We start from the raw sequence: 48399 nt of genomic DNA, 5'->3' as shown, positions 1-48399 counted from the left end.
GGACTCTCCATGGATGCACTGACTTCAAGTCCTGCATCACGTTGATGAGGCTGACCGTCATTAATGCGACTACTGATGTTGGGGGGAGAGGCTTGTGAGCAGGGCTGTGTGACTATGTAGGAGATAATGCCAGGCAACAAACAAAACGCCCCGCTACATAGCGGGGCGTTTTGCTAGGCAATGTTCTTGCGACAAGTCATTACCAGTGGAGGACTAAAGCCTCAAGACTCATGTCTGTGTCTTAGTGCTTGGCGACATAGACGGTGCGAATATTCATGAAGGCACCGAAGCCATATTCGCTCTGCTCGCGGCCATAGCCGCTGCCTTTAACGCCACCAAACGGCAGTTGAGCGAAGGGTGTTGTCGGGCGATTCACGAAGCTCATGCCCGCTTCGAGCTGGCGAGCGACGCGCTCACCGCGCTCGAGATCCTTTGATACCACTGTGCTGCCGAGGCCATAAGGGCAGTCGTTCGCCAGCTGGATGGCATGGTCTTCATTCTCGGCAATCACGACAGACGCCACCGGGCCGAATAGCTCTTCATTGAAGGCTGGGTTGCCTGCGTGACGTTGCTCAGCACCGTCGGCGGATACCAAGCACCGGCGCGGTCAGGAATTTCACCACCGCATTCGAGTTTGGCGCCGGCCTTGATGGCGCGCTGGACTTGATCGTGTAGATCATCGCGCAGGTCTTTGCGCGACATCGGCCCGATATCGATGCCTTCGACCAGCGGGTCGTCCATGCGCATCTGCTTCACTTTCTCGATCAGGCGCGCTGTGAAGTCCTTGGCCAGTGATTTATCGACGATCAAGCGCTTGGAGGCTGCGCAGCTCTGGCCGGTATTATCAAAGCGACCAGCAATGGCGAGATCGACGGCCCGCTCGATCTCGGCGTCATCCAGCACAATCAGGGGGTCTATCCCGCCGAGCTCCAGCACACTCGGCTTGAGCGCTGCGCCAGCCTGCTGGGCAACCTTACGCCCGGCTTCTTCGCTCCCCGTCAATGTCACACCGCAGACAATCGGGTCGTTGATGATGCTTTCCACCATCTCAGCGCCGATGGGTAGCCAAGTGAACACACCTTCCTCGAAGCCTGCCTTATGGAAGAGCTGAGTGATAAGTTCGGCGCAGCCAGGCACATTGGAAGCGTGCTTGAGCAGGCAGACATTACCACCCGCCAGGTTGGGCGCTGCAAAGCGGACGACCTGGTACAGCGGATAGTTCCAAGGCATCACGCCCAGGACTGCACCCATTGGATCCTTGATGATCATGGCGCTTTCGGCACCCTCGACATCACGGGGTTCCGGGTCCATCAGCTCGTCGAGGTTATCGGCGTAAAAACGGGTGATGCTGGAAGAAATCTGGGTTTCGCTGAGACCCTGTTGATAGGGCTTGCCCATTTCACGGGCGATCAGGGTAGCCATCTCCTCTTTGTGCTCATCGATGAGATCAGCAAGCACATTCAGTCGACGGGCACGCTCTTCTAGCGGTAGTTGGCTGTAAGCTGGGTAAGACTCGCGGGTCTGGTCTAGCTTGCGGGCCAGATCATCCTTGCTTAACGTGGCATATTCATTGAGGACATTGTCATTGGCCGGATTTGTAGCGGTCAGTGTCTTGTTGCTCATCTTGCCTCCCGTAAGGGTTGCTCTGTCAGCATGAGATCGCCGGTGTTGGCACGATCCATCGTGTCCCCTAACACTTGTGGTGCGGTAAGTGGTCTTCAAGGGTATTCATTGAATTGGTTGCGTCATCGCAGTGTTGCCGTAAGAGAACAGCGACTGCTCTTGAACAATTACTGTGCGATAAAGTGCATTGCACAGAGTCTGCTCTAACTGGCAGAGCATGCGACAATGCTAGCTTTTGGACGGCAATGAACTCGAGGCAGATCTCACGTTCAGAGTCAGCAAGGTTCGCAAGGAGAGGAATACGGCGTGTTCAACAACATTCTGGTGATATGTACCGGCAATATCTGTCGCAGCCCAGTAGGGGAGGCGCTATTACGTAAGGCATTGCCGGGTAAGACCGTACACTCTGCAGGCGTGGGGGCTCTGGTTGATCATCCGGTAGAGCCAACCGCTGCAAGAATGGCCACGGCCTCGGAATTGGAGGTTGAGCACCATCGCGCCCGTCAGGTATCGATAGAGATGTTGACTGCAGCAGATCTTGTGCTGGTCATGAGCGATGGGCATCGTCGTGCCATCAATCAGATGGCCCCCCAAGTCAGCGGTAAGACCATGCTGTTTGGGCGTTGGCTGGCCGCTGGAAAGGGTGAAGAGATTCCTGATCCCTATCGGAAGAGTGAGGCAGCGTTTGAGCATGCCCACAAGAAACTGATGGACGCTGCTGCACTCTGGGTTGCCAAGCTCAAGTAGCCTTACTCCAGTTACTGTAACCTTATGTATCGATAGAGTTTTTTGGCGTATCTAAAAGGCCGACTGCCTCGCAGTCGGCCTTTTTTTTGTGCCTGTTAAAAAATCTTTTATAACAACGGCTTAGTGCATTTTGTTAAATTTTGTATATTGTGTGGTCTGTTGGGCATTCTCAAGCGTTAGATATCTAAGTATTAATTTTTTATAGAGTTTGCTGAATTCTAGCGCGTAATGTATATTTTTGTTAACAAATGTCTCCAAATAATTACACTGGTGCCCACTGATGCGCGAACTCGATCTTCAGGCTCTTGAGCCCCGTCTGCTGTTGGATGCTGCTGCTGCTGTGACCGTTGTCGAAAGTGCCGACGTCAGCAGCGACAACATGCAAGCAACCTTGTCAGGCACCGAGGATACTCCGTATTCACTCTCCAGCTTGAGCGTGACGGATGAAGGGGGCGCAGAGGGGACGGATCAGTACACGCTGAATTTGAGCCTGGATGCGGCGGCAGTAGACGCCGGTGCGGTGCTCAGCAGTGGTGGCAGCAGCACAGCATTTACCGGTACGGCGCAGGAGATTACTGATCAGTTGGCGGGAGTCACCGTGATTCCGGGTGAGAACTACACCGATGACATTACCCTGAATCTGAATCTCACCGAGGGCGGCGAATCAAGGAGCTCGCTGGATTTCGTGGCGACGCTTACTCCAGTCAATGATGATCCGGTTTTTACTGACAGTGGTGAAAACTATCCTTCTGCCACAGAGGCGGGCACCTTTACTTTTTCTATCGAGGCGCTGGGCCTGAGTGATCCGGATATCACCAGTGGTGAGCAGGGCGAGGATCAGTTGATCCTCGCGATCGATAGCCTGCCGACCACGGGTAAGTTGACCTTCAATGGCTCTCCTGTCGCTGTGGGTTCTACCTTTGATGCAAGTCAGCTCAGCAAGCTCGTCTATACCCATGATGGCAGTGATATTGCCGTAGGGGATACCGACAGCTTTTCGGTCACAGTCGTTGATGGAGCTGGTGGTGAGGCCTTCGCCATGCTCAATGTCGAGCTGATCCCGGATAATGCGGCGCCTGCGGTGACGGGTGATTCGCAGCAGTTCGAAGGTCAGAGCACGTCACTGGGGCTGACATACACCGATGAAGAGTCGGGACATGCTGATGCGGCCGCCAATGCGACGGTCGAAATCACGAACCTCGGTAACCTCGCTGACCGTGGCACTTTGTATCTGGATCTGAATGAAGACGGCATCGCCGACGCCGATGAAGTTATTTCCAGCATATCGGATGATCTGGCGAGCTTTACGGCAGACCAGCTTCAGTACTTATCCTTTGCCCATGATGGCGATGAGCCTGATTTCGATGACCGGCCTAGCTTCACCATCAAGGTTACCGATGTCGGCGGCGGTGAAGGTGAGGGCAACGCGCTCTCCAGTGAGCGCACGATCACTATCGGTATTCTGGAGAACAATGACGACCCGACGCTGACGCCGACTACCGAAGCATTGGATGCCACGACCAATGCTGATAGCTCAGTCGTCATCACCACGGCAGCATTGGGAGCAGTAGATCCGGACAGCACGACGGATCAGCTTGCCTACTCGGTCCAATCTATCCCTACCTATGGCGAGATTCAGCTCAACGTCGGCACTGAGGAATCGCCGGAATGGGTAGAGTTGATCGTCGGTACCAGCTTTACTCAGGCTCAGGTCGATAGCGGTTTCGTCCGCTACGTGCAAACCGAGTCTGCGCCGGAAGGTACCACTACCGATACAGGATTCACTTTCGGCCTGGTCGACTCCGAATTCAAGGCCTTCGAGACTGCTGGCGATGCAGGGACATGGGGGGCGCAAACTCCCCCACCACTGGCACGCTGACCTTTACGGTGGATGATGGCGTCGGTGGACAGGGCTTGGACCCGCAAGATCCAATCGATTCGATTTCGATCAATGCTGGGCTGGTTGTTGAGGAAGCGACTTCCACCACCACAGCTACCGTGATTTCCACATCAGAGCTGCAATATACGGTGACGGCAGGGGCTTACACCTACCCGACCAGCCAGATTGTCTACACCGTGTCTGTATTGCCGACCAACGGCACCCTGTATGTGGATGGTACTGCGCTTAGTGCCTATGGCAGTTTCACCCAGGCTGATATCGACGCGGGACTGGTGACCTTCCTGCAGGACGGCAGTGAGGATCATGAGTCAGAATTCACTTATACCGTGACCAATGGCGGTGATTTCACTGCAATTGATACCTTCTCCATCGACGCGACCCCGGTCAATGATGCGCCTGTGGCTAGCGACTCCAGTGTCAGCGTGATTGAGAAAACGGTGGATGGCACCGGTATCGTGCGCATCACTGATCTGGTGATGACCGATGCGGATGGCAGTGAAGAGGGCCTCGGAGATGAAGGCGCAACGGATGATCTGTGGTTCCAGATCAGTCTGGATGATCTGAGCGGCGGCACGCTTCAAGTCTGGGATGGCAGTGAGTGGATGGCAGCCTCAGAAGATGTCTGGTACTCCCAGGACATTCTGAGCGCTGACGCTGATGGCGAAACCAGTGGCCTGCGTTACGTGCATGACGGCGGAGAAAGCACTGATGAGCTGAACGATAGTTTCACCTTCATCGTCCGCGATGATCTTGCAGCGCCGTCTGATCCTTTCGACACTGACACCAGCACGCCAACCGACAACGGCCTGGAGACCAGTAACGTCTCCAATACCGGCACCGTGACGATAGCCGTCACTCCCTTCAATGACGCTCCGATGATTCCTTTGACCGCTGATGCTGCCGATCAGACGGTGACGAATGCCGCGGGGGTCACGACAACATCAGCCAATAATCCGCTCGCACTTGGCGAAGGTGAGATTGCGGTCATTACCAATAGCCTCTTGCAGGCAGTTGATAGTGATAACACGACACGTCAGTCGACCTACGTTGTCGAAAGCCTCCCCGAAAATGGCACGCTGCTCGTCAGTGGCAAGACGCTGCGCGTCGGCAGCTCCTTCACTCAAGCTGATATCGATAGCGGTTTGCTCTCATACGAGCATGATGGCGGTGAGACACGCTCTGACGATTTCACCTTTACCGTCAGTGATGGGCCACTGACGACTGATGAAGCCACCTTTGATATTGTCATCACGCCGTTGGATGACTCTCCTGAAATCACGGGGACTCAGCCAGAAGACAAGCTGATCCCGGCCTCTACTGCACTTTCTGCACTGGATCTTGGTGGCGCCTTTGTTATTGGTGACGTCGATATCCTGGACGCCGAGTCAGGTCTGGGTGTCGATGCGGCTGAGACTGATAGCATCAAGGTATCACTCTCGCTCAAGGATGAAGACGGTGCCATCGTTCCGTTTACTACCGCTGTTCTGACAGCACTGCCCAGTGGTGCAGATTCCACTGTTATCACTGATGCCAATACTCTGGTGATTGAAGGTACCTTGGAGGCCGTTCAAGCCTCTTTGGACACCTTGAGCGTGCAGATGGTGTTGGACCCGATTTCTGGTGAGGAGGACCCTGATCAGCGTTGGACGTTGGAAGCCGTCGTGGATGACCGTCTTGGCGATGGCAGCCTGAATGGCGGCTCTGCCAACGAAGGTGGGGCGGCTATAGGCGAGGATTTCAATACGGTAACTGCGAACGTAGAGCTTTGGGCCTCTACAGAGAATGATGCCCCTGTCGTGACTCTGCCGGACACTACCGAGCTGGTGGTTACGGAAGATGGTGGCTATCAGGATATCGGTACCATCACCGTGACTGACGCTGATAGTTTTGATGAAGATGTCACCGTGGTACTCAGTGTGCCGGCGGGAAATCTGCAGATCACTGCTGCGGGAGATGCTGTTGTCAGCGGCAACCAGTCTGGCACTATCACTGTGATCGGCACGGTGACTGATATCAAAGCTGCGCTGAAAAATATCCAGTATCAGCCAGATGAGAATGACAATGGCACGGTGGAGTTGACCGTTACCGCGACGGATACCGACCTGCATGGTGATGGCACCGCGATCACTACAACGGCGACTACCGACATCACGATCACTGCGGTCAATGATGTACCGCTCTTGACCGTACCCACGGAAACGCTGGTGATGGATGATGGTCAGCCACTGACCATCTCCGGTATTTCTGTCGCGGATGACAATGATTTTGGTCAGGACGTTTATAACGATGTCCAGACCGTGATGGTAACGGTTGAACAAGGTGAAGCATTTGCCGATGGCACGCTTGATCTTGTTGCGGGTATAGGGCTTACCGTCAGTGGTCAAGAAACTGGCGTTCTGGAATTGACCGGAACGCTGGCGGACCTCAATGCTGCCTTGGCGACGCTTGAATTTACCGCTGCAGATATTAACGACGATAAATCAGCCAAGCTGAACATTACCTTCAATGATGAAGGTAATGGTGATCCGACTCAGGAAAATGCGCAGGAAGAATCAGCTTCTGCTTCGATCACGATCAATGTCTCGGGTGAGAATGATGCCCCGACGATCACCAGTGCCACACCAGAAGCCGGTGTGCTGAATGAAGATTCCAGCCTCAATCTATCTGCTTTGGGGGTTGTGCTGAATGATCCCGATGATTTTGGTGCGGATAACCTGACACTGACGCTGACCGTTCAGCACGGTACTTTCAATGATGGCACCAGCAACGTCACCCTCACTGGCACCGAAGCCCAGCTGCAAGCTGCGCTGAATGCCGAGACGTATACCGCTGATGGTGATTACTACGGTGAAGATATACTCGGTATTACCTTCAATGATGGCGGTAATACCGGCTTGATTGCAGGCACTAATGAAAGTGGCGAGCAGGAAGTTAGCAGGAATATCACGCTGACGGTCACGTCAGTCAACGACCGTCCTGTATCCGATGGTGCTGACGAGTCCGTGGTGGCGATCAATGAAGATACCGCCGACGCTAATATCAGCGGCACCGATCTCCTCACCCTTCTGAATGATCAGTACAGTGATACGACTGATGATCAAACCCAGGAAAATGGCCTCACTGCTGCCAGCGAAGAAACCCCGCTGACCTATGTCGCAATTACTGGTAATAGCTCTACCAGTAATCAGGTACATGGCAGGTATTGATCGGATCTGATTGGATCGATATTCCTGCAGGTCTATCCGATAGCAGTGCATTGGTGGTTTCGGCAGACGCTGATATCCGTTTCGTACTGGCTGATGACTTCAATGGAGTGCCAGGTGCCTTGGCCGTACGCCTCGGCGATGGCAGCGATTTGGGTATCAATACCAGCGATTCCGCTAGCGATTTGTTCGACCTTGCCGATGAACCCAACGGCAATCTGGGTGATCAGGCTAGCGTCTGGTCGGATGCTCTGATTGCCATTGGCACCAGTGTTATTGAGACGAACGATGCCCCGGCCATACCAGACGATAGCGTGACCCTGGCGGCCATTGACGAAGACGTTACCGATTCTGAAGGCGACACCGTTGCCAACCTGATGGGCGGTAACTTCGATGATGCCAGTGCAGACGATCAAACTGATGAGGCGGTGTCTGGTGGCAGTGAGGCAGATAGCTTCGCGGGTGTTGCCATCATCTCCAGCCCATCAATCGATACTGAAGGCACTTGGCAGTACTCCACGGATGCTGGTGCCACCTGGATCGATGTGCCGGACGATGTCAGCGACAGCAACGCACTCGTTCTGACGACGACTGACTCGCTGCGCTTTGTACCGGCAGAGAATTATCATGGCGCGCCGACGGGGCTCGACTATGTGGTGGCCGACGATAGCAGCGGTGCAGTGACATCTGAATCCCGTGTGGATGCTTCTACTTTTGACCAGGCCGGTATCTGGTCTGATGCCGCAAGTGCTGCAACGCTGAACACGACAGTGAATCCGATCAATGATGCGCCGGTGCTGACGGGTAGCACCGCGCCTGAAGCCTTCGCTATTTCAGTCGTTGAAAATAGCGGCCCGGGAACTGGCAGTGCGGAAGTTGCCTTGGTATCAGAGGCCTCTCTAAGTGATATCGATACTGCTCTGGTCGGTGACAACTTCGGCGGCGGCACCATTACCATCACTATCGATACTGCGACGAACTTCGATATCTTCTCGGTGGATGAAGCGCTTGATGGCTTTGCAAACGCCGATCTTGATGATGGCACCTTGACCGTGGCGCTGGCCTCCGGTGCCACGGCAGCTCAGGTGGCAGCATTGGTCAACTCCCTGACCTATCAGAACGTCAGTGATGATCCGGACACTACCACTCGCGCCTACACCGTGGTGGTCAATGACGGCAACAATGATGGCTTGTCTGAAGATGAATCAGGCGGTGACGCTTCACTCGATAGCAATATCCTGACGGGCTATCTGAAGGTTGTGGATACCAATGATGATCCGGTAGCTGTCAATGATGCTGGCATCACTGATGAAGACACTGCGTTGGCGGTTGAGGCTGAAAACGGTGTGCTGAGCAATGACACCGATCTGGATACGCCGGAGGAAGACTTCGTCGTCAGTCAGGTCAATGGCAGTGACGGTAACGTGGGTCAGCTAGTGGCTGGCAGCACGGGTGGCTCCTTCACCCTGAATCAGGATGGTAGCTGGAGCTTCACCCCTGACGGAGATTTCGAAGGGCTGAAAGCAGGTGAAAGCGCAGTGACCACCGTGACGTATCAGGTCAGTGATGGTGAAGGCGGTGTGTCGACGGCGACCGTCAGCGTGACCGTCAATGGTGTCGATGATATTCCGACACTGATCGCTGACACGGGTGCTGTCACGGAAGATACCAACGTGACAGACGGCGACCTGACGACCAGCGGTACCTTGGCGGCGGGCACGGATGGCGATACAGGTGAAGACAAGTTCACGGCAGAGACTCTCGCCGGTATCTACGGTGAACTGACCGTCGATGCCGATGGCAACTGGACCTACAGCGCCGATAACGCGCAAGACGCGATTCAGCAGCTCAATCAGGGCGCGACCCTGACCGATAGCCTTACGGTCACCAATGCCGATGGTGTGACGACCACGACGGTCGATATCACCATCACTGGCGTCAATGATGCGCCGGTGGCCGTTGCGGATATCGGTACCACCTCAGAAAACTCCGACCTCGTCGTTGCGGCTGTCGATGGCGTGCTGTCCAACGATACCGATATCGATCAGGGCTCCACCAAGACCGTCAGCCAGGTGGCTGGCGCGGGGACGGGTGTTGATGCCTCTGTCGCGATGACGGGTGGCGGGTCGATCACCATCGCTGCCGATGGAAGCTATACCTTCGTTCCGGGTGCTGATTTCGATTATCTTGCCGCTGGCGAAAGTGCCACAACCACGATTGCCTACACTGTTCAGGACGATAACGGGGCCGAGTCGAGCAGTACGCTGACGATCACCGTCACGGGCACCAATGATATCCCGACGCTGATCGCTGACACGGGTGCTGTCACGGAAGATACCAACGTGACAGACGGCGACCTGACGACCAGCGGTACCCTTGATGCAGGTACAGACGGTGACGCTGGGGAAGACAAGTTCACTGCCGAGACCCTCACTGGCACTTATGGCGAACTTGTCGTCGATGCCGATGGCAACTGGACCTACAGCGCCGATAACACGCAAGACGCGATTCAGCAGCTCAATCAGGGCGCGACGCTGACGGATAGCATTACGGTCACCAATGCCGATGGCGTGACGACAACGACGGTCGATATCACCATCACTGGCGTCAATGACGCGCCAGTGGCTGTCGCGGATACGGGCACTACCGCAGAAAACACCGACCTCGTCGTTGCGGCTGTCGATGGCGTGCTGTCCAACGATACCGATATCGATCAGGGCTCCACCAAGACCGTCAGCCAGGTGGCTGGCGCGGGTACGGGTGTTGATGCCTCTGTCGCGATGACGGGGGGCGGGTCGATCACCATTGCTGCCGATGGCAGTTATACCTTCTCGCCGGGTACCGATTTTGACTATCTCGCCGTAGATGAGACAGCGACCACCACGGTTGCCTACACCGTTCAGGACGATAACGGGGCCGAGTCGAGCAGTACGCTGACGATCACCGTCACAGGGACAAACGATGCGCCGACGGTCGTTGAGGTCCAGCAGGACCAGACGGGTGTTGATGGTCAGGCAATCACACCGTTCGACGTGGTTGATCTGTTCGCTGATACGGATGATGGAGCTGAGCTGAGCTACGCTGCTGCGGATCTGCCGGAGGGTCTGAGCATCGATCCGAGCACGGGCATCATCAGCGGTACGCTGACCAGTGATGCCTCTCAGGGCGGTATTGATGGCGTTCACACCGTCACACTGACGGCGACGGATGAAAACGATGCGTCTGTCACCACGACTTTCACGTGGACCGTTGCCAACGTGGATCCCGTCGCGCAGGACAATAGCGACGACGTTGCTGAAGGACTCGCGACCGATTCCGTCAGCACGGCCAACGGTAACGTCATTTCTGACGCAGGCACCGATAGTGACGGTGGCAATGATGATGATGTCATCGTCGTCAGTGGTGTCGGCGTTGGCGAGAATGTGGCGACTGACACAGCTGCAGGGGTAGCCGTTGACGGAAGTTATGGCGCCGTTGTCATCGCTGCTGACGGTAGCTACACCTACACCCTTGATAACGCCAACAGCGCGGTTCAGGCACTCGATGTCGGCGATAGCCTCGTCGAGACATTCACCTATCAGATCTCTGATGGACAGGGTGGTCTGGCGACAGCGCTTCTGACCCTCACGATCAATGGCACCAATGATGCGCCGGTGGCGGTTGCTGATGCCACTGCCACCAATGAAGACACGGCTCTCACTGTTGCCGATACCACGAATGTGCTGAGCAACGACACGGATGTGGACGATGCGTCCTCGTTGTCTGTCAGGCAGGTCAATGGCAATGCGGGCAGTGTCGGTCAGCCGGTCACCGGCAGCGAGGGCGGCTCCTTCGTCCTGAATGAAGATGGTAGCTGGAGCTTTGATCCTGCCGGTGATTTTGAAGACTTGAAAGCAGGTGAAAGCGCCGTTTCCACCATTACCTATCAAGTCAGTGATGGTGAGGGCGGTCTGTCGACGGCGACCGTCAGCGTGACCATCAATGGCGTGGATGACATTCCGACATTGACCGCGGATAGCGGCAATGTCACCGAAGATACTGCGGTCGATGCTGACGGAAATCTCATCGCGACAGGTACGCTGGTTGCAGGGACTGGCGGCGATGCAGGAGAAGACAAGTTTACCGCTGAGACGCTTGCCGGCACCTATGGTGAGCTTGTCGTCGATGCCGATGGCAACTGGACCTATAGCGCCGATAACGCACAGGATGCAATTCAGCAGCTGAATCAGGGCGCGACGCTGACGGACAGCATCACGGTCACCAATGCCGATGGCGTGACGACCACGACGGTCGACATCACCATCACTGGCGTCAATGATGCGCCGGTGGCCGTCGTGGACAGTGGAGCCACCACCGAGAACGTGGGTCTGACGGTAGCCGCTGTTGATGGCGTATTGGCCAATGACACCGATATCGATACGGGGTCGACCAGTGCTGTCAGTCAGGTGGCTGGTGCGGCTGGCGGAGTGGGGACCTCCGTCGCCATGACCGGCGGCGGAGCGATCACCATCGACGCTGACGGTGGCTATACGTTCGTACCGGGCGCGGACTTCGACAATCTCGCCGTAGGCGAAACAGCAACGACGGTCGTTGCCTATACGGTACAGGATGACAATGGCGCCGAATCCAGCAGCACGCTGACCATCACGGTGACAGGCACCAATGACGCGCCGGTCGTTGTCGATACCCAGATGAATCTGACCGGCGTCGATGGCCAGGCGATCACTGCCTTCGATGTCGTCGATCTGTTTGCAGATGTTGATGACGGTGCAGTATTGGCCTATACCGCCACCGAACTACCCGATGGTCTGAGCCTCAACGCGAGTACCGGCGTGATCAGCGGCACCCTGAGCAGCGATGCTTCTCAAGGTGGCACAGAGGGTGTTCATACCGTCACGCTGACGGCGACCGATGATCAGGGCGCCATTGTCACCACTGACTTCACGTGGACCGTGGCAAACGTGGACCCCATCGCTCAGGACAACGCGGATTCCCTTGAGGAAGGTACCGCCATTGACAGCATCAGCACCACTGAAGGCAACGTGATCACTGATGCTGGCGTGGATAGCGATGGCGGTGATGATAACGACACCCTGCTCATCAATGGCGTGGGCTTCGGGGCGAATGTCGCGACCGACGCGGCCGCTGGCGAAGACGTCGATGGTGACTATGGCAGTCTTGCCATCGCCTCCAATGGCGCTTACGTCTATACCCTGGATAACAGCAGCGCAGCCGTCCAGGCATTGGATGTTGGCGATACTCTGGTCGAGACTTTCACCTATGAAATCTCCGATGGCCAGGGTGGCGTTGCGACGGCACTGCTGACCATCACCATCAATGGCAGCAACGATGCGCCGGTGCTGGTCGATGGTGCACAACCGGTTGAGCAGAGTGACGCTGATGGCGAAGCCGTGACACCGCTGGATGTATCGGGTGCCTTCACTGACGTCGACGCTGATGCGTCGCTGACCTACAGTGCGGCCAATCTGCCGGATGGATTGAGCATTGACCCAGATACCGGCGTGATCAGCGGTACACTCACCAGTGATGCCTCTCAAGGTGGCACGGAGGGTGCACACGACGTCGTCATCACCGTGACAGATGATCAGAATGCCAGTGTGACGACCACCTTCATATGGAATGTCGCCAACGTTGATCCGATCGCGCAGGACAATACGAATGCGCTTGATGAGGGTCTCGAGACCACTGCCGTCAGCACGACGGGTGGCAATGTCCTGACAGATGCCGCACCGGATGCAAGTGTCGATAGCGACGGCGGAAATGATGCCGATGAACTGAGTGTCAGCGGTGTCGGTGCCGGCCAGGCAATCGTCGACGGCGCCACCTCTGCTGATGGCACCTTCGGCAGCATCACTCTCGATGGTACGGGTGAATATCTCTATACCCTCGATAACACCAACGATGCTGTACAGGCATTGGCGGTCGGTGAAACTCTCACCGATACCATCAGCTATGAAATATCTGATGGTCAGGGTGGCACGGACACCGCTGAACTGACCATCACCATCAACGGCACCAATGATGCGCCGGTCATCACGCTGGAGGCAGGGGATAGCGCTGGTGCATCGCTGATCGAAAGCGATGCTGGTCTCAGTGCCAGCGGCACGCTGAGTGTGGCAGATGTCGATACCACCGATAGCGTGACGCCGAGCATCACGGCGGTAGCAACCACTGGTGATATCAATGGCCTGTCAGAGGCTGATCTGCTCGCGATGCTGTCAGTGGATGACGGGGCCGTCATCAATGGCACCGACACTCAGGGCACCCTGAATTGGGACTTCGATAGCAGTGCGTTACCGACTGCCTTCGATCACCTGGCGCTGGGTGAGGTGCTGACGCTGACCTATACCGTCGAGGTGGCGGATGGCCAGGGCGGCTCCGACAGTCAGGACATCACGCTGACCATCACCGGTAGCAATGATGCGCCGGTTCTGGTGGCTGACGCGCAACCGGTTGATCAGGCATATGACGACGGTGATGCGATCACGCCGTTCAGTGTGTCAGATGCCTTTGCCGACGTTGATAACGATGCCGTACTGACGTTCGCGGCCGCCAACCTGCCAGCGGGTTTGAGCATCGATGCAGAGACGGGTGACATCAGCGGTACATTGACCAGTGATGCTTCTCAGGGCGGTGATGACGGGGACGGCATCTACACCGTCATCTTGACCAGCACTGATGAGAACGGTGCCGAGGTCACGACAAGCTTTACCTGGACTGTCGCCAATGTAGCGCCAGAGGCTGAAAACGATGCTGCCTTCATCGATGAAGGCGCGAGTGCGACTGACGACAGCGCTGTCAGCGGCAATGTTCTTGGTGCTCTGGGCGCCGGTGACAATGATCAAGCGGATAGTGACGGCGGCAATGACAACGATGCTCTGGTCGTCAGTGGTATCGCATTCGGTGCTGTGCCAGCGACGCTGGCAGCCGCTGGCAGCGATGTCGATGGAAACTATGGTTCGCTCATCATCAATGCTGACGGTACCTATACCTACGACCTGAACAATGCCAATGAAGATGTGCAGGCGCTGGCGGTTGGCGAAGTGCTCAGTGAGACCTTCACCTATCAGATTTCAGATGCTCAAGACGGTGTCGATACTGCGCTGCTGACCATCACCATCAACGGCACCAACGATGCACCGGTCATCTCCATCGAGGGCGACGATAGCGCCGCTGAGACGCTGACCGAATCGGACACCACGCTCGCGACGGCCGGCACGCTGTCCGTCAGCGATCTGGATACCACCGATATCGTCACCCCGAGCGTCGCTTCCGTGACCGCCACCGGCGATACCGACGGCCTGAGCAATGCCCAGCTGCTGGGCATGCTCTCTGTCGATGCCGAGGCGATCATCGCCGACACCGACAATGACGGCACGCTGAACTGGGCCTTCGACAGCGCAAGCGTCGCCGGTGAAGCCTTCGATCACCTCGCCGTGGGTGAGAGCCTGGTGCTGGATTACACCGTGGTGGTCACTGACAGCCAGGGCGCGACGGCGGAACAGGTCGTCCAGATCACCATCAACGGCACCAACGACGAACCGGTCATCGCCATTGAAGGCGACGACAGTGCAGCCGAGACGCTGACCGAGTCTGACGCCACGCTCGCGACCTCCGGCACGCTGTCGGTCAGCGATCTGGATACCACCGATGAAGTGACGCCGAGCGTCGCCGCTGTTACTGCCACCGGTGACACCGATGGTCTGAGCAATGCCGAGCTACTGGGCATGCTGTCCGTGGATGCCGATGCGATCATCGATGGCGTCAGCAATGACGGCACGCTGAACTGGGCGTTCGACAGCTCAAGCGTCGCGGGTGAAGCCTTCGATCATCTGGCGATGGGCGAGAGCCTGGTGCTCGATTACACCGTAGTGGTCACTGACAGCCAGGGCGCGACCGCTGAACAGGTCGTCAGCATCACCATCAACGGCACCAACGATGCACCGGTGTTGGTGGCGGGCCAGCAGCCGGCCGACCAGTCTGATGATGATGGTGACCCCATCACCCCATTCAGCGTCGCGGATGCCTTCACCGATATCGATAACGACGCGGTGCTGACATTTACGGCTGGCAATCTGCCGGAAGGTCTGGTCATTGACCTGAACTCTGGCGAAATCAGCGGAACATTGTCGCCGGATGCCTCTCAAGGAGGTGACGACGATGATGGTATCTACACCGTCATTCTTACCGGCACCGATGAGAATGGCGCTTTTGTGACAACGTCATTCAGCTGGACCGTCGCCAACGTTGCCCCTGAAGCCTTTGACAACACTGCGGAGTTGGAGGAGGGCATCGCGACAGGCGATACCAGCACCACAGAGGGAAATGTCATCACCGATTCCCAGCCGGGAACAGATAGCGATGGCGGCAACGACAGTGATGTACTGGTTGTCAGTGGTGTTGGCTTCGGTGCGAATGTCGCGACGGATAGCGACGCAGGCACGCCGGTGCCAGGTAGCTTTGGCAGTGTCTCCATCGCTGATGACGGTAGCTACACTTATACGTTGGATAACACCAATGCTGCGGTACAGGCGCTCGCGGCGGGCGAGAGCTTGAGCGACACCTTTACCTATGAAATTTCGGATGGTCAGGGCGGTGTTGCGACAGCACTTCTGACTGTCACTATCAATGCAACAAACGACGCACCGGTCATCTCCATCGAAGGCGACGACAGCGCCGCTGAGTCTTTGACCGAATCTGATGCCACCCTCGCGACCGCCGGCACGCTGTCCGTCAGCGATCTGGATACCACCGATGTTGTCACGCCGAGCGTCGCTGCTGTGGTTGCCACTGGCGATACCGATGGCCTGAGCAATGAGCAGCTTCTCACCATGCTGTCCGTCGATGCAGAGGCGATCATCGATGGCGTCAGCAACGACGGCACGCTGAACTGGGTCTTCGACAGCGCAAGCGTTGCCGGTGAGGCCTTCGATCACCTCGCCGTGGGCGAGAGCCTGGTGCTGGATTACACCGTGGTGGTCACTGACAGCCAGGGTGCGACCGCCGAGCAAGTCGTCCAGATCACCATCAACGGCACCAACGACGCACCGGTCATCACCATTGAAGGCGACGACAGCGCCGCTGAGTCTTTGACCGAATCTGATGCCGCCCTCGCGACCGCCGGCACGCTGTCCGTCAGCGATCTGGATACCACCGATGTTGTCACGCCGAGCGTCGCTGCTGTGGTTGCCACTGGCGATACCGATGGCCTGAGCAATGAGCAGCTTCTCACCATGCTCTCTGTCGATGCCGAGGCGATCATCGGTGATGCAGCGAATGACGGCACCCTGAACTGGGCATTCGACAGCAACAGTGTCGCCGGGGAAGCCTTCGATCACCTCGCTGTAGGTGAGAGCCTGGTGCTGGATTACACCGTGGTCGTCACTGATAGCCAGGGCGCGACGGCGGAGCAAGTCGTCAGCATTACCATCAACGGCAGCAACGATGCGCCGGTCATCGCCATTGAGGGCGACGACAGCGCCGCCGAGTCTTTGACCGAATCTGACGCCACCCTCGCGACCGCCGGCACGCTGTCCGTCAGCGATCTGGATACCACCGATGTTGTCACGCCGAGCGTCGCTGCCGTGGTTGCCACTGGCGATACCGATGGTCTGAGCAATGCCGAGCTACTGGGCATGCTCTCTGTTGATGCCGAGGCGATCATTGCCAACACCGACAATGACGGCACCCTGAACTGGACCTTCGACAGCGCAAGCGTCGCCGGTGAAGCCTTCGATCACCTCGCCGTCGGCGAGAGCCTGGTGCTGGATTACACCGTGGTGGTCACTGACAGCCAGGGAGTGACGGCGGAGCAAGTCGTCCAGATCACCATCAGCGGCAGCAATGACGCACCGGTCATCGCCATTGAAGGCGACGACAGTGCGGCGGAATCGCTGATCGAGACGGACGATACGCTGAGCACCGCCGGCACGTTGTCCATCAGCGATCTGGATACCACCGACGTTGTCACGCCAAGCGTGGCTTCTGTTACCGCCACCGGCGATACCGATGGCCTGAGCAACGCTGAGCTGCTGAGCATGCTCTCTGTCGATGCCGAGGCGATCATCGCCAACACCGAGAACGACGGCACGCTGAACTGGACCTTCGACAGCGCAAGCGTCGCCGGTGAAGCCTTCGATCATCTCGCCGTGGGCGAGAGCCTGGTGCTCGACTACACCGTGGTCGTCACCGACAGCCAGGGTGCGACCGCCGAGCAGGTCGTCTCGATCACCATCAACGGCACCAACGACGCACCGGTCATCGCCATCGAGGGCGACGACAGTGCGGCGGAATCGCTGACCGAATCTGACGCCACGCTCGCGACCGCCGGCACGTTGTCGGTCAGTGATCTGGATACCACCGATGTCGTCACGCCGAGCGTCGCTGCCGTGGTTGCCACCGGCGATACCGACGGCCTGAGCAATGCCGAGCTGCTGGGCATGTTGTCTGTCGATGCAGAGGCGATCATCGATGGCGTCAGCAACGACGGCACGCTGAACTGGGCCTTCGACAGCGCAAGCGTTGCCGGTGAGGCCTTCGATCACCTCGCCGTGGGCGAGAGCCTGGTGCTCGACTACACCGTGGTCGTCACCGACAGCCAGGGCGCGACCGCCGAGCAGGTCGTCAGCATCACCATCAACGGCACCAACGACGCACCGGTCATCGCCATTGAAGGCGACGACAGTGCGGCGGAATCGCTGATCGAGACGGACGATACGCTGAGCACCGCCGGCACGCTTTCCATCAGCGATCTGGATACCACCGACGTTGTCACGCCAAGCGTGGCTTCTGTTACCGCCACCGGCGATACCGACGGCCTGAGCAATGATCAGTTGCTGAGCATGCTGTCCGTCGATGCCGAGGCGATCATCGATGGCGTCAGCAACGACGGCACGCTGAACTGGGCCTTCGACAGCGCAAGCGTTGCCGGTGAGGCCTTCGATCACCTCGCCGTGGGCGAGAGCCTGGTGCTCGACTACACCGTGGTCGTCACCGACAGCCAGGGCGCGACCGCCGAGCAGGTCGTCAGCATCACCATCAACGGCACCAACGACGCACCGGTCATCGCCATCGAGGGCGACGACAGCGCCGCCGAGTCTTTGACCCAATCTGACGCCACCCTCGCGACCGCCGGCACGTTGTCCGTCAGCGACCTGGATACCACCGATGTCGTCACGCCGAGCGTCGCTGCCGTGGTTGCCACTGGCGATACCGATGGCCTGAGCAATGAGCAGCTTCTCACCATGCTGTCCGTCGATGCCGAGGCGATCATCGCCGACACCGACAATGACGGCACGCTGAACTGGGCCTTCGACAGCGCAAGCGTCGCCGGCGAAGCCTTCGATCACCTCGCGGTGGGCGAGAGCCTGGTGCTGGATTACACCGTGGTCGTCACTGACAGCAGGGTGCGACGGCGGAGCAAGTCGTCCAGATCACCATCAACGGCACCAACGACGCACCGGTCATCGCCATCGAAGGCGACGACAGCGCCGCTGAGTCTTTGACCGAATCTGACGCCACCCTCGCGACCGCCGGCACGTTGTCGGTCAGTGATCTGGATACCACCGATGTCGTCACGCCGAGCGTCGCTGCCGTGGTTGCCACCGGTGATGCCGACGGCCTGAGCAACGCCGAGCTGCTGGGCATGCTGTCCGTTGATGCCGATGCCATCATCGCCAACACCGACAATGACGGCACGCTGAACTGGACCTTCGACAGCAGCAGTGTCGAAGGTGAAGCCTTCGATCACCTGGCGGTGGGTGAGAGCCTGGTGCTGGATTACACCGTGGTGGTCACTGACAGCCAGGGCGCAACCGCTGAGCAAGTCGTCAGCATTACCATCAACGGCACCAACGATGCGCCGGTCATTGCCATCGAAGGCGACGACAGTGCCGCCGAGTCGCTGACCGAATCTGACGCCACGCTGAGCACCTCTGGCACGTTGTCGATCAGTGATCTGGATACCACTGACGACGTCACGCCGAGCGTCACGGCCGTGACTGCCACCGGTGACACTGATGGCCTGAGCAATGCCGAGCTGCTGAGCATGCTCTCCGTCGATGCCGATGCCATCATCGATGGTGTCAGCAACGACGGCACCCTGAACTGGACCTTCGACAGCGCAAGCGTGGAAGGCGAAGCCTTCGATCACCTCGCCGTGGGCGAGAGCCTGGTGCTGGATTACACCGTGGTGGTCACTGACAGCCAGGGCGCGACCGCGGAGCAAGTCGTCCAGATCACCATCAACGGCACCAACGACGCACCGGTCATCGCCATCGAGGGCGACGACAGCGCCGCCGAGTCTTTGACCCAATCTGACGCCACCCTCGCGACCGCCGGCACGTTGTCGGTCAGTGATCTGGATACCACCGATGTTGTCACGCCGAGCGTCGCTGCTGTGGTTGCCACTGGCGATACCGATGGCCTGAGCAATGCCGAGCTTCTCACCATGCTGTCCGTCGATGCCGAGGCGATCATCGCCGACACCGACAATGACGGCACGCTGAACTGGGCCTTCGACAGCGCAAGTGTCGCGGGCGAAGCCTTCGATCACCTCGCGGTGGGCGAGAGCCTGGTGCTGGATTACACCGTGGTCGTCACTGACAGCCAGGGCGCAACCGCTGAGCAAGTCGTCAGCATTACCATCAACGGCACCAACGACGCACCGGTCATCGCCATCGAGGGCGACGACAGCGCCGCTGAGTCGCTGACCGAGACTGACGCCACGCTGACCACCGCCGGCACGCTCTCCGTGAGCGATCTGGACACCACTGACGAAGTCACGCCGAGCGTCACGGCCGTGACTGCCACCGGTGACACTGATGGCCTGAGCAATGCCGAGCTGCTGAGCATGCTCTCCGTCGATGCCGATGCCATCATCGATGGTGTCAGCAACGACGGCACCCTGAACTGGACCTTCGACAGCTCAAACGTCGCCGGTGAAGCCTTCGATCACCTCGCCGTCGGCGAAAGCCTGGTGCTGGATTACACCGTGGTCGTCACTGACAGCCAGGGCGTGACCGCTGAGCAGGTTGTCTCGATCACCATCAACGGCAGCAACGATGCGCCGGTGCTGGTGGATGGTGAGCAACCTGTTGATCAAAGTGGTAACGATGGCGATCCCATCACGGCGTTCTTTGTCGCGGATGCTTTCACTGATATCGATAATGTTGCAGAGCTCAGCTTCTCGGCTGACAACCTGCCGGAAGGCTGGTCATCGCCCCGGCCACCGGCGAGATCAGCGGTACGCTGTCGCCGGATGCCTCCACTGGCGGTGACGACAATGACGGCATCTACACCGTCACGCTGACGGGTACCGACGAGAATGGCGCCGAGGTCACCACGACCTTTACCTGGACCGTCGTCAACGTCGCGCCACAGGCCTTTGACAACATCGCTGAACTGGATGAGGGCGTCGCCACAGGAGACACCAGCACCACTAACGGCAACGTGTTGACGGAAGGCGAGTCAGATATCGATGGCGGCAACGACACTGATACGCTGATCGTCAGTGGTATCGGCGCAGGCGCCAATGCGGGCACTGACAGCGCCACAGGTACGCCGGTTGTCGGCACCTTCGGTAGCGTCACGATTGCAGAAGATGGCAGCTACACCTACGCACTGGATAACACCAACGCAGCGGTTCAGGCGCTCGCCGAAGGGGAAGTGCTCAGCGAGACCTTCACCTACGAGATCTCCGATGGTCAGAGCGGCACCGATACGGCGCTGCTCACCGTGACCATCAACGGCACCAACGATGCACCGCGCGCGACCCTCAGATCTCCGGGTATTGAGGTTGGAAGTGATGGGGAGCCAGTATCACCGGTGAATCTTCAGGAATTCTTTGAGGATATAGATAACGATTCCCAGCTCACCTTCAGTGCAGAAGGTTTGCCCGCAGGCCTGATTATTGATCCTGTTAGCGGGGTCATCAGTGGAGTTCTTTCCAATGATGCTTCTCAACAGGGGAATACGGCGACTCAAGGCCTTTACTCTGTCACGGCGACTGCGACCGATGAAGAAGGGCTACATTCTAGTATTTCCTTGAGCTATTACGCAGCCAACGTCGCGCCACAGGCCTTTGACAACATCGCTGAACTGGATGAGGGCGTCGCCACAGGAGACACCAGCACCACTAACGGCAATGTATTGACGGACGGTGACGCGGATATAGACGGCGGCAAGGACACCGATACGCTGATCGTCAGTGGCATCGGCGCGGGGGCCAATGCGGGGACTGACAGCACCGCCGGTACGCCGGTCACAGGTACCTACGGCAGCGTCACCATCGCCGACGACGGCAGCTATACCTACACGCTGGATAACACCAACGCGTCGGTGCAGGCGCTGGCCGACGGCGAAGTGCTCACCGAGACCTTCACCTACCAGATCTCCGATGGTCAGGGCGGCACCGACACGGCGCTGCTCACCGTGACCATCAATGGCACCAACGATGCTCCGGTGCTGGTCGAGGGTGCGCAACCGGCCGATCAGGCAGCCAACGACGGTGAGGCGATCACGCCATTCACCATTGCTGACGCCTTCACTGACGTCGACAACGGTGCCGAGCTGACCTTCCGCGTCGAGAATCTTCCCCAAGGACTGGTGATCGATCCAGCTACCGGCGAGATCAGCGGCACGCTGTCACCGGATGCTTCGCAGGGCGGTGATAACGACGAGGGTATCTACACGCTTACGGTTACGGCTACAGATGCTGAAGGTAATACTGCCAGCACAACCTTCACGTATAAGGTGAGCAACCCTATTCCTGAAGCGTTGGACCAGAGTGCAGAAGTCTCTGAAGACGGCGTGACAAGTGCAGTGGGAAATGTACTGGTCGGAGCTGATGGAGAGCCGCTCACGATTGATGTTGACGGAGACTCTGTGACGATTGCCAGCGTCAATGGCCAATCTGTTGATAATGACCAGACGGTTATTCAGGGCACCTATGGTCAACTGACCATTGCGTCTGATGGTGCATGGCGTTATGAGTTGGCAAATAACACTACCGCAGTGCAGGCGCTTGAGGATGGTCAGCGCGTCACTGACAGCTTTGGCTTTGTGGTCAGTGATGGCCAGGGGGGCATCGCGGTAGGCCAGCTGTCACTGAATGTAACGGGACTCAGTGAACCGGTAGTGCGAGGAACGACTGGTATTCCGCCGGTGACAGTTACGTCAGGTTTTGTACCTGATAATGGTTCTGATGGTGATGAAGTGGGGCGTCTCACGTCACAGGAAGATGACAGAGAGCAGCTCCTCTTCAGTGATTCTATCTTGCTGGATATCCCTAGCATTCAGCCAGTTCAGCTCACCATTATCTTGCGTGATGTAGTGGCCAATGAGGCGGTCTATGAATTCTCTCTGCCGGCCGGCGCTTTCGAGAGCACCAATAATGAAGAAATCAAGGTCGAAGCCACTAGAGCCGATGGTAGTTCGTTGCCTGGTTATGTTGCGTTTGATAGCGACTCACTGAGCTTCCGAGTCAACCGAGCCATGGCATTGTCTCTTGGCGTCGAGCGGGTCGATATCAAGGTCACCGGTCGCGATGAATCTGGTAACGAAGCAAGTACTACCTTCGTGATCTATCTCACGCCCAAGCAACAGGATGAAATTGAGCAAGAGACTGCCTTTGACGCTGAGACGAGTGATGAAGTACCGGCGACTGATTCACCTTCTGATGGTGAGGTAGGGCAACCACAAGCAGAGCCACAGCCTGAGCCTCAGGAAGCAGCAGAGACAACCGCTGTTCTTGGAGCAGTGCCACTCTCTGAAATGCTCAAGGTCGCTGGACGTGATGGATTCAGCCACGATCATGCCGATGTGCTTGCTGATTTGATGGCGTTGCTTGGAGATGATTCAGATATTTCCTGAGTTAGTCCGGCGACAGAGAAAGGCCAGCTAGCAGGTGACTCAAGAACACCAAAAAGCATTTCGCTATCGGCTTTAGTCACAAGATTCATTCCCGCCTGAAATGAAAGGCGGGCATACAAGAGTAAGGGACAGGGGCTACATCATGACGGGACTAACGACTGGGTACGCGTTTCAGGTATCGCCTGAGCTAGCGCCCAAAGGGAAAGGGCGCCTCAAAACATTGGCGACCATGGTCGCCATCAGTGCAGCGGGCGTTGTGTTGTCCGCATGTGGCACCGTACAACCTGAACCACTGGGGCGTCAGGATATTGCGACAGCGATACAGGGTGATGAGGTGTTGTTTCAGCAGATGACGCCCGCGATTACAGAGCCTTTGGATCTCAATCATGCGATGGCGCGCGCACTCAAGTACAACCTTGATAATCGCGTCAAGCTGATGGAACAGGCCTTGGCAGAACAGAGCTTCAACCTTGCCAAGATGGATATGCTGCCCGTACTCGCGGCCAATGCTGGTTTTACTAGCCGTAGTAATGAAGATGCGTCTTCCAGTGAAAATGTGCGTACTGGTGTACAGAGCCTTGCCCAGTCCACTTCTGTGGACAAGGATCGCTCGAATGCAGACTTGCGTCTTTCATGGAATGTATTGGATTTTGGCGTCAGCTATCTCAAGGCCAAGCAGGAGTCTGATCGCTTCCTGATCGTCAAGAGTGCGCGTCGTGACATTATGGCCAAATTACTTCAGCAGACACGCAGCGCCTACTGGAAAGCTGCTGTTACGCAGAAGCTCAAGCCTCGTATTGACGTCTTGCTCATTGATACCGAAAAGGCACTTGGCCAGTTGGAGGAAATTCAACGCGAGAAACTGCGTGCACCGTTGGACGTACTCCAGGAGCAACGCCAATTGCTGTCGATCATGCGTAATCTCAAAAGTTTGCAGCGCTCAGTCGAAACGTCGCAGATTGAGTTGGCGAGTTTGATCAATCAATCGCCCAATGCAGAAATTCCACTTGAATCACCTAGTGAATTACCAGCACTGCCACCGCTGCCTTCCAATGATCTTGATGTACTTGAGCGTGTTGCTCTCGCCAATAGCGGAGAATATATCGGTCAGCTGTATAACGCCCGAATCGCTCAACGGGAAGCGCGTAAGAGCATGTTGCGCTTGCTGCCCGGGCTTGAGTTCTCTTACAGCGCGAATTACGACAGCAACAGTGGTAATCCCCCCATTTTTAGAGGGCTTCAAAAGTAGACCTTAGGCCATCATGGCCAACTTCTGTTGAGGAGTGATTCCTCCGAGTCCCATATTGGGTCGTTCGTGATTGTAGTGCCAGAGCCAGCGAGTAGCATAATCCTGGACTTCTTCGGTGCTGTCGAACAGATACTGTGCCAGCCAATCGTAACGCACCGTGCGGTTGTAGCGTTCGATATAGGCATTCTGCTGGGGTTTGCCGGGCTGGATAAACGCCAACACAATGCCTTGGTTTTCCGCCCAGTTCGCCAACTTGCCGCTGATGTATTCAGGGCCGTTGTCACATCGAATAGAGCGCGGTTTGCCACGCCACTCAATGATCTGCTCCAGTGATCGGATAACACGCTCTGCCGGAAGTGAGAAGTCTACTTCGATGCCAAGGCCTTCGCGGTTGAAGTCATCAATCACATTCAGCAGCCGGTATCTGCGACCATCGTTGAGCTGGTCGTGCATGAAATCCATCGACCAACTGTCATTGATCATTTCCGGCACTGCCAATGGCTCCGGCTTTTCACGAACCAGGCGTTTCTTGGGTTTTATCCGCAGGTTCAGTTCCAGCTCCCGATAAATTCGGTAAACCCGTTTGTGATTCCAGCCAAACCCTTTGACGTTTCTCAGGTGCAAAAAGCACAGGCCGAAGCCCCAATTGCGCTGGTTATGGGTCAACCGGATTAGCCAGTCGGCGATCTTGGTATTCTCGCTGCTGAGCTTGGCCCGGTAGCGATAGCAGGTCTCGCTGATGCTGAACATCCAGCAAGCCAGTCGAATACTGATGCGCTTCTCATTGACGGCTTTCTGCGCCATCTCACGGCGTCGAGACGGCTTCACCACTTTTTTTCGATGGCTTCCTTGAGGATGTCCGCTTTCAATCGTTCCTCAGCGTACATCTTCTTGAGCCGTCGGTTTTCATCCTCTAGCTCTTTCAGCCGGGCCATCATGGACGCATCCATGCCGCCGAATTTAGCTCGCCACTTGTAGAAAGTCGCACTGCTCATGCCATGCTCACGACACAGCTCTGGAACTGGTGCGCCGCCTTCGGCTTGCTTGAGAATTGACAGTATTTGGCTGTCGGAAAAACGTGATTTTTTCATGCAGAATCTCCCTGCGCTTAGCTTACGGAAAATTCTACTTTTGAACACTCTGGTTTTTCGGGGGGATTACCCAGTTATCTCTATAACGACACCTGGGCGCAGGCAGGGGTTCGTGTCAGCTGGAATATCTTCCGCCTGCTCGCGATTAACGAGATCAAGGCACAGAACGAAGCGCGAGATCAGATGGTTGAGGCACGTCGCCTGGCCAGCAATATGGCAACACTGGCACGCGTGAATTTGGGTTGGCAGCAATATCACAATTCATTGGACAGTCTGAGCATTGCTCAGCGTTTTCAGGCGCTCGATGAGCAAATTGCTGACTTCAGCAAACAAGCGCGTGCCAGTCGTGCCATCTCCGGTACAGCCTCTTTGCTGAATCAAGCCAAGGCACTGAATTCAGTGTTGAGTAACTCGCTTGCTTATGCTGATGCGCAAGATGCTTACGGTGGATTCCTGTTCAGCCTTGGATTCAATCCGGTACCCGAGGACTATCAGCGTTACGATGTCGATGCGCTGGCCAACAATCTGAATGAAGCATTCCGTCAGTGGTCAAGTGGCACCTTGCCGTTGCAGGACCCTGCATTTTGGCTTGAAGCACAACCCGAGGCTACCGCAACACAGGGGCAGGCGAGTCTGTGAGACAGCGCCTCGAACTTTTCTGAACAGGGACGCTGCCGATATGACAGTACATGACGATCGAAAGCGCTATTGGGCGAAACTGGGCGGCATTCTGCTGTGCGTTGCGTTACCTGGACTCGCTAGTGTGACTCACGCTGCTGATGTGCCGACCGTTCGCGGTCAGGTCAGTGCTATCAACTCTACCATTCTGGCGGCGCCTCTTTCGGGGCGCTTGCTGGAGGTCAACCGGCGTGCGGGGGAAGAAGTGAAGAAGGGCGAAGTCCTTATCCGTTTTGACTGCCGTTCGCTCAAGGCTGAGCGAGCTGTCGCGAGTGCACGACTGTCCGGGGCCAGCTCTCAATACAAGGTCAACAAACAGTTGGCGCGTTACGACAATGTCAGTCAGTTGGAGGTAGATCTTTCGCGTGCTGCCGTCAATGAGGCTAGCTCGTCGGTTAAGTTATCGGATGTCTACTTGAGTGACTGCACTATCACGGCCCCGTTTGATGCCGAGGTAGTGTCGCGTGCCGTTAACCCTTACCAATTCGTTTCCAATGGCGAGCCGATGCTTGAGCTTGTAAGTTCGGATCAGCTCGAAATTGAGGCAGTCATTCCCGCCATGTGGTTGGGACAGGTGGGTAACGGCACAGAAATGACGTTCAAGGCCGATGCCACCGGTGCAGAGATGTCCGGCAAGGTTGTACGTGTAGTCGATAGCATTGATCCTGTCAGCCAGACGCTCAAAGTGATTGCGCTACCTGACACAACGCCAGATGTAGGCGTCAAGCCAGGCATGAGCGGTGAAGTACGCTTCCCTTCATTGAATCCGTTGTCAGTGGATAGTGGAGACGCGACACAATGAATCGGCGTGTTGAAATGTCAGGTAGCGTGACGACGGACCGCCTGGCAGGGCTGATCACTCTTCAAAAGCGCCTGATGGGTGCCAAGGGACGACGCGAAGCTGAATATGTGCTCGTCAATGATACGGCGTATTTGTTTCCTGCTCGGCAATTGCTGTTGGTCAGTAACGGCAAGTTGACGGCGCACTCCGGCGCCACGGATGTCGAGCAGCAGAGCCCTTATCTTCATTGGGTGCGTCGGGTAATCAAGGCCCTCGAGCTTGATCGTACGGATATTTCTCGCAAGGTATCGGCAGAGTCAGCTGACAAGCCTGAACAGATAGTGCTCATTACTCCAGAGCGGTTGACTGAGCGTGATTCAATCCTGGGGGGGCAATGGAGTGAGCATTGGCCGCGCGAAGGTATCTGGGTACCCATGGTATGGCGAGGGCGTATCGAAGGTGGTCTGTTGTTGCTGCGTGAGAAGCCCTGGAATGAATCAGAACAGCGCTTGCTGACCCATTGGGTACAAGGTGCTGAGAATGTACTGGCGCGACATTCAGGACGAACGCGCGCTCCTCTCGGCAAGCGCCTGTTATGGGGAGCCGTGATCGCTACGCTAGCGCTATTGATGCTGGTGCCCGTTCGTTTATCCGTTCTGGGTCAGGCGGAGATCGTGCCGGAGGTCAGTAGTATCATTCGCTCGCCATTGGATGGTGTGTTGAAGGAGCTGTCCATTGCACCCAATCAGCAGGTGAAGCAAGGGCAGTTGTTGGCCAGGCTGGACGATGCTGAGCTCAAAGGGCGACTGGCTGAAGCTAGTCAGTCGTTTGCAGTGGCGCAGGCCGAGTATGCACGTGCGCGCCAGCGTGCCTTCACCGATCGTGCGGCGAGTGCAGAAGTGCCGCTGCTGTTGGCTCAGGTCAAGCAAGCGCGTGCTGATGTTAACTTTCTAGAGGAGCAGCTGACGCGAGTCCGCGTAGAAGCACCTCGTGATGGCGTTGCCATCATTGGTGATGCCAGCGATTGGGCAGGACGGCCGGTCAGGTTAGGGGAGCGTCTGCTCGAAGTGGCTGATACACGAGGTGCCGAAGTGGAGATCTGGCTGCCAAGTGCGGACAACATTCCCTTGCAGGAAGGCGCGGATGTCTCGCTGTTTCTCAATGTTGATCCCTCGCAGGTACGTGATGCCCACCTGACGCACGTCAATTATCGTGCCGAGCTGGCACCAGACGGCGAGTTGGCATATCGGGCGCACGCACTTTTGCGCGATACCGAGCATCTGCCGCGTGTTGGCTGGCGTGGTACCGCCAAGGTCAATGGTGAGAAAGTAACGCTTGGCTATTATTTGTTCCGGCGACCTTGGGCATCTCTGCGTAGCTGGATTGGGTGGTAGACGATGATTTCTCAGCCTCCACCGCTTGCGGTCTTGCGCCAGGACTTGAAGCTGCATCCCGTTGAACAGGATCGTGATGGTAAGCGGCGCTGGTTGCTACATGACCCTGTTGCTCAGCGCTTTTATCGGCTAGGCGAATCTGCCATTGAATTATTGCCCTTTATCAGAGGAGGGCAAGAGGCCACAGTGGCCAAAGAGGCCAGTTCAAGCCTTGGGCGTGAAGTACCGGGTGAGCAGCTGCGCATCTTGTCTGATTTTTTACGCCAGCATGATCTGGTGTGCGGTGATCCGGGGCAGCAGGAGCGCTATCAGCGCCGCCTGGAATCGCGTCCCAAGGGATTGAAGTGGTTGATGCATCACTATTTGTTTGTGCGTATCCCACTTGCCAATCCTGATCGCTGGCTGGATCGACATCTGAACAAGGTTCGTTGGCTGGGCAGTCGACGCTGCTTCTGGGGTCTGCTTGCCATGTTGTTACTCGGACTCTGGCTGACGGTGCGTCAACTGGATACCTTCCTGGCAAGCTTTGCAGCTCTGGGCGCGATAGGGGGTTGGCTGACACTGGGCATCGCACTGGTGTTCGTCAAAGTTCTGCACGAACTAGGTCATGCATTTGTTGCCAAGGCCAAGGGAGCTCGAGTTCCCACTATTGGTGTGGCCTTCATTGTAGGCTGGCCAGTGCTGTACACCGATACTAGCGATGCATGGCGTCTGACGGAGGGCAACGATAGGGTCAAGGTGGACATTGCCGGTGTCGCGGTTGAAATATCGATCTCGATATTGGCGCTGCTTTGTTGGCACCTGTTACCGGAGGGTGTGCTGCGAACGATCTGCTTTTGGTTAGCGACCACCACCTGGATCATGTCAGCGTTGGTCAACTTCAATCCGTTGATGCGCTTTGATGGTTATTACCTACTTTCCGATGCATGGCGTCAGCCTAATCTGGAACCCCGCTCACAGGCGCTTGCGCGCTGGCAGCTGCGTGAGTGGTTGTTTGGATTCAAGGAACCCCCCCCCAGAGCGACCCCGACGTGCGTTGATCGGCTTTGCAATGGGCGTGTGGGTTTATCGTTTATTGCTCTTCTTGGGCATCGCCTTGGCGGTTTATCACTTTTTCTTCAAGCTACTCGGCATTGTGCTGTTTGCCGTAGAGATCTGGTATTTCATCATGCGGCCTATCATTAATGAAATACGGCGCTGGTTCAGCGAAGGGCGCAAGCCGCGGGCTAACATGGCTTTGTTGCGTACATCGTTGATCGTGGCGGCACTGGGTGTTTTTCTGTTGTGGCCATGGCAAAGCGAATTACGCCTTCCAGGCTGGTTGGAGCAAGCCTCGACTCGCCTGGAAGCTCCGTTTGGTGGCCGTGTCAGTCAGGCAGGATGAATCCGTGGTCTCGGGGCAATCACTGGCGACCATCAGTGCTCCCGAGGTGGCTCAGCGACTGGCCACGGCTCAGCGACGCACTGAGCAGCTTGATTGGCGATGCTCTGCCAGTGGTTTGGACCGTCGTCTTCTTCAGGAGAGTCCTGTGGTCCAGGCTGATCTCACGGTTCAGCGGCAGCGTGTCAATGCGCTTGAGGCGGAGCAGGCTACGGGCCGTTTGATGGCACCTTATACTGGTCAAGTACATTCCGTGAATCCTGCACTCATGGAAGGAGGCTGGGTGGGTAAGGGCGAATGGCTGATGACGTTACGCAACCCTGATAATGTTCATCTTACGGCGTGGGTTGAAGAAGAAGAGGTACTGCGTATTTCTGCTGATGCAACAGCATGGTTCTATCCGTTGTCTCCTGCGGGTGAGCCAATGGAAATGCGCGTCACCAACGTAGAGCCACAATCGGTAGAAGTGCTGGAGCAGCCCGAAATGGCGATCCCTTATGGTGGGCCATTGCGCGTGCGCGAGGGGCCGGAGGGTGAGCTTGAGCTGAGGCGCAGTCTCTATCGCGTGACGTTGAAGCCCATGGATCATGAACAGGCATTGATACAGTCCATCCCTGGACGACGGGGCGTGGTCAATGTGCAGACCGAAGCGCGCAGCTTGGTCAGTCGCACATGGCGAGAGGCTGTCGGTGTCTGGCGGCGAGAGTCTGGCTTCTAAGCGAGTGGTGGCGTTCTGCGGTTTAGTGTCTGACTCACAAAAAAGCACTGTCGGTTCATCACCGGCAGTGCTTTTTTGCTGTTTGTTGTCGAGAGCTTGTTTAGCGCTTCTAGTGATGTTCAAGCATGGGGCTGGCTAATGAGGTTTCCATCAGCGGCCTGGGCATTCCAATCGCATATCCTTGCACATGATCGACACCGATGGTCGATACCGAGGCTAAGACATCCTTGCTACCGACAAATTCGGCCACGGTTTTCATGCCCATTTCGCGTGCTACCTCGGCGATGGCACGTGCAATGGAGTAGGACACGCGATTGGTATCCATATCACGAATGAAGGCACCATCGATCTTCAAATAATCGACTGGCAGACTCTTGAGATAACCGAAAGATGAGACACCACTGCCAAAGTCATCCAGTGCGAAGTAGCAGCCTAATTCACCCAGCGTTTCGAAGAAGGTGCGTGCATCTCTCAAGCGCGTGATCGCCACCGTCTCAGTGATCTCGAAGCATATCTTGTTGCCGGGGATACCACTTTCTCTCACAAGCGTGACGAGAGTTTCTCGAAAACTGGGACTGCTGATGGAGTGTCCCGAGAGATTGAGCGCTACCATTGTCAGGCGCTCGGCATGAGATTTCTGCGATGCTAGCCACGACAGATATGCGCGAATGACATGCTCATCAATAGCCGCTGATAGGCCATAGCGCTCTGCCGCAGGCAGAAATTCGCCGGGTGAAATGATGCTCCCATCACGCGACCGGAGGCGCACGAGGACTTCATAATGCAACTCGGAGTCACTCTCGCATCCAACGTGAGTGGACACGATCGGTTGCTGAAATAACACGATTCTTTGTTCTTCCAGTGCGGCTGTTATTTCGGTCACCCAGTGCATTTCTTGCATGCGTAGTGTGACCTGATCACCCGATTCACAGTGTCGATGTACACGATTACGCCCCGCATCTTTGGCTTCATAACAGGCTGCATCGGCAGCGCTCAGCAATTGATGCGGATCATTATGACGACTGCTGATGCTGACAAGACCAATGCTTGAGCTGACACCGAAGAGCTTGTCATCCCACATGAAACGGAAGTTGGCGACAGTATTCCGCAGATGTTCCAGTTGTTGTTCGGCAACTTCCAGCATCGTTTCAGGCATCAATAGTCCGAATTCATCGCCTCCCAAGCGAGCCAGGAAGTCCTGCGGACGAAGCTCGGCACGAATGATGTCGACGAGCTGGATCAGCAGTGCATCCCCAGCAGAGTGACCGCAGGTGTCGTTGACGACCTTGAACTGGTCGAGATCGATATACGCTAGGCAATGGACCGTATCGTCTGCTCGGGCGTTATCACATAGCTGAGTCAACCTGCTGCGAAAAGCGGCACGGTTGAGCAGACCGGTCAGGCTATCGTGATTGGCTTCGTGTATCAGTCGTTGCGACATGGTGTGGTTGAGCGTGTTATCGATCAGCGCAATCAGCGTATAGCCTTCTTGGTTGGGTGTTGGATCGATAGCAGAGATACTGATGTCAGCATGAACGGTATTGCCACTGGCATGAATAAAGCGACAGCGCTGAGTAAAGTACTCTTTTTCCCCATTGATCAGCGCCTGATGTTGTTCCAGCAAGTGGTCCAGATCTTCAGGGTCTACCAGCTCGCGTAGATAACAACGGGATAGAGTTGCCGTGGGATAACCGAGAATATCTTCAATGCGTTGATTGATTCTCAGTAGTTGGCCGTTGTTTCCCAAGTGCGCCATTCCGACAGCAGAATGTTCAAAAGTAGCACGGTAACGGCGCTCGCTGGCGCTGAGGCGTTGCTGCGTGATGTGGCGTTCACACTCAGTGGCCAGTTGCGATACGCGATCACAGACCGACGTCAGGAAAGCCAGTTCATCATCAGCCATTCACGGGGAGCATTGCACTCGGTGCAGCAGATAACTCCGACGATTTTTCCGGACATGCGCACAGGGCTATCAAGAATTGCTTTGATGTCATTGCTGAATGTTCCCTGGAAGAGCAGATCTTCGTTTACCCTGGAAACATCTGCGATTGCCAGCACTCGTTCTGAATCCAGCGCTGAAAAATATCCTTGATGTTGGTCGTGAGGAAGGGTTTTAGGATAGGCGTCAGCGGTATCATCGTGAGGTGAGGGGAGAGATGAGTCGCGTACATGAAGTAGATGCAGGCTGTTATTCTGCTCGTTCATTCGCCAGAGACTGACTTTGCGTACCTGGAGTCCTTCTGCCACTAACTGACAAATCCATGGCTCCAGGGTCTCAATATCGATGCCGTCGATGTGGCGTGTATTGCCGAGCCGGATAAGGGCAGCCTGTTGGTGCTCGTAGCGCCGCAGTTTGTTGGCTTGCGCGACATTGGCCAAGTGCTGGTGATGAATATCGAGTAGCGAGCCAATGAAATGCCGTGGCTCATTGTCTCTGACATCAAACTGGGCACGGAATTTGAACCAGCGATAATCCCCTAGTCGAGTACGAATACGCAGCTCTATGCTAAACGGAGTACTTTTCAAGCGATTATCTTTTATCAATGCCTGAAACTCTTCACGCATTTCCGGCGCCACTCTCTCGTGAAGCGCTTCAAGTCGACTGTCCAGCGTGCCGGGGGCATAGCCAAGCTGGGTTTCCAGACGTGACGAGATGGTCAGTCGCTCATGGCCTGCTTGCCATTCGATGATTCCGTCCGAGATGCTGCACAGTATCCAGTTGGCGCGCGTCTGGCTGTCCTGGAGCGCTGTATTGAGTCGAGTACCTTGCATCAGTCGCTTGACGGCCTCACCGATCATCATCGCCAACTTGTCCAGCTGAGAGAGCGTGCCATCACTTGGCGGAGTCTCACGTGGAGAGGTGTCGAACATGCTCATGCAACCAATGACGTCACCTAGCGTGTTACGCAGTGGTAGCCCAATGTAGTAGCGAATGCCGTCGCCCTGTACTGAACAGGTATCACGCAGAGTGGGATGCTGGCTTGCATCGAGCGTGACTAGCCTTGCCCCCTGAACGACTGCCATGCCACACAGACTGTCGTGGATCGGTACGATATCCGGGGTATTGTCATCCAGGCTGAGCCAGCGCTTTAGCTGATCGCCATCGCGAAGCGTAATCAAGGCTAGGGAAGTGCCGGTGAGATTGGCTGCCAGCTCAAGGATCATCTGCGCCTGATGATCTTCTTCACGTCGCAGGGACTCGATACAGGCTGAGGTGATTGAGGTATCAAGCATGAGAGAGTCCGGCATCGCGTAGCAGTTTCCCAAAGGATAAAAAAGGCGTCGTTGACGGTCAAAAATAAACCCTATCACAGCCTGGCATCGTGATGACGCAGAGAGTTTCGGGGAATCAATATTGTACTTCCCATCTTGCATCCTGAAGTACAGCGCGGTCTGTGGCACAATTTTGCCATGTTGTTCTACTTTTGGATGAGATCTTGATGAAGGAGTCTGGCCAGCGATGGAGTTGATCAAGGGGTTCTGCGTGCTTTTATTGTGCCAGTTTCTGGGCGAGGTCATTGGCAGGGCGCTTGTATTACCTGTACCGGGGCCAGTGCTGGGTATGCTGCTTTTACTGATGGGCCTGATGCTGCGTGGTCGATTGCGTAAACGCATTGTTCCTGCGGCTGACAGAGAAGGGGAGGCGGTGCGCCGTGATGGCGACATGGGACAGCGTCAATTGGCTCGCGCCTTATTGCGTGAACGTGTTCCCGGCAGTTTGAGGCTTGCCAGTAATGGTCTGCTCGCACATCTCTCATTGCTGTTTGTCCCAGCGGGAGTGGGTGTCATGGTGCACTTTGGTTTGATCGCCCGAGACTTGATGCCAATCGTGATCACGCTGGTAGTGTCGATAGCCGTGACACAGCTGGTAACGGCATGGTTGCTGCAGCGATTGATAGATCGCCGGCCGCCTGCTGCCCCTCAAATACCTCAGCGTAACGAGGTGTCTTCATGACATTGGCTCCTCTGGATGCACTTTGGGTGTACTTGAGTGCTTCTCCATTACTTCATCTATTGCTGACACTGGTGGCGTTTCTGGTCGCTGTCGCGATCAACCGCCTGGCCCGCGGCTCATCACTGGCACATCCCGTTCTGGTCTCTATCGCGTTGATCGTGACATTCCTGCTGGTCACCGATACGGATTATGCGACCTATTTTGAGGGGGCCCAGTTCATTCATTTCCTGCTAGGCCCGGCGACCGTCGCTTTGGCAGTGCCGCTTTTCGATCATCTGGATCGCGTCAAGCAGATGCTGTGGCCGCTATTGATCGCCTGTTGCACCGGGATTGTCACGGCAGTGACGACGACGCTGGGGCTGGCGCTAGCACTGGGTGCTCACACTCAGGTCGCTCTCAGTCTGGCACCCAAGTCAGTGACCTCTCCCATTGCGATGGGGATTGCCGAGAAGCTGGGCGGTATTCCGTCACTGACGGCGGGTCTTGTGTTGCTCACCGGAACCCTGGGCTGCGTGATGGGGCCAACGATGATGAAACTGGCGGGTGCTCGAGACGATACGGTCAAGGGATTCACGATGGGGCTTTCGGCGCATGGGATAGGCACGGCATTCTGTTTCTCTTCAGTCAGTACACTGGCGGGTGCCTTTGCGGGTATGTCCATGGGGCTGACGGGGCTGTTGACAGCCTTTATCCTGCCGCCGTTGGTCAGCCTTTTTGGGCTGTAAAAAGATTTATCTGGAGTGAGTTGAGTTGGCTTAATTTTTCGTTAAGCGAGGCGGGTCATGCTGACGTACGTTCAATGATTTGGGTGATCTGCCCGCGGCAGTCAGTGGTGATGTACCGACAGGGTATGTGACAACAAATGTCATCCCTGTGACACATCGCTGTCAGTCAGATGGGGAATCATGATGGACGTATGCGAATCAGGCGTGGCTAGGGCGCGACGTTAACGCGTCGTTGCGTATATTGCTGGCGATGCCCCGACTCAAGGAAAGTGACATGTTCAGTCCATTTAGACGTCGTGTTGAACAGCGCCAGCACGGTAGCCTCTCCGGGCATCGTTTGCTGATTGAAGCGCCCATGGCCTCCAGTTGTCGTGAATTGTGCTGGCAGCTGGCATCCGCGGGCGCTGCCCTGACACTGATTGAGCGTGATAATGATGACCTGGCACTGCTGTGTCAGCTGCTTCCCACGCCTGACGCCCAACAGCATCAGTGCTTGACCCTCAGCGCTGCTGACACGACGGGTAATTCGCTTTGTGAACAGCTGTCAGCCATGCCAACGGCTCTGTGTCCCAATACCTTGCTGACGCTGCCGGGTGATGGTGACTGGCAGCTTGAGAATGGTAGAGCATGGTATGTTCTCAAGACACGTGGATGGCCGCTCGAGATCAGGGATCAGGTGCTGCGATTGCTGAGCGCCCCATGGGTGTTGCCGGAGACGGAATCATTGCTGGAGCTCACCCTGCAGTCAGATGGTGATTTTTTCACTGCGCTACCGCCGCCACGCCATACACGCGTTAGATTACATGGGCCTGCGATGGTCACCGGAGAAGAGGACCCCTTGTTGATGCGTCTGGCGCGTCATCAAGGTAGTCATCCTGTGAGTGTGGCTCGCCAAGCACGGAATGTGATCTTGCGATTACGTCTGGCGCGAACCCCCAGTGTTACCAAGCGTACATGGCTGCGGAGCATTGACAGGTCGCGGCGACTGATTGGCTGGCCACGCCGGATCGTCGAGCGCGGCGCAGTGGGTCTACGTGAAGAAAAGATGCTGTTGACCACGCGAGTCGATAAGTGGCGTCTGGCGCGCCATCAGGCCCGCCGCACCAAGGCTGGGGCCTGACAGCTTGTCTACGAGTACTATCATGCTGGTAGGTCACCTCTCGAGACGTCCGCTTCCTTCAGGTAGCGGACGTCTTTCATCCAGCCAGTGCTGGATACGCCGATGTCTTTCAAGGAGTCCCAATGCGAGTCTTGCTGGTCGAAGATGATCCCCTCCTGGGAGAGGGCGTTAGCCATACCTTGAGCCGTGAAGGCATGAGTAGTGAGTGGCTCAAGGAGGGAGGTAACGTCGTTGCATCACTCAAGCATTCCAGTTTTGATGTGCTGGTACTGGACCTTGGTCTGCCGGATATGGACGGCATTGAGGTGCTCAATGCATTGCGTCGGCAAGGGCATACGCTGCCGGTGCTTATTCTTACTGCACGTGATGACATCAGTGATCGTGTCCGTGGGCTTGATAGTGGTGCGGATGACTATCTGGTCAAGCCCTTCGATATCGCTGAGCTGGTGGCACGATTACGCGCCTGGTGCGACGTCACGCCGGTCAGGTCAGCGGTAGCTTGCAGATTGGACCTCTCAGCATTGATCAGGCAGGGCGCAGTGTGACGTTGTCCGGTACTGAAGTACCCTTGGGCCGCCGTGAATTCGATTTACTCGAGTTCATGTTGTTGCACCCCAATCGTGTCTTTAGTCGCGATCAGCTTGTTGAGCAGCTATATGGATGGGATGGCGATGTCGAGAGCAACGTCATTGAAGTGCATGTGCACCATCTGCGTCGCAAGTTCGGTGCCGGTGTCGTCAAGACCATTCGTGGCGTGGGTTATCGATTGGGTGAACTCTCGTGAAGTCGATTCGCAGCTTTTTGCGCCGCAGTCTGATTGGCGGTGTCGTGATAGTACTGGGAGCAGCGGGTGCGTGGAGTTATTACGATGCTCGTGAGCAGATCGATGAGTTATTTGATGCTGAACTGGCTCAGAACGCGCGCATGTTGGGCAAGCTTTACCAGTCTCAGCTCTCCGCGTTGGACGTGGAATCGCGACAGGAATTGCTTCAGGAGCTGACGGCGGGGATTTTTCGTCTGCGGCCACCTTCGTTGAGCTTTCCCGATGGGCATGAAAAGTCGCCGTTGGGCCATGTCTACGAAGACAAGCTTGTCTTTCAGATGTGGGACCCACTCGGGCAGCCGCTGTTGGGGTTGGGCGTGCAAGGCGTTAACCTGACGTATATGCCCATACCGGGCTATGGCATGCAGCATACTGATCACTTCGACTGGCATACCTTCACGTTATATTTCCCCGACACGGGAGTCTGGGTAACGGCGGCGCAACGTGAAGATGTTCGTGATGAGCTGACCGGCCAGATTGCATTGCACAATGTGCTCGCACTGATCGTGGGACTTCTCGTGATTGCGCTGATGATTGGTATTGCGGTCTCACGTGGATTCCGTCCTGTGCTGCGTATCAGCCGCCAGATCACGGCGCGGCAGCCCGGCTATCTCGAACCCTTGGATGTCCGCGAGGCACCTGATGAAATTCGGGGCATGGTAGATGCACTCAATGGTTTGCTAGCCCGATTGGCCGATACGCTTGATAAAGAACGGCGCTTTACTGCCAATGCCGCGCATGAATTGAGAACGCCACTGGCGGGTATCAAGGTGCATGCACAGAACCTTGAAGCCGATGCGACGGATGAAGCCTCCCGTCGTGCAGCACGCATGATCGTGGATGGCGTCAATCGCATGACACGCATGGTTGAGCAGCTGCTGACACTTTCGCGTCTTGAAAGCGGGACGGAAGTGCCGCGGGTCAAGGTAGATCTCGAGCATCTCGCCCATGACTTGGAGCGTGATCTCGGCCATATGGCGCAGCAGAGAGGCATTGTGCTGCTATTGAAGATCGCGCCAGAAGTGACCTTGTACAGCCACGAGAATGGGATCTATGTACTGCTGCGTAATCTACTCGATAATGCGCTGCGCTATACGCCTGAAGGTGGGCAGGTACAGCTCGTCATTCGTGTAGATGCCACGGCTGACAAAGGCATGACGAGGCTTGTGACGATGGAGGTTCTGGATACTGGCCCAGGCATTCCGTTGCGCGAACGCGAGCGTGTCTTCGAGCGCTTCGTACGGCTGGCAGGTCAGAAGACTCAGGGCTCAGGGCTTGGCCTCTCGATCGTGCGTGAGCTGGCAGAGCGTCTCGGCGCAGATTTGACGTTGAGTGATAGTCCGTTGGGCACTCCGCAGATGCCTGGATTGATGGCGCGGGTGCGTTTTCCCTGAGTAATTTTGAGCGTTGTCCAGAAAGGATATTGAACGCAATATGGCGTGTCTTGAGTCACGCTGAGCTGTCTTTGGCGTTGCGTAGGATACCTCAATGCTCTCTCTGAGCCGCATCTCATTGTCGCGTGAAGGATAAAACGCAGATATACCCTCACGCCGCTTGCCAACAAGGCGATGGTCGGGTGGCGAAGATGGCTTTATTAGCGCTATCTTCATTGTATGTTGCACAGCAGCATGACATCACCATCGTCAGGAGATTTGCATGAGTGAACATCAGTCATCCCCCGCTCGCGTTGCCCTTGTGACTGGGACTGCCAGTGGTATCGGTGCCGCTATCATGGAGGCATTCTGTCAGGCGGGTCATCAAGTGCTGGCGGTTGATTTCAGTGATGCAGGTGCCAGTGTTGCCGACAAGGCAGGCGCAACTTTTTTCAAGGCTGACCTCACCGATGCTGAGCAATGCCGGGCCGCCGTGGCAGAAGCGGTATCGCGCTTTGGTCGCTTGGATATACTGGTCAATAATGCCGGTATCCAGCACGTCGAGCGCATCAAGGATTTTCCGGAAGCCAAATGGAATCAGATCATTTCGTTGATGCTGACCGCACCGTTCACCCTCATGCAGGCCGCCTGGCCGCACATGGAAAAGAACGGCTATGGGCGTATCGTCAACATGGCTTCCATTCATGCGCATGTGGCTTCACCGGGTAAAGCTGCTTACGTGAGTGCCAAGCATGGCCTGATGGGGCTGACCAAGACAGCCGCGCTTGAAGGCGGTGAGAGCGGTATCACTGCCAATGCCATTTGTCCGGCCTACGTGCGTACGCCACTCGTTGACAAGCAGATTGCTGAGCAGGCCAAGCTCAACGATATGCCGGAAGAGGAAGTCATCGACAAGATCATGCTCAAGGGCGCCGCGATCAAGCGCATGATCGACCCTTCTGAAGTGGCTGACATGGCGCTGTGGCTGGCATCAGATAAGGCGGGTTCAGTCACGGGCTCCAGCTTCAATATGGACCTCGGTTGGATCGCTCAGTAATCAGCGTTACAGCATCCACAATATCATCGTATTGAGCCGATTCATTCAAAGCCTTCGCTTATCCTCGCAGAGAACTTCTTGTGTGAGGGGCGAGGGCTTTTTGATGCAGTACTGTTTTGTATGAGTCGCTGCATTTCATCAACGATTGCACCTCATCAGACGCCACTTTCATGCACAACGGCTTTGTAAGGAAATTCGTCATGACGACTCCCTCACTTCCTCAGACTTCATTACCGCCGCTACAGGACAGTCAGTTACAACTCGATAAGGGGGTGGCAGTGCTGACGCTGTCACGTCATGACGTACGCAATGCCTTGACGGGAACAGCGCTGGTCGAGGATATATTGAGGGTCGCAGACTGGGTGAATCAGTGTGACGCCGTTGGCGCACTGGTAATCACTGGTGGGGGTAGTGCCTTCTCGGCTGGGGGGAATGTTCAGGACATGGCACAACGGCGCGGCGATTTTGCGGGAGATGCCGCAGAGGTAGCAGCGCGTTATCGGCGTGGTATTCAGAGAATGCCGCGTGCTGTGTTGGGCATTGAGGTGCCGGTTATCGCCGCTGTCAACGGGCTGCCATTGGGGCAGGGTTCGATCTCGCCAACATGTGTGACATCCGGCTAGCGAGTGATCGCGCCCGTTTCGGAGAGACCTTTCTCAACCTCGGGCTGATTCCCGGCGATGGCGGTGCCTGGTTGCTACAGCGCTTGATTGGCTATCAGCGCGCATGTGAGCTGACTTTCAGTGGACGAATCGTGGCCGCTGAGGAGGCGCTCACACTGGGGATTGTGTTAGACGTCTGCGCAGAAGATGCATTGATGCCGCGCGCGCTGGAGATGGCCGGGCAGATGGCGAGGCAGCCACGTCTAGCAACGCGGCTGACCAAGCGTCTCATGCGGCGAGCGCCTGACATGGGACTCGATGATTTTCTCGACCTGTGTGCCAGTTTTCAGGGCCAGTGTCATCAAGACCCTGAGCATCACGCTGCAGTGGCGGCCTTGCTCGCCAAGATGAAGGTCTAACGTCACGTCATATTGATGCAGCTTATATCTGTCAATCCACTGTTTTGGCGGCGGTCAGCGCTTGACTGGCCGCTTCTGCAGTTTGCGCTGCAAGGTGCGACGGTGCATGCCAAGCGCCCGCGCAGTCGAAGAGATATTGCCATCGTGCTCGTTGAGTACCTTCTGGATGTGCTCCCAGGTCAGGCGATTCACCGATGGCGGATTGTCAGAGATCTCGGTGCCCGGATCGCCGCTCTCACGAGTGAAGGCATTGAGTATCTCGTCAGCATCGGCAGGCTTGCAGAGGTAATTCACGGCGCCGAGCTTGATAGCCTCTACGGCGGTCGCAATGCTCGAATAGCCGGTGAGCACCACGATGCGCGTTTCGGGTAGCAGGTCAATCAGCTCTGGCAAAAGCTTGAGGCCGGAGCTTTGCTCCAGCTTCAAATCCAGCGTGATCAGCTCCGGGCGATGGCTGCGCGCCACACTTAGCGCCTGTGCTTCATCGCGGGCCACCTCAACCTCGTAGCCACGACGCGTCATGGCGCGTGCCGTCACCTGGCAAAAGAACTCATCATCATCGATGATCAGCAGTCGGGTTGCATCGCTCATCAGGGCTCTCACTTGGGCGGTCTTTGCCGCCATCATGTCAGATGAAGGGGGAGGCGGACTTCAGTCAATGTGCCGCCATCTTCATGATTGTACAGGCTAACTCCGCCACCAAAACGATTGATGGTGGCATGGGTCAGAAACAGGCCAATGCCCATTCCCTTTGATTTTGTGGAGATGAAGGTCTCGCCTAACTGATCGGCAACCGCCATCGGTACGCCATCGCCGTGATCGCGAATATCGATGATGACTTCTTGCTCGCGCCGCTCCAGCGTGATCTCGATATCGTCAGGGCAGGCATCTGCGGCATTGTTGAGGAGATTCATCAGCGCCTGTTCCAGCGTGGTATCGACCAGAATCTGCGCCTGCTCACCACCAGGGCTAGCTTCAACGCTGTGCTGAACATCTGGACGTACCACCAGCCAGCGCTGAACGATTTCTTCCAGCCACTCCGCGGCATTGGCGGGCTGCGGCTTCTCCATACGTCGGCGATCAGCGGCGGCCACCATTGCCTGTAGGCGCTGTTTGCAGGTATCGACCTGACTGCGGAGCAGGGCGAGATCTTCCTCTAGCTGCGGGTCATCCTTGCCCTTGGCGTCTTCGCGCATCTCGCTGAGCAATACCGCCATGGTGGATAACGGCGTACCCAGTTCATGCGCGGTGCCGGCTGCCTGACTCGCCACTGCCAACACTTGCTCACTCCGCAATGCTGCCTCACGCGTGGTCGACAGGGCGTGGTCGCGCGTGCGTAGGGCATACGCCATCTTGTAGATGAAGTAGGTCACCAGCGTCGCCGATAGGCCGAAGTTCAGCCACATTCCTATGACGTGCAAGCTGATACGTCCGCCCAGCTCATAGGTGGCCAATTGTGGCACTGGCTCGTAAAACACCATCAGGAAGCTGTAACAGCACATGCCGACAGCCGCGATGATCCAGGCATAGCGCCACGGCAAAGTGGCCGCGGCCATGGTGACAGGGACGAGATAGTACGGCACGAAGGGGTTGGTCGAGCCGCCGGTATGGAAGAACAGCATCGTCAATCCGGCAATGTCCACCAGCAGGTGCAGCAGGTTCTCGGTATCGGTGACGGGGTGGGATTGCCCCAGCCGCCACCAGCTGGCGACGTTGACCAGTCCCATGGCGATGATGATCGAGATGACCGGCAGCACATTGAACTGGAAGCCGATGATCTCGATCCCGAAGATGATCAGGATGAGAAATCCGGTCCAGGTAATGCCGCGGGCAATCGTCAGGCGTATGAGATTACGGTGCGGTGTAGACAGTGGCGGAGGTAACGGCTGATTCATGACGGCTCCTGCAATGAATGCGGCCATGATAGTGAATCAGGCCCACAAAGTGCAGCCTCGGCGGTGAGAGAGAGACTTATCGCTCTTGCTTGATACTCAGCACTCAAAAGAACCGGGGCGCAACGGGCGGACAACCCTGGGTGTGATGCCACTCAGGTATGCACTCCATGCTTCAGGGTGCACGCAGGGCTGGGCGGGGTATCCCTCGACTGGCGCCTTCATCATGGACAGCCATGGTGCGTGGCGCTGCATGCCAGGCGGCAATGATGCGAGTGCTGGCAGCCAACGAATGACATGTGTTCCTTGTGGGTCGTGCTGGCCCGCCTGCTTCATCATGTTGAAATGGCGGTCGTCACGAGAATCACAGCCGATGCCAGCAAGATGGCGCCAGTTGCCGTCGTTGATAGCGGTATCATGGTCCAGCAAGTGATAGGCAAACCACGCCGCCCCCAGTCGCCAGTCCACCTTGAGGTCCCTGACGAGGAAACTTGCCACATGCTGTCGCAGGCGATTGCTCAACCAGCCGGTAGCGGCCAGTTCCTGCATTCCGGCATCTATCCAAGGAACCCCGGTAGTGCCTTGGCACCAATGTGCGAAGGTATCGGCACTGCTAAGTACCCACGCATGCTGAGGGGGCTCGGCTTCGGTGACAGTCGCGTCAGAGGGGGCGGGGCTCATCAGGCGCGCATGCCATTGGAAGTATTCACGCCACAGCAGTTCCACCCGCACCCAGTCGTGACTGGCCTGCGATGTCTCGTGTGGAGAGGTTTGCGGAGTGATAACGCTGGCCTGGGTTGTTATAAGGTCTGCCATCACTCGGCGCGGCGATAGGCTGCCCAGTGCCAGCCAAGGGGAAAGCCGTGTTGAAAAGTCGGCTCCGGCCAGCGTATTGCGGGTAGTCTCGTTGCGGCCTGTTCGTATCTGATTCAGATAGCGATGGAGGTGTTCATGAGCGGCCTGTTCGCCACCCAGGTAGTGATAGTCGCTACGTGAATCTGTTTGCCAGCCATGTGCTTCGCACAGTGGCTGAGCGCTATCATCAAACCCGCGCGGTGCTACTGACGACCAAGGCGGCAGGCTTGTCGGTGCAGGCAGAGGGGCCGCCATGCGCTCTGCAAGCTGAGGTGTACGCTCTATCTCGCGACGAAAGGCGCTGAAGCTGGTGGGCAGCGCACTCTGTGCGAAAGGCAGTTCTGCTGCTGTCAACAGTTGACCGGTCTCGACACGCTCAAGTGTACAGCCGTTGGGCAGGGCAGCCTCGACGCTGTTTTGAACCGCGCACTCCATGCTATTAACAGCCTGACGGGTAATCACCCGCGAGCAGTGGTGAGCTCTGATAATCTCCGGCAGTCGTCTGTCGGCTTGGCCATGAGTCACCCATAAATCGCTACCTAGCGCTTTGAGGTCCTGTTGTAGATGCTCAAGACTTTCCAGCAGGAAGCGTTGGCGGCCGAGACTCAATGGCTGTGGGCTTTTTGAATCAACAGGCACACTGAACGGCGCGAGAAAGGTGGTCTCGGGGAGTACATGCACGACGATCAATGAAGTGGGAGCGCCATCAATAACGGCCTGCCACAGCGGATTGTCATCCAGACGGAGGTCGTGATGTAGCCAGACTAGCCAAGTATCAGTGTGGTTCATGCCTGTCGACTCCTATCTGCAGTGATGAACGAGTTGCTCCGACGACCGTCACCGCCAGCACACGATGTCATCTGATGATGCATGGCTGCTGGATGCCACGAACAGTGAGGTTGGCGGGGCAGGAAGGACGTTGCACGCAGAATGGATTGACGAGGCATGGCTACTCCGACGAGATAAATCTCGTATAAAAAACGGATAGCCCTTGTACAGTAAAATAGCGTAGATGGCGAATAAGTAGCTGTGCTGTGCTCCCCAGTATCAATGAGTGAGTTGGTCAAGACGCTTCTCTAGCGCCTGCATGCTGTCCAATAGATCGCGATACTGCAGGCCTGTCAGCGTGCCGAGCAATTCATCTTCGAAACGGCGTGCCTCTGGGATCAGCTCGTTCAACAAGGCCTCGCCACTGTCAGTCAGGTGTAGTAGCTGTGCCCGCTGATCATGCTCACTGGGACGGCGCAGGAGAAGTTCGCGCGTTTCAAGCGCTTTAATGGCTCGAGATACGCGTACCTTATCCATGTGTGTTCGCTGACTGATCTCTCTGGCCGTTAATGACGTACCGCGACTTAGCCAGGCCAGCACTCGCCATTCGGCAACATTGATGGCGAAACGGTCGCCATAACGCGCAAACAGCGCTTCGCTGGTACGTTCCGCCAGTCGATTCAATCGATAGGGCAAGAACTGGTCCAGATCGAGACCAAGGCTGAGAGAAGCATCGTCAGGTATGTCGTTGGAAGACGTCATTAGGCAGATTCCGGTTAGTCGAAAAGATACGATCTGGAAAGTACGGTCAGAAGATGCACAGGGTTTGAAGTTACGAATGTTACCACTAGTGAGTAAGAGTGAGACCAAAGGCTATTGAAGCCTGAGTTGTCAGTGGTCGCTTATGTGCATATAGTTACAAATGAAACCATATGCCAAGCATAAAAGACGGAGACAGCCATTCATGGGCGATCAAGGCAGCAGCAAGCGGCGCAAGGATACGCTTCGCTATCACAGCGGCTTTCGCAACCATGTGTCCAGCGAAGCGCTGCCGGGTGCCTTGCCAGTCGGGCAGAACTCGCCTCAGCGTTGCCCGTATGGACTCTATGCGGAACAGCTCAGTGGCTCAGCTTTTACAGCGCCTCGCAGTCATAACTTGCGTAGCTGGCTATATCGCATTCGGCCCTCGGTCGTGCAGGGAGCCTATCGACCTCTGGAGATGCCACGCGTGGCGACGGCGCCACTCAAGAATATCAGTCCGGATCCTAATCCCATGCGTTGGGATCCCATGCCGATGGCGGATGATGACAGCGACTTTCTCGAGGGGCTGACCACATTGGCCGTCAATGGTGATGTACAGATGCAGACGGGCTGCGGGACACATCTCTACGCCTTCACGCGCGGCATGCGGCAGCGCTTTTTCTGCAATGCCGATGGTGAACTGTTGATCGTGCCGCAACAGGGCAGCCTGGAAGTGCGTAGCGAAATGGGACTTTTACATGTCGCCAGCGGGGAAATTGTCGTGATCCCGCGTGGCATCAAGTTTCAGCTCAATCCGTTTGATGAGAGTGATAGCGATACCCGGCATGTCTGCCGTGGCTATGTGGCCGAGAATTACGGTGCTCCGCTGGAACTGCCGTCACTGGGACCTATCGGTGCCAATGGCTTGGCAAATCCGCGTGATTTTCTCGCGCCCTCTGCCTGGTATGAGGAGTGCAGTGATGATCATGAGCTGGTGACCAAGTTCGCAGGCGGCTTCTGGGTGGCCACGCTAGATCACTCGCCGCTGGATGTTGTCGCTTGGCACGGTAATTACGCCCCTTACAAATACGACCTGGCGACCTTCAATGCGATCAATACCGTCAGCTTCGATCATCCGGATCCGTCGATCTTTACGGTGCTGACCTCACCATCAGACACGGCTGGCGTTGCCAATCTCGATTTCGTGATCTTTCCGCCACGTTGGATGGTCGCCGAGAACACGTTCCGTCCTCCTTACTTCCATCGCAACCTGATGAGTGAGCTGATGGGGTTGATTCATGGTGAATATGACGCCAAGCGAGAAGGGTTTAGCCCCGGCAGTGCCAGTCTGCATAACGCCATGACGCCGCATGGTCCGGATGCCGCGACCTTCGCTGCCGCAAGTCAGGCAGATCTTGCGCCGCAATATCAGGGCAACACGCTCGCCTTCATGTTCGAGAGCCGCTATCTGTTTCAGGCTACCCCTCACGCCCTAAAGGCCGAGTTCAGACAACAGGAATATGGCGCTGTGTGGCAAGGATTGGAATCTCACTTCACGCCTCACACACGTTGATATCACGCTCAGATACCCTCATGCGATGATGATTATCACAAGGAAACTGTCATGAAATTTGCGACATACCACTCCGGCTCACGCGATGGCGAATTACTGTTGGTCGCGCGAGATCTTCGCCATGCGGCACGTGTCAGTGATATTGCACCGACGTTGCAGGCTTTGCTGGAAGACTGGCAAACACTGGCTCCGGAGCTTGAGGCACGCTATACCTGCTTGAACGCGGGTGAGCTTGAGGGCGCGTTTGTGTTGGAGATGGCGACCTTGCATTCGCCGCTGCCGCGTAGCTATCAGTGGGCGGATGGTTCGGCCTATCTCAACCATGTTCAACTGGTGCGTCAGGCGCGCAATGCCGAGATGCCGGATACCTTCTGGCAGGACCCGTTGATGTATCAGGGCGGCAGCGACAGCTTCCTGCCGCCCACGGCTGATATCGCGTGTGTCAGCGAATCGCATGGCATTGATTTCGAGGGTGAGATTGCCGTCATCACTGACGATGTGCCCATGAATATCGGGGTCGAGGCGGCGGCTGGTCATATCCGTCTGCTGATGCTGGTCAATGATGTCAGCTTGCGCGGGCTTATCCCAGGCGAGCTAGCCAAGGGTTTCGGTTTCTTCCAGGCCAAGCCATCTTCCAGCTTCTCGCCGATCGCGGTAACTCCGGATGAACTGAGCGATGCCTGGCAGGAAGGGCGCGTGCATCTGCCGCTGACGGTGCATCTCAATGGCGAGAAGTTCGGCGAGCCAGAATCGGGTCCGGACATGATCTTCAACTTCCCACAGCTGGTCGCGCATGCTGCGATGACGCGTCCGCTGGGGGCGGGTGCCATCATCGGCTCTGGTACGGTCTCCAATCCGGGCAAGGACGGCGGCCCTGGCAAGCCCATCAAAGAAGGTGGTGTAGGCTATAGCTGTCTGGCGGAAGTGCGCATGGTCGAGAAGATCCTCTTTGACGAGATTCGCACGCCCTTCATGCGTTTCGGAGATCGCGTCCGTATCGAAATGTTTGATCGCCAGGGCCAGAGCATCTTTGGCGCGATTGATCAGCAGGTTACCGCAGTGGGGGAGTAGAGAATGAGCAAGATGACGCTTCATGGATACTATCGTTCATCAACCAGCTATCGCGTGCGAATCGCGCTGAATCTCAAGGGCATTGCCGTCGATCAGGTGCCGGTCAATCTGCTCGAGGCTGAACAGCGCAGTGAGGCGTATCTTGCGCTCAATCCTCAGGGATTGGTGCCGACGCTGATGGTGGATGAGGCCGGGCAGCGCACCGCGTTGAGTCAATCACTGGCCATCATGGAGTATCTGGAAGAGCGCTGGCCGACACCTGCGTTGTTGCCGGATGATCTCTTGGCACGCGCTCAGGTGCGCTCCATGTGCCTGTTGCTGGCCTGCGAGATGCACCCGCTCAATAATCCTCGTGTGCTCAAGTTTCTGACGGGGCAGATGGGTGCCAGTGAAGAGCAGCGCCTTGTCTGGTACCGACACTGGGTTGCTGAGGGCTTTTTGCGACTCGAGAAGATGCTGACGACAAGCGCGGGACGCTTCTGCTTTGGCGACACCCCTGGAATGGCAGATGCCTGCTTGATGCCGCAGGTGTATAACGCGCGACGTTTCGAGTGTGATCTCGCGGCATACCCACGCATATTGGCGATTGAAGCTGCTTGCCACGAGCTTGAGGCATTCCAGGCAGCGCAGCCGGATCAACAGGCCGACTCCCCTGCGGCATGACTTGGTCCTTGAATGACCTGATGATGAGTCGAGTGGATTACGACATCAGCGCAAGACTGAAAACACAAGCGGCCCCACCGGTACCGGTGGGGCCGCTTGTGTCAGC

The 48399-nt window shown here is 56.6% G+C and carries 32 protein-coding genes and 1 pseudogene; 24 read left to right on the top strand and 9 right to left on the bottom strand.

Translation table 11 applies throughout. The features are described 5' to 3' along the window. Positions 1 to 241 precede the first annotated feature (241 nt). Together BF12_RS23655 and BF12_RS18080 are read right to left on the bottom strand one after the other, a co-directional pair. Entirely contained in the window at positions 242 to 511 is a 270-nt protein-coding gene (locus BF12_RS23655; protein WP_439644452.1) for an aldehyde dehydrogenase family protein, read from the bottom strand. Continuing rightward, complete coding sequence (locus BF12_RS18080) at positions 508 to 1623, bottom strand: aldehyde dehydrogenase family protein (RefSeq protein ID WP_051510632.1); 1116 nt, start codon at positions 1621 to 1623, stop codon at positions 508 to 510. The genes BF12_RS23655 and BF12_RS18080 overlap by 4 nt, the downstream gene beginning before the upstream one ends. Positions 1624 to 1929: 306 nt before the next feature. Here BF12_RS18080 and BF12_RS0100730 point away from each other — a divergent pair, with 306 nt between their 5' ends. The 7 genes from BF12_RS0100730 to BF12_RS0100700 all read left to right on the top strand — a co-directional run bounded on the left by BF12_RS0100730 (position 1930) and on the right by BF12_RS0100700 (position 24613). Continuing rightward, positions 1930 to 2370: an arsenate reductase/protein-tyrosine-phosphatase family protein gene (locus BF12_RS0100730; protein WP_024950589.1), complete on the top strand. Its 441-nt coding sequence runs from the start codon at positions 1930 to 1932 to the stop codon at positions 2368 to 2370. A gap of 280 nt (positions 2371 to 2650) precedes the next feature. Next, positions 2651 to 4249 carry a cadherin-like domain-containing protein gene (locus BF12_RS0100725; protein WP_024950588.1) on the top strand — a complete coding sequence of 533 codons (1599 nt, stop codon included), beginning with the start codon at positions 2651 to 2653 and terminating at the stop codon, positions 4247 to 4249. Then, entirely contained in the window at positions 4213 to 7476 is a 3264-nt protein-coding gene (locus BF12_RS0100720; RefSeq protein ID WP_024950587.1) for a cadherin-like domain-containing protein, read from the top strand. The genes BF12_RS0100725 and BF12_RS0100720 overlap by 37 nt, the downstream gene beginning before the upstream one ends. After that, positions 7473 to 18998, top strand: a complete 11526-nt coding sequence (locus BF12_RS21870) for a beta strand repeat-containing protein (protein WP_024950586.1) — start codon at positions 7473 to 7475, stop codon at positions 18996 to 18998. The genes BF12_RS0100720 and BF12_RS21870 overlap by 4 nt, the downstream gene beginning before the upstream one ends. After that, complete coding sequence (locus tag BF12_RS0100710; RefSeq protein WP_024950585.1) at positions 18995 to 20803, top strand: VCBS domain-containing protein; 1809 nt, start codon at positions 18995 to 18997, stop codon at positions 20801 to 20803. Before BF12_RS21870 ends, BF12_RS0100710 begins: the two co-directional genes overlap by 4 nt. After that, complete coding sequence (locus BF12_RS0100705) at positions 20704 to 23364, top strand: VCBS domain-containing protein (protein WP_369343277.1); 2661 nt, start codon at positions 20704 to 20706, stop codon at positions 23362 to 23364. The genes BF12_RS0100710 and BF12_RS0100705 overlap by 100 nt, the downstream gene beginning before the upstream one ends. A 334-nt stretch (positions 23365 to 23698) precedes the next feature. Then, a complete protein-coding gene (locus tag BF12_RS0100700; protein WP_169734494.1) occupies positions 23699 to 24613 on the top strand; it encodes a TolC family protein in 915 nt (304 codons plus the stop codon). A gap of 3 nt (positions 24614 to 24616) precedes the next feature. Here the strand turns inward: BF12_RS0100700 and BF12_RS0100695 are convergent. Continuing rightward, positions 24617 to 25704, bottom strand: a protein-coding gene (locus BF12_RS0100695) for an IS3 family transposase (RefSeq protein ID WP_156941098.1) whose coding sequence is annotated in 2 segments (ribosomal slippage) — positions 24617 to 25452 and positions 25452 to 25704 — 1089 coding nt in all. Because the reading frame shifts where the segments join, the coding sequence is not laid out codon by codon here. 183 nt (positions 25705 to 25887) lie between these two features. Here BF12_RS0100695 and BF12_RS0100685 point away from each other — a divergent pair. From BF12_RS0100685 to BF12_RS0100665, 6 genes are read left to right on the top strand one after another with little or no spacing between them, the layout of a single operon-like run. Beyond that, positions 25888 to 26343, top strand: coding sequence for a hypothetical protein (locus tag BF12_RS0100685; RefSeq protein ID WP_024950580.1), 456 nt, complete (start codon positions 25888 to 25890; stop codon positions 26341 to 26343). A gap of 40 nt (positions 26344 to 26383) precedes the next feature. Further along, the gene (locus BF12_RS0100680; protein ID WP_024950579.1) at positions 26384 to 27184 is read left to right on the top strand and encodes an efflux RND transporter periplasmic adaptor subunit; all 801 of its coding nucleotides are present in this window, start codon (positions 26384 to 26386) and stop codon (positions 27182 to 27184) included. Next, entirely contained in the window at positions 27181 to 28557 is a 1377-nt protein-coding gene (locus tag BF12_RS18065) for an efflux RND transporter periplasmic adaptor subunit (RefSeq protein WP_024950578.1), read from the top strand. Before BF12_RS0100680 ends, BF12_RS18065 begins: the two co-directional genes overlap by 4 nt. A 3-nt stretch (positions 28558 to 28560) precedes the next feature. Next, entirely contained in the window at positions 28561 to 29742 is a 1182-nt protein-coding gene (locus tag BF12_RS0100670) for a zinc metalloprotease (RefSeq protein ID WP_024950577.1), read from the top strand. Further along, the gene (locus tag BF12_RS21865; protein ID WP_156941097.1) at positions 29726 to 29941 is read left to right on the top strand and encodes a hypothetical protein; all 216 of its coding nucleotides are present in this window, start codon (positions 29726 to 29728) and stop codon (positions 29939 to 29941) included. Before BF12_RS0100670 ends, BF12_RS21865 begins: the two co-directional genes overlap by 17 nt. Then, complete coding sequence (locus BF12_RS0100665; RefSeq protein ID WP_169734493.1) at positions 29916 to 30656, top strand: efflux RND transporter periplasmic adaptor subunit; 741 nt, start codon at positions 29916 to 29918, stop codon at positions 30654 to 30656. Before BF12_RS21865 ends, BF12_RS0100665 begins: the two co-directional genes overlap by 26 nt. Before the next feature lie 109 nt (positions 30657 to 30765). Here BF12_RS0100665 and BF12_RS18060 read toward each other — a convergent pair whose 3' ends face one another. Continuing rightward, entirely contained in the window at positions 30766 to 32559 is a 1794-nt protein-coding gene (locus BF12_RS18060; RefSeq protein WP_084487897.1) for a putative bifunctional diguanylate cyclase/phosphodiesterase, read from the bottom strand. Beyond that, positions 32532 to 33890 (bottom strand): GAF domain-containing protein, encoded by a 1359-nt coding sequence (locus tag BF12_RS0100655; protein ID WP_024950574.1) that lies wholly within the window; start codon positions 33888 to 33890, stop codon positions 32532 to 32534. The genes BF12_RS18060 and BF12_RS0100655 overlap by 28 nt, the downstream gene beginning before the upstream one ends. Before the next feature lie 226 nt (positions 33891 to 34116). Here BF12_RS0100655 and BF12_RS0100650 point away from each other — a divergent pair, with 226 nt between their 5' ends. The 8 genes and pseudogenes from BF12_RS0100650 (at position 34117) to BF12_RS23510 (ending at position 40730) form a co-directional block, all read left to right on the top strand. Then, a complete protein-coding gene (locus BF12_RS0100650; RefSeq protein ID WP_035158462.1) occupies positions 34117 to 34611 on the top strand; it encodes a CidA/LrgA family protein in 495 nt (164 codons plus the stop codon). Beyond that, a complete protein-coding gene (locus BF12_RS0100645; protein ID WP_024950572.1) occupies positions 34608 to 35336 on the top strand; it encodes an LrgB family protein in 729 nt (242 codons plus the stop codon). The genes BF12_RS0100650 and BF12_RS0100645 overlap by 4 nt, the downstream gene beginning before the upstream one ends. 274 nt (positions 35337 to 35610) lie before the next feature. Continuing rightward, positions 35611 to 36456, top strand: coding sequence for a hypothetical protein (locus tag BF12_RS0100640; protein ID WP_024950571.1), 846 nt, complete (start codon positions 35611 to 35613; stop codon positions 36454 to 36456). Positions 36457 to 36578: 122 nt separating this feature from the next. Next, positions 36579 to 37001 (top strand): response regulator, encoded by a 423-nt coding sequence (locus tag BF12_RS23295; RefSeq protein ID WP_345917325.1) that lies wholly within the window; start codon positions 36579 to 36581, stop codon positions 36999 to 37001. Further along, positions 36956 to 37240 carry a winged helix-turn-helix domain-containing protein gene (locus BF12_RS23290; RefSeq protein WP_345917324.1) on the top strand — a complete coding sequence of 95 codons (285 nt, stop codon included), beginning with the start codon at positions 36956 to 36958 and terminating at the stop codon, positions 37238 to 37240. Before BF12_RS23295 ends, BF12_RS23290 begins: the two co-directional genes overlap by 46 nt. Then, positions 37237 to 38673 (top strand): ATP-binding protein, encoded by a 1437-nt coding sequence (locus BF12_RS0100630; protein ID WP_024950570.1) that lies wholly within the window; start codon positions 37237 to 37239, stop codon positions 38671 to 38673. Before BF12_RS23290 ends, BF12_RS0100630 begins: the two co-directional genes overlap by 4 nt. 262 nt (positions 38674 to 38935) lie before the next feature. Continuing rightward, positions 38936 to 39709, top strand: coding sequence for a 3-hydroxybutyrate dehydrogenase (locus BF12_RS0100625; protein WP_024950569.1), 774 nt, complete (start codon positions 38936 to 38938; stop codon positions 39707 to 39709). 170 nt (positions 39710 to 39879) lie between these two features. Further along, a pseudogene (locus tag BF12_RS23510) lies at positions 39880 to 40730 on the top strand (enoyl-CoA hydratase-related protein). 54 nt (positions 40731 to 40784) lie between these two features. On the opposite strand, the gene BF12_RS0100615 reads toward BF12_RS23510, so the two are convergent. The 4 genes from BF12_RS0100615 to BF12_RS0100600 all read right to left on the bottom strand — a co-directional run bounded on the left by BF12_RS0100615 (position 40785) and on the right by BF12_RS0100600 (position 45007). Then, positions 40785 to 41321 (bottom strand): response regulator transcription factor, encoded by a 537-nt coding sequence (locus BF12_RS0100615; protein ID WP_024950568.1) that lies wholly within the window; start codon positions 41319 to 41321, stop codon positions 40785 to 40787. A gap of 32 nt (positions 41322 to 41353) precedes the next feature. Next, entirely contained in the window at positions 41354 to 42625 is a 1272-nt protein-coding gene (locus BF12_RS0100610) for an ATP-binding protein (RefSeq protein WP_024950567.1), read from the bottom strand. A 96-nt stretch (positions 42626 to 42721) separates the two neighbouring features. Then, entirely contained in the window at positions 42722 to 44266 is a 1545-nt protein-coding gene (locus BF12_RS0100605) for a DASH family cryptochrome (protein WP_024950566.1), read from the bottom strand. 258 nt (positions 44267 to 44524) lie between these two features. Further along, a complete protein-coding gene (locus tag BF12_RS0100600) occupies positions 44525 to 45007 on the bottom strand; it encodes a MarR family winged helix-turn-helix transcriptional regulator (protein ID WP_024950565.1) in 483 nt (160 codons plus the stop codon). A 202-nt stretch (positions 45008 to 45209) separates the two neighbouring features. Here BF12_RS0100600 and hmgA point away from each other — a divergent pair, with 202 nt between their 5' ends. The 3 genes from hmgA to maiA are packed head-to-tail and all read left to right on the top strand — an operon-like array spanning position 45210 to position 48293. After that, positions 45210 to 46559, top strand: a complete 1350-nt coding sequence (gene hmgA / locus BF12_RS0100595) for a homogentisate 1,2-dioxygenase (protein ID WP_024950564.1) — start codon at positions 45210 to 45212, stop codon at positions 46557 to 46559. A gap of 51 nt (positions 46560 to 46610) precedes the next feature. Then, on the top strand, positions 46611 to 47630 hold the full coding sequence (locus BF12_RS0100590; protein ID WP_024950563.1) for a fumarylacetoacetate hydrolase family protein: 1020 nt from the start codon (positions 46611 to 46613) through the stop codon (positions 47628 to 47630). Positions 47631 to 47642: 12 nt separating this feature from the next. After that, on the top strand, positions 47643 to 48293 hold the full coding sequence (gene maiA, locus BF12_RS0100585; protein WP_024950562.1) for a maleylacetoacetate isomerase: 651 nt from the start codon (positions 47643 to 47645) through the stop codon (positions 48291 to 48293). Positions 48294 to 48399: the final 106 nt, after the last annotated feature.

It is taken from the genome of Cobetia crustatorum, assembly GCF_000591415.1.
GTDB lineage: Bacteria > Pseudomonadota > Gammaproteobacteria > Pseudomonadales > Halomonadaceae > Cobetia > Cobetia crustatorum.
This window is presented reverse-complemented; position numbering and strand designations above follow the sequence as displayed.

Excerpts from the sequence above, each read along its gene's own strand:
- BF12_RS0100725 (WP_024950588.1), top strand. The coding sequence starts at position 2,651 with ATGCGCGAACTCGATCTTCAGGCTCTTGAGCCCCGTCTGCTGTTGGAT.
- BF12_RS0100720 (WP_024950587.1), top strand. The coding sequence starts at position 4,213 with ATGGGGGGCGCAAACTCCCCCACCACTGGCACGCTGACCTTTACGGTG.
- BF12_RS23295 (WP_345917325.1), top strand. The coding sequence starts at position 36,579 with ATGCGAGTCTTGCTGGTCGAAGATGATCCCCTCCTGGGAGAGGGCGTT.
- BF12_RS0100600 (WP_024950565.1), bottom strand. The coding sequence starts at position 45,007 with ATGACGTCTTCCAACGACATACCTGACGATGCTTCTCTCAGCCTTGGT.
- BF12_RS0100650 (WP_035158462.1), top strand. The coding sequence starts at position 34,117 with ATGGAGTTGATCAAGGGGTTCTGCGTGCTTTTATTGTGCCAGTTTCTG.
- BF12_RS0100680 (WP_024950579.1), top strand. The coding sequence starts at position 26,384 with ATGACAGTACATGACGATCGAAAGCGCTATTGGGCGAAACTGGGCGGC.
- maiA (WP_024950562.1), top strand. The coding sequence starts at position 47,643 with ATGACGCTTCATGGATACTATCGTTCATCAACCAGCTATCGCGTGCGA.
- BF12_RS0100625 (WP_024950569.1), top strand. The coding sequence starts at position 38,936 with ATGAGTGAACATCAGTCATCCCCCGCTCGCGTTGCCCTTGTGACTGGG.
- BF12_RS0100645 (WP_024950572.1), top strand. The coding sequence starts at position 34,608 with ATGACATTGGCTCCTCTGGATGCACTTTGGGTGTACTTGAGTGCTTCT.
- BF12_RS0100605 (WP_024950566.1), bottom strand. The coding sequence starts at position 44,266 with ATGAACCACACTGATACTTGGCTAGTCTGGCTACATCACGACCTCCGT.
- BF12_RS18080 (WP_051510632.1), bottom strand. The coding sequence starts at position 1,623 with ATGAGCAACAAGACACTGACCGCTACAAATCCGGCCAATGACAATGTC.
- hmgA (WP_024950564.1), top strand. The coding sequence starts at position 45,210 with ATGGGCGATCAAGGCAGCAGCAAGCGGCGCAAGGATACGCTTCGCTAT.
- BF12_RS0100670 (WP_024950577.1), top strand. The coding sequence starts at position 28,561 with ATGATTTCTCAGCCTCCACCGCTTGCGGTCTTGCGCCAGGACTTGAAG.
- BF12_RS18065 (WP_024950578.1), top strand. The coding sequence starts at position 27,181 with ATGAATCGGCGTGTTGAAATGTCAGGTAGCGTGACGACGGACCGCCTG.
- BF12_RS0100615 (WP_024950568.1), bottom strand. The coding sequence starts at position 41,321 with ATGAGCGATGCAACCCGACTGCTGATCATCGATGATGATGAGTTCTTT.
- BF12_RS0100640 (WP_024950571.1), top strand. The coding sequence starts at position 35,611 with ATGTTCAGTCCATTTAGACGTCGTGTTGAACAGCGCCAGCACGGTAGC.
- BF12_RS0100655 (WP_024950574.1), bottom strand. The coding sequence starts at position 33,890 with ATGCTTGATACCTCAATCACCTCAGCCTGTATCGAGTCCCTGCGACGT.
- BF12_RS18060 (WP_084487897.1), bottom strand. The coding sequence starts at position 32,559 with ATGGCTGATGATGAACTGGCTTTCCTGACGTCGGTCTGTGATCGCGTA.
- BF12_RS0100590 (WP_024950563.1), top strand. The coding sequence starts at position 46,611 with ATGAAATTTGCGACATACCACTCCGGCTCACGCGATGGCGAATTACTG.
- BF12_RS0100610 (WP_024950567.1), bottom strand. The coding sequence starts at position 42,625 with ATGAATCAGCCGTTACCTCCGCCACTGTCTACACCGCACCGTAATCTC.
- BF12_RS0100685 (WP_024950580.1), top strand. The coding sequence starts at position 25,888 with ATGGTTGAGGCACGTCGCCTGGCCAGCAATATGGCAACACTGGCACGC.
- BF12_RS21865 (WP_156941097.1), top strand. The coding sequence starts at position 29,726 with ATGCGGCCTATCATTAATGAAATACGGCGCTGGTTCAGCGAAGGGCGC.